Consider the following 55,820-nt stretch of genomic DNA (forward strand, 5'->3'; position numbering starts at 1 on the left):
AACGGCGCGAGCCGTTGCTGCCATGCGTCGAGCAGGCGTTGCAGGGCGGCGTCGCGCGTCACGTCGGTCTCGAACGCCGCGCGCTCGCTCGCATCCAGCACGCCGAGTGCGTACTCGGCGCAGCGCAGGTCGTCGTCGTCGCGAAGGGGCGTGTTCATTGTTCGAGACAGGTCTTGAGCTGCATCAGGCTGCGGCGGATCCAGCTTTTCATCGTGCCGAGCGGCACGGCGAGACGCTGCGCGAGTTCGCTATACGTGGCGCCTGTGAAGAACGCTTCACGGATCGCGCTCTTCTGTTGCGCTTCCAGTCGGTCCATGCACAGTTCGAGGCGGCGCCGCTCTTCATTCCATTCCGCGGCGGCGGCGGGCGTGGGGGCTTCGTCGGCGAGCTCCGGGGTTTCATCGTCGCCGAGCAGTTCTTCACGATGCTGACGCAAGCGGTCGATCGTGCGGTTGCGTCCGAGCGTGATGAGCCATGTGATGGCGCTGCCGCGCGCGGGATCGAACGTATCCGCGCGGCGCCACGCGCTGGCGTAGACGTCCTGCAGGATGTCTTCGGCTTCGGCGCGATCATGCACCATGCGCACGATGACGCCGAACACACGCGCCGACGTCTCCCGATACAGCGCGGCAAACGCCTGCTCGTCGCCGCTCGCGACGCTCACGAGCAACTGGTTCGTACGTTCGCGGCGCTGACGGTCGGCGTCGGCGGAAGGGTCGGTGCTGCCTGAGAAGGGGTCCGTCATGGGCAGAAAGGGCCGCACTGCGCTCCATGCTGAGTATGTCGCGCAATATAGCATTGCCGCCCGCCGTTCAGTCCCTGTCACCATGTCGATTGCGCTCCGCCGCTTGCCTTCACTCCATACGGATGACGCGGCAAGCAGGATGCGCGGGACGTTTCGCCAACGGCCGTCGGCTAGCGTGAACGCGACAGCATCGTGCCGCGGCAAGCGCTCGCGAGACAGCGGCACGCATAGAGTTGCTTGAGGGCCGCGGTGCGCCGGCCTTCCACCGTCAGACGATAGTCGATGAACAATTCCTGACCGGATTCGATCGGCGCGATGGCGCGGATGAACACGCGTTCGCCGTCCTGCTCTGCCTCGCAGTTCGGCGCGCAACTGTGATTGAGCCAGCGCGCCGAGTTGCCGCCGCGCGCGCCGTCGATCACGCGGCCGTCGTCGAGGCCGAACAGGAACGTGTGGCCGTCCTCGGGACTCGAGCGGGCATGCAGTCGCTGCGCTTCCTTCCATGAAACGCGCAGGCCTTTGTATTCGAGCAGCAGGGTGCCTGGCGATAGATCGGCGAGGGCGAAGACGCCCCGGCCATGAACGGGCGAAGTCCGGACAGTGATTCGGCGCATGGTGTGGCGGGTCGCGTTGGGGACGATGAATAATTGAGGGATGACGTTCGCGTCGTTATGATGTGGCCGTCATAAATCGCTGTCATCTGCCATGCCCGCAGTTTCCCTCCGCAAGAGCACAAAGCGCAAGCCGTCACGCGGCATGCTTGCGCGTTATCGAAACAGGATTGTCGAAGTGCTTGGGGAGGCGCGCGGCCAGCGCGTGATGATACGGTCGATTCATGACGACGGCGTGGAGCGGCGCACGGCTGTGAAGTGGATCAACCTGATGCCGCTGGAAATGGAGCTCTTCTGAAGCGTTCACCGCTAGCCGCGCAACAGGCCTCGCGCCTGTTCGAGCAGCGCCGCCGCCGCGAGAAACTCCTTGCGGCCCGCCAACGTGAGTGCGGCGGTTGCGGTGTCCTTGAAGAGTTCATCGTCGGACACGGCGGGGGTGTTCGTTTCATTCACGCGTGCTTTCAGCAAGCGAAAGTACGCGAGCGTTTCGAAGGCTTCTGCGCGCTGCTCGGCGGGCGCGTCTGCCGCGATCAATTCCGCCGCGCCGGTCAATTGCGCGATGGCCTGTGCGTAGTCCGGGCGTTCCATCTGCTTCTCCTTTTCTCATGGTAAATCGTGCGCTAGCCGTGTGCATGCCGGTGATGAACGTCCGGAAAATGCGCGTGCGTATGCGTGATCGGAAGATGCACGTGCGGATGCGTATGCGGCTCGTCACCGTGATACGCGAAGTCGTGCTCGTGCTGATGATGCGCGTCGTGCGAGTGACGATGCGTGTGCTCCAGCCGCTCGTGCGTGTGTTCGTGCTCATGACGTTCGCGCACGTGCAGCCAGACGCCGAAGGCCATCAGCGTGGCGGCGATCCAGAACAGCGCGCCTGGCGCATGCGGCCAGAGGGCCAGTGAAATCGCGACGCCGAAAACCGGCGCGACCGAGAAGTACGCGCCCGTGCGCGCCGTCCCCAGGTGACGCAGCGCGATCACGAACATCACGAGGCTCACGCCATAGCCGGCGAAACCGGTCGCCATTGCGGCGAGCAGCGTTGTCGGCGCGGGCAGACGCGCGCCCAGCGCGAGCGCGATGCAAAGATTCGTCATGCCCGCGACGAGCCCTTTCGCGCACGCGATGACCGTGGCGTCCGCGGCCGAGATCTTGCGCGTCAGATTGTTGTCGATGGCCCAGCACGCGCACGCCAGCACGATCATCAACGCACCGCTCGGCAGGCCGCTGCCTGTTGCGCCATCGGGTTGCCAGGCGAGCACCACGCCGCCCGCGACAATCGCCGCCATGCCGAGAAACACTTGCCGGTCCACGTTCTCGCGAAACACGAGCCACGCGATGGCCGCCGTCAGCACGCCTTCGAGATTGAGCAACAGCGCGCTGGTCGAGGCGGGCGTGCTGGTGAGCCCGAGCATCAGCAGCGCGGGACCCGCGACGCCGCCCGCGACGATCGCGCCCGCAAGCCACGGAAGCTCGCGCGCACGCAATCCGTTCGACGCGTGGCGCTTCGGTCGCAGCAGGATGACGCCGCCCAGGCCGATGCCGCTGCCCAGATAGAACAATCCCGCGACCATGAACGGCGGCACGCCGCCGAGCAGGACCTTGGCGACGGGCGTGGCGGCGCCGAACAGCGCGGCGGCGCCGAGGGCGATCAGGATGGCGGTGAAGCGGCTGGACATGGCGAGGACGTTCAGGAATCGGCGAGGGTTCAGTGTAGAACGCATCGTCACGAACGTGCCCCGCCGGACGCGCTCATTTTTCTCTCATTCTCGCGGTGCAGACTCCTTCCATCGACAAACAAGCGGGCAATGAGGAGAGGACACCATGAAAACGATCGGCGCACAAAAAATGAAAATGCTCAAGAAACTCATCCTGGCGGCCAAGCTGACCTTTGGCATCGCGACGGTGGCCTACGCGCATCCGTTCATCGGCGTGGGCATTCTCGGCGGACCGGTGTTCCCGGTCGCGTCCAGCGCCCAGAGCGCGCCGCCGCTGCCCGTCTATCCCCGCGCGACGGATTCCGGCCCCGCGCCGCTGCCGCTCGATGCGCCGCAGGTCACGTATGCATCGCCGGTCATCGGCAATCTCGCGGCCATCATGGGCCATGCGAACAATGCAAATGTTCAGGGCAGTATCTGAAACCGGCATGCGTGAATGAAGCTCACATACGCGTCAGAAACATTCGTTTGTGCCGCGTTGCGTGCGGCGTTAGGCTGAAGCGTTCCACTTCATCGCTTGCGTCTGCACATGCCCGATTCCATCGACTACGCCGCCCTCGCCGATGCCGCCCGCAACGGCTACCTGAACCGCGTGATCGCGAGCGTCAACGATCACGCCGTCCACCTGAGCGTGATGGACGCGCCTTACCGCTGGCATCTCCATCCGGACTCGGACGAGACGTTCATCGGCGTGGAGGGCACGCTGGTCATCGAGTTCGAGGAAGGCGCGGTCGAGTTGCACGCCGGCGAACTGCTCACGGTGCCGGCCGGCAAGCGCCACTGCACGCGTCCGGGCGGCGCGCGCTCCGTCAATCTCACGATCGAAAAGCAAGACGCCGAAACCGTCTTCTGCGAAGCGCCTGGCTAGCGCCGCGCCCGCGTTTCCAGATGTTCGACGAGACGTTGCGCCGCAGGCTGCAACGCATCGAAGTCCCTGAAGCAGATCACGAAGCGTCGCGCGGCGAAGTCATCAGACAGCGGAACCGCCGCGATGCCGAGCGCCTGCCGGTAGGTGCCTGCTACTTCCATCGGCACGACGCTGATGCCCAGCCCGGCCGCGACGACGCGAAACGCCGCGTCGAAGCTCGACACGATCACGCGATACGACATCGACTTGCCCGCTTGCGCCGCCGCGCGCTGGAGCATCGTGTGAACGGCGGTGGCGGGCGGCAGGCCGACATGCTCGAACGCGAGCGATTCCTCGAAGCTCACCGAACGCCGCTTTGCCAGCGGATGATCCGGCGGCACCGCGAGCGCCAGCTGGTCGCGGCGGTAGGTGCGTTGTTGCAGGCCGCGCAGATCGACGCTGTCCCAGCACACGCCCACCGACGCCACGCCTTCGCGCAACTGCCGCACGAGTTCGTGCGACAGCCGCTCTTCCACGTCCACCTTGATGTTCTGGTTGGCCGGCTCGCGCATGAACGAGGCGATATCGTCGAGCAGCGCCTCCGCAATCGCCGACGCCGACGCGCAAATGCTCACGCGTCCTACCAGGCCGCCGCCGAACGCGGCGACGTCGTTGGCGATGCGCTCCAGGGTGAACAGCACGCTGCGCGCGTGTTCCAGCAGCGCGCCGCCTGCCGGCGTGGGCTCGACGCCGCGTCGCGAGCGCGTCAGGAGCGGCACGCCGAGCGCCGTCTCCAGTTGCGCAATGCGCTTGCTGATGGCCGACGGCTCGATATGCGCCTCCTGCGCCGCCCGCGCGATGTTCTGGTGTTCGCAGACCGTCACGAACAGGCGCAGCGTTTTCAGATCGATGTCGCGCATGGCGGGCCGGTGCTCCGTTGATGGTCGGGATCTTCCGGAGACATTCCGAACCGGAAGCATGAAGCTTCCAAATTACCGCTTTCTGCGCATTTGCGGAATGTCTAGAGTGGAGAACATTCAAAGAAAACACGGAGACGAAACCTCATGTCCGCGTTCCCCACCCGCGCTGTGATCCGCGAAGTCGGATTGCGCGACGGTCTGCAAAGCATCCAGACCCTCATGCCGACAGCGCGCAAGCTCGAATGGATCGCGTCCGCCCACGCGGCGGGCCAGCGCGAGATCGAAGTCGGCTCGTTCGTGCCGGCGCGCCTCCTGCCGCAACTGGCCGATACGGCCGAGCTCGTCGCCTTCGCGAAGCGCCTGCCCGGTTTGTTCGTGTCCGTGCTGGTGCCCAATCTCAAAGGCGCGGAACGCGCACTCGACGCGCAAGCCGATCTCATGCTCGTGCCGCTCTCGGCGAGCCACGCGCACAGTGTCGCGAACCTGCGCAAGACGCCGCAGGAAGTGATCGACGAAGTGGCGCGGATGCGTGCTGCGCGCGATGCGTCGGGGGCGAAGACGCTGATCGAGGGCGGCATCGGCACGGCGTTCGGCTGCACGATCCAGGGCCGCGTCGATCCCGCCGAAGTGCTGCGCCTGATGCAGGCGCTGCTCGATGCGGGCGCGGACCGCGTGAGCATCGCCGATACCGTGGGTTACGCGGGCCCTTCCGCCGTGCGCCGGCTGTTCGAACAGGCGCGGCGCATCGCGGGCGAGCGCTTCTGGTGCGGCCATTTCCACGACACGCGCGGCCTCGCGCTCGCCAACGTCCATGCCGCGCTTGAAACCGGCGTCGCGCGATTTGATGCGACGCTCGCCGGCATCGGCGGCTGTCCGCATGCGCCGGGCGCGAGCGGCAACGCGGCGAGCGAGGATCTTGCCTTCATGCTCGCCGAGATGGGCATTGAGACCGGCATCGATCTTCCTGCCTTGCTATCGCTGCGCGCGCAACTCGCACACTGGCTCGAAGGCGAAACGCTGCATGGCGCGCTCGCACTCGCGGGCCTGCCGCTGACCTTCACGCAACCCTGCGCAATCGAAGCCTGAGGACCCTATGACTCATTCAGCCCTGCCGCTCGACGGCATTCGCGTGATCGAGTTCACGCACATGGTGATGGGACCGACCTGCGGCATGATCCTCGCGGATCTCGGCGCCGAGGTCATCAAGATCGAACCGCCCGGCGGCGACAAGACGCGCAATCTGCCCGGCCTGGGCGTGGGCTTCTTCCGCTCGTTCAATCGCAACAAGAAGAGCGTCGTCCTCGACCTGCACACGGACGAGGGACGCGAAGCCGCGCTGGAACTGATCGGCGGCTGTGACGTGCTGCTCGAAAACTTCCGTCCCGGCCTGATGACGAAACTCGGGCTCGACTACGACACGCTGTCGAAGTCGTATCCGAAGCTGATCTACGTATCGCACAAGGGCTTTCTTCCCGGCCCGTACGAGAAGCGTCTCGCGCTCGACGAAGTCGTCCAGATGATGGGCGGCCTCGCCTTCATGACCGGTCCGGCAGGGCGGCCGTTGCGTGCGGGAACGTCGGTGAACGACATCATGGGCGGCATGTTCGGCGCCATCGGCGTACTGGCCGCGTTGCGCGAACGCGAGCGCGACGGCCACGGCCAGGAAGTGCAGAGCGCGCTGTTCGAGAACTGCGTGTTTCTTTCGGCGCAACACATGCAGCAATACGCGATGACCGGCGAAGCGCCGCCGCCGATGCCCTCGCGCGTGTCGGCCTGGAGTGTTTATGACGTGTTTACGCTCGCCGACAACGAGCAGTTGTTCATCGGCGCGGTGAGCGACAAGCAGTTCGTCACGCTGTGCGACGTGCTCGAACGTCCCGACCTCGCACGCGAGCCGGCGTTCGGCACCAATGCCATGCGCGTCGCGGTGCGCCCGGCTTTGCTCGCGCGGCTCGGGGAGATCCTCGCGTTGCATCGCGCGGACGAACTGGCGCCGAAACTCGAAGCGGCCGGCATTCCGTATGCGCCCATCGTGCGTCCCGAGCAACTGCTCGACGATCCGCATCTGAAAGCAAGCGGCGGCCTCGTGCCGATGCAGACCGACGACGGCGGCTCGACCGATGTGGTGCTGCTGCCGCTCACACTGGGCGGACGCCGGCCCGGCGTGCGGCAACCGCTTGCGGCGGTGGGCGAGCATACCAGGGAGGTGCTGGGACGGCTGACAAAACACGTCACGGCATGATGCTTCGCGACAGGCGCATATAACAATCCGCGCCGTCGCCTACAGAGTGGCATGGGTCCGTTGTCAGCCGAATCAAACGGCAGTCACGGACGCATCAAGGAGACACAGACAATGCAGCCTACCTTCAGCGCGGTCGCAGAGCCGCTCGCTTCGCCCGACATCCGCGTCGACATGACGCCCGGCGCGCAGATCTCCGCTCGCATGGACCGCCTGCCGATCACCCGGCATCTATGGATGCTCGTGTTCCTCATCTCGCTCGGCGGCTTCTTCGAAATCTACGATCTCATCTTCACCGGCTATATCGCGCCGGGCATGGCGCGCAGCGGTCTGTTGCAGACCACCACGCATGCGTTCTTCGGCTTCACCGGCATCGCCGGATTCATCGCGGCGACCTTTGCCGGACTGTTCATCGGCACGTTCTGCTTCGGCTGGCTGCCGGATCGCTATGGACGCCGCAGCGTGTTCACGGTCTCGCTGCTGTGGTACTCGATCGGCTCGGCCATCATGGCGTTCCAGACCACGCCCGAAGGCGTGATCTTCTGGCGCTTCGTAACGGGCATCGGCGTGGGCGTCGAGATCATCACCATCGACAGTTATGTCACCGAACTCGTGCCGCAATACATGCGCGGCCGCGCGATGGCGTTCAACCAGACCGTGATGTTCGCCGCTGCGCCCGTCGCCGCGCTGCTCTCGTACTGGCTCGTGCCGGAGACGGTATTCGGCCTCGACGGCTGGCGCATCGTGGTGCTGGCGGGATCGGTGGGCGCGGTCATCGTCTGGTTCATCCGGCGCGCGGTGCCGGAAAGCCCGCGCTGGCTGGCGATGCATGGACGTACGGAAGAATGCGAACGCGTGGTCGGCAAGATCGAGCGCGTCGTGGCGCGCGAATCAGGCCAGCCGCTGCCGCCGCCCGCGGCTTTCGTCGAGCAGCCGTCGCACCGGCGTGCAGCGCTCGGCGAGCTGTTCAAGGCGCCGTATCGCGCGCGCCTCATCATGCTCATTGCCTTCAACTTCTGCCAGGCGATCGGCTATTACGGTTTCGCCAACTGGGTGCCGACGTTGCTCATCGGACAGGGTGTGAACGTCACGAAGAGCTTGCTGTATTCGTTCGTCATCGCCTTCGCGCTGCCGCTCGGCCCGCTGCTCGCGATGTTCTATGCCGACCGTATCCAGCGCAAATGGCTGATTGTCGGCGGGGCGCTCGTCGTGATCGCGAGCGGCCTCGCGTTCGGGCAGATGAAGTCGCCGGTTGCGCTGATCGCGCTCGGCGTGCTGATCTCGCTTGCGGGCCAGACCATCTCGGTGTGCTATCACGCGTATCAGACCGAACTTTTTCCCACCGCCGTGCGTTGCCGCGCAAGCGGCATCGTGTATTCGGCGAGCCGCGCCGGCGCGATGATGTCGGGCTTCATCATCGCGTTCCTGTTGAAAGAGTCCGGCGTGCCGGGCGTGTTCGCCGGCATCACGGTGTGCATGCTGCTGGTTGCGCTCGCGATCGGCGTGTTTGGTCCGCGAACCAACGGCTTGCGGCTCGAGGAACTCAACCACTGACACCACGTTGACACGAAGACGACTTGTTCGCCAAGAGTCGTCTTCAATGCACTTTCAGTTGCATGTCGATGCGCACAGCCTTGAAAAACTTTCCGCAACCCTGCGCAAGGTTTCCTTCGAACGCCGATCTAATCGCCTTGAACTTCACGGCCCACATTGACTCGCGGAAGCGGGAACAACTCCTGCATCGTGTGCTCTAAACGATGCGACGCGAATAACCGACGCTCGCGCACTTCCTTCTTCTTCGCTTTCACGGCAAGGCCCATGCTGGTGCATCGATGTCTGAGGCTGGCCCTGTGGAGCATGCAAGTTCGAGCGCCATGAATACGCAACTCAGTGAGCAATGCAAGTCCCGCCTGTTCCGCATGAAGTTCGAACGTCCGGTCAAAAGCGTTGCGTTTGTCCTCGCGGACAGCCGCGAAGCGGCGTGGCGTATCGGCAAGACGGTGATGGCAGTGGTGCATGGCGTCGGCATCCAAAATGTCGAGCTGCACGGTATCCAGTCTTTCAGGGAACTGGTGCGCACCGGCGTCAGCGAGGACCAGGATCTTCGCATCTTTGAACTCGTCACTGCCGGCGATCAGGTTGAAGAGTGGTCGCACGCGCCCTACTTCTTTACCGACGATCCCTCGCTGCTCGGTAAATGGGCGGAACTGCGCGCCGACCTTGCGTCGGAGGTTGCGCACATGGCGCTTCGTCGCGCGCGCTGAGCGCTACAGGCACACACGATGCTTGCTGCAAGGGCAGGCGTCATGCACAGCGCGGTCCGCTGCCGATCACGACGCTTCCTTGGGCGTGGTCCATCAGCGGCGGGGTGCTGCAATGATACGGTCGTACAACCATAAAGGCTTCGTGCTCGAAGTCGCGGTGCAGGCGAACGGCCGGCTCGTACCGGCTCCCGTGACCGCACATTACCTTGCCATCGTGACCATCAGCCGCTCCGGACGACCCGTCACGGCGTTCTCGCCATTGTGCGTGGAGAACGCGACCTTCCAGACCTTTGCTTCCGCCGAAGACGCGCTGATGAGCGGGCACACCGCGGCGCGCGCCATGGTCGACGAGTGGACTGAACCTGCGGACTGAGCGGTTCGAGCATGACGGCGGCGCATATCGGCCGTCATGTAAGGCGATCTGAAGTCAGGCGGCCACGCGCCGGTTGTGCTGACCTTCCTGGACGTCCGCTGCGGACGAGGCAGAGTCGAGCGCCGAATCGAGCAGCGCCAGCTTGCGTTGCAGCGAGGCTACCCGCTGACTCTGGGACGGAACGAGGTCGTACTCGGAATCGAGTTGTGCGACGCGCATGTCCCAGTAGCGGGTGGGAAGCCGGTCAGTCGAGGTATTGCGTTCGACGAAGTTCGCCAGGACCATCTCGAGATGCTGAAGTTCGCGCTCGGCGAACTGAGCCGGTCGACGCTGTCGAAATGCGGGGACGGAAACTGCGTTAATGCCACTTTTCATGTTGGGGTTCCAGCCTGGTGCTCAGAAGCAAGTACTTCAGCAAGGGATGTACCCCATTGACGTTTTGCCCGGCTTCAACATGTATCCAAATGAAAACGGCGTGGTGGTCATCGCGGGCTTGCCGCCGTGCCTAGGGCCTGCCCGCCCGTTACAATTTGTCCGAGCAAAGGCTCTAATCCGGGCCTGTTGCCCACAGGCGGCGCTTGCACTTCGCGATACGACACCGCGCCATGCGGAAATTCTTCAAACCAGACGGGCAATTTTGAAATGACTACCCTGACCGCGGCTTTCGATCTGGAAGCGTCCGGGCTCGGCAATCATGCCTGATGCGCGCGCATGAGGCGGATTCTCGCTATTGCGTTTAATTTTATAATGCGCAAGGATTATTTCTGAATTCGGAATGCATCGTGCATTCTAAAAAGAAGACAGCGGGATTCGCATGAATCCAATTTGGAAGATTACTGAAATTAAAAAAGGAGCGGCTCCCTCTCGCGGAGCCGCTCCATGCCTCAATAATGACTTCTCGGAGTTCTGCAGGCACGCATAAGCTTAGCAACGCTCGCCCGCAATTCATACTTCGTCGGCCGCAATTAACTTATCCCGACTACGCAGGAATGGTGTCGCCCATGCGCAACAAGGGCCGGCGGTCAATTCAAGTTTTGAAACCAGGGAACGCTTTTCTTAAAGAGAACTGAAACCGTTCGACTGTCCATTCGCAGAATCAACAAAATATTATTGCGTCCACAGGCCCGACACATTTCGGCAACCGTCGAATAAAGTGACACCCAGTTTCACAAGGGCAAGCGGCCGGTAAATCAACCAGCCGGCCCCGGGAAGCTTTCGCTTTAAAAGGACTTCGGACCATCATGAAAAGAACTCTCATCATCGCGGGTGTGCTGGGCGCTTTTGCAGCGTCGGCCCAGGCGCAAAGCAGTGTCACCCTCTACGGCACGCTGGACGCAGGCCTCGTCTACACGAACAACTCCGGCGGACACAACAACTGGCAGGAAGGCAGCGGCTCGCTTTCGGACACTTATTTCGGCCTGAAGGGCGTCGAGGATCTCGGCGGCGGCCTGCATGCGCTGTTCAAGTTGGAGAGCGGCTTCAACATCAACAACGGCCGCTACACCGAAAGCAACACGATGTTCAACCGTCAGGCCTATGTCGGCCTGCAACACGACCAGTACGGCACGTTGACGCTGGGTCGCCAGTACGATTCAGTGGTCGATTACCTCGGGCCGTTCTCGGAAGCCGGCGCCGGCTTCGGCAACAACCTGAGCGCCCATCCGTTCGACAACGACAATCTCGACCATTCGTTCTCGATCAAGAACTCGGTGAAGTATCAGAGCGTCAACTACGCGGGCTTCAAGTTCGGCGGTCTGTACGGCTTCTCGAATGACGCGGGCCAGTTCTCGAACAACCGCGCGTGGAGTGCGGGCGCGTCGTACAGCAACGGTCCGCTGAACGCCGCCGCCGCGTACCTGCAACTGAACAACTCGCGCAACAATCTGAACGCCGCCGGCGCGGTGTCGGCAGGCCAGGGCAACAACACCAATCTGACGGCGGAACTGCAGCGCACCTTCGGCGCCGCGGTGAACTACACGTACGGCCCGGCCACCGTCGGCTTCGTGTGGACCAACACGCACTTCGACAACCTGATCGCCGGGGCGCAAGGCGGCACGTCGTTCGCGCTGCCGGACGATGCGAACCTGCACCTGAACAACTTCGAGCTGAACGGCCGCTACATGCTGTCGCCGGCGCTGAGCCTCGACGCCGCCTACACCTACACGGACGGCAAGGTGTCGGGTGCGAACGGCTCGGGTGATCCGAAGTGGCACACCGTCTCGCTGCAAGCCGACTACATGCTGTCCAAGCGTACCGATGTGTATGTCGAAGGCGTGTACCAGCATGCTTCGGGTCAGCTCGGCGATGCCGGCGCGAACGTCGCGATGATCAACACCCTGTCGCCGTCGTCCACGGGCAACCAGGTTGCAGCAACGGTGGGCCTGCGTCACCGCTTCTAAGCGAAACCTGGCACCATCAGGCAAAAGCGGCCGCGATCGAAAGATCGCGGCCGCTTTGTCTCGTGTGCTCGAAGGACGCTATTCCTTCTCGCGCTCCGAGTCCCCGATGATCTGGCCGACGTCATACGCCGTGCCGCCCGTGCCCGCCACGAGCCGCGCGAGCGCCGTGGCGGCCGTGTCGCGCCGCACGCCGCTTTCCGGTCGATACTGCTTTGGCAGCGCCAGATAGAAGGTGGCGCCGGCGTCGGGCGTGCCTTCCGCCCAAACCTTGCCGCCGTGCCGCTCGATGATGCGCCGGACATTCGCGAGTCCGATGCCGGTGCCGTCGAAGGCATCGTTGACGTGCAGCCGCTGGAACACGCCGAACAGCTTGTCCACATAGCGCATGTCGAAGCCGATACCGTTGTCGCGCACGACATACACGACATGCCCCGACAACTCCCCGCTGCCTTCCTGCGCGCCGATATGAATCTCCGGCTGCGGACGCTGCGCGCTGAACTTCACCGCGTTGGACAACACGTTCGTCAATGCCACATGCAGGAAGACATGGTCCGCTTCGATGGTCGGCAGCGCATCCACGGTCCAGTGCACGCGCGCGGAGGATGGTTCGTCGATGTCGTTCTGGATCACGGTGTGGACGAGCGCGCGCACGTCCACCTGATGCGGCCGCAACGCCGCCCGGCCCAGTTGCGCGAACGAGAGCAGGTCGTCGACCAGACGGCCGCCGAAACGCGCCGACGTCACCACGCGCTCCAGATAGCCGCGTCCGCGCTCGGAGAGCTTGTCGCCGTCGATCTGCGCGAGCAGGTCTGCAAAGCTCACGATATGCCGCAGCGGCGCGCGCAGATCGTGGGAGACCGTGTAGGAAAAACCTTCCAGCTCGTGATTGGCGCGGCCGAGTTCAGTGGCGAGCTGAGCGATTTCCTCCGCGCGCCGCAGCACGATGCCGAGCACCGCCGCACGAAATTCGAGCGCGATTTCCCGTTCAGCGGGCCGCCATGGCAGCGAGCGGTCGCGCACCACGTCGGTCCAGGTTTCGAAGCTCAGGCGCGGCGAGAGCGACTCGGCCAGTCCGGTGAGCTTGGCGCGCGGATCGCCGGCCCATTCGATCGTCTGCACGACCTCCTGCCGGAACCAGACGACGTAATTGCGATAGATCTTCGAGATCGACACCGCCAGGAAACCCGCGACGTCCGGCGAGCCGGCCAGCGCCGGACAATCCTGCGACGCATGGTCCGACAACACCACGTCCTCGCTCTGGTCATCGAGCCAGTCGACCAGCGCGGTCACGGCCTGCTCGCCGGGCGTCACGCCGACCAGCGACGTGCGTCCTTCGAAGATCACCGCCGCGCCCGACGAGCGCGTGAAGCCGAGCAGGTCCGAAGGGTCGTTGACGAGCGCGTCGACGAAGCTGTCGGTATTCGCCATCGACGAAAGCAGCTTGGACAACATGCGCCGCAGTTCGAGCCGGTAGTGCGCCTCGTCCTGCGTCTCGCGCGCCTCGATCTGCAGCGACACGATCTGCGCGACGTGCTCGCACGCGGTGCGCACTTCGAAGGGCGGCAGACGCGGTGTCGCGTGGTGGCAGGAAATCAGGCCCCAGAGCGTGTCGTTGACGAGGATCGACATCGACATCGACGCGAGCGTGCCCATGTTGCGCATGTACTGCAGGTGAACCGGCGACACGCTGCGCAGCGACGCATACGTGAGATCGGTCGGCCGATGCGTCTGCGGATGCAGCATGGGAACGAGCGGCGCGGCCTCGTAGTTGGCGTTGGAGATCAGGCGGATACGGTTCCTGCGATACAGCTCCCGCGCCTGCGCCGGAATGTCGGAGGCCGGGAAATGCTGGCGCAGATAGGACGGATAGCCGGGATCGACGGCTTCGGCCAGCACGTTGCCATGGCCTTCATCGTCGAACTTGTAGACCAGCGTGCGGCCGAAACCGGTGATGCGCGCGATTTCCGTCGCGGCGAACTGGCACAGTTGCTCGACCGTGCGCATTGTCTGCACTTCGGTGACGAACGAGCGCACCAGCGGATAGATGGTCGAGAACACATCGGCGGTGTCCTGCGCCGGCTCGACTTCGACGAACAGCAGCCCGTCATGCCGGTGCACGATGATCGCCATCGGCCCATGCGAGGTCCAGCCATCGATCATCACGTTGCCCACGTGCAGCGCCATGCCGTCGCGCGACAGGTGTTTCAGACTCGCGACCGCGCGCTCGCTGGCGGCCGGGCCGAGCACGTCGGACAGCGCGCGTCCCAGGCACGCGTCGGGCGCGAGGTGTGCGAACTGCGCGACGTTGCCGCTCACCTGGAGGATGTGGCCGTGCGCGTCCACACTGAAGAACACGCCATGAGGCTGGATTCCACCAGGAATGTGGATCGGCTCGCGTGCGCAGTCGTCAAGGGCGAGTGCATCACGCGAGTCGGGGCGGGCGGTGCCGGCGGTGGAGGTTTTGTCCATCATCGTCCTGAATGCGGTCCGGCTTGTTTATCGCGCCGGTTGCGAAAAGCGGGATACGGTGGGTCGGGCGGCATGCCGCGCACGGCATACCGGTGATTTGTACAGGTCACGCGCCACGTTGCGCGTCATTTCTACGCGACGGGCAACGAACCGGTGAGCTGTGAACGCGGCGAACGCAGGAACCGTTCCGTGAAGGGTGCGTAATGGCCGCATCATCGTACGATCGGGCACACCCGCGGCACAAACGCGGCTGATACCATGCGAAGCCCAATGACGATCGCCGAGCAGCGGCGCTGCACGCATGGCTCAGCTTGCCGGAAACCGCATCATACGGGGTTCGCGCCTTCTTGCCGCGGCGCTGTCTACGACATTACTGTGCGGCGCGCCGATTCGCGAGGCCTGCGCGCAGTCCTGGCGCGATGTCGCGCCGCTTGCGCCGCCGTCGTCCGGGCGTCCGCGCGAGGCGCCTCAACCGCCTCAGCCCGGTGACGATTCGCAGCGCGTCGCCATACAGGATCTGCACGGCCTGGCGTTCACGAGCGCGGAACCCGCTGTGGCGTCCGCCACGCAGACGAGCGCCGGCGGCGCGGTAACGGCAGCGAATCTGCCGCTGCTGACACCCGATTTTCTCGACCGCTTTTCAGACGACCTGCACCAGCCGCTCACCTTCGCGCGCCTCGCCGAGATTCGCCGCGCGGTGGTGGCGCGTTATCGCGAGGCGGGGCAGCCGCTTGTCGATGTGTATGTGCCCGAACAGGACGTGAGCGGCGGGGTCGTGAACATTGTGGTGGCCGAATACCGGACCGGCCGCGTCGTGCCGAAGGGCAACCGCTGGTTTTCCGACGCGCTGCTTGAACGCGAGATGCCTCTGACGAGCGGCGCGCCGATTCGCGAAGCGGATGTCGCGTCCGGTCTGGCGTTGCTCAATGCGAATCCATACCGCCGTGTCGAGGTGGTCTACGCGCCGGGCACGGCGCTCAACACCACCGACGTCATCCTGCAAACCGAAGACCGCTTCCCGTTCCGGGTCTACGGCGGCTACAACAACGACGGCGTCCGCGCACTGGGGCGCGACCGGCTTCTTGCGGGCTTCGACTACGGCAATCTGTTCGGCATCGATGCGCGCTTCAGCTATCAGATGACCGCGAGCAACGACCTCGTGAGCGGCAATCCCGATATCGAAGGGCGGCCGGACCGTGCGCGCTTCATTGCGCATGCGTTCAACTTCGTCACGCCGCTGCGTTGGGGCGACCGCATCGAAATGTTCGGGGTGTTTGCACAGAGTACGCCGCGCCTGCCGGACAGCTACGGACAAACCGGCCTCAGCGCCCAGCTCAGCCTGCGCTACGACTGGCGTTTGCCGCCGCTCGATCATGCGGGCGCCTGGCAACAGCAGGTGCAGATCGGCTATGACTTCAAGCGCTCGAACAACGACCTTGAATTCGGCGGCTTCCAGGTGTTCAACGCCAACACGCACATTCACCAGTTCGTGCTGGCCTACGATCTTTCGAACAGCGACGCAAGCGGCGAGTCCCATCTGAACGCCGCGCTGTACGCCAGCCCCGGTTACTTCGACGGCAGCAGCAACGACGTGGCCTACGACACCGCACGCCTTGGCGCGAAGCCGCGTTATCAGTATGTGCAGTTGTCGGCATCGCGGGATCTGGCTATTGCGAGCACGGGCTTCTCGGTATCGGCGCGCGGACTGGCGCAGTGGACCGGCAGCACGCTGTTGCCGAGCGAGGAACTCGGCCTGGGCGGCGATGCCAGCGTGCGCGGCTATGAACCCTATGCGGCGCAGGGCGACCGCGGCTGGAACGTGCAGACGGAAGTGCGCGCGCCGGCGCTCACGGCCGGCATCGCGGCCGTGCAGCCCTTCGTGTTCTTCGATGCCGGGCATGTCTGGAACCGCATCCCGGAGTTCGGCGAGGTCAACAATGCGTCGCTGGCGAGCGTCGGCGCCGGCATTCGCGTGCAGATGGGACGCTTCGTCAGCGTGCGCGGCACCTATGGCTTTCCGCTGCGGGCCGTGGTGCCCAATGGATCGAAGGCGCCCCTGGGCGAGATCTTCCTCGTCATCGGCAGCTAGGGGCGCCTTCGTTCAACTTCTCAATGCGCCTGCTGCCACTGGAGCACCGGATGCGTGGCGCCGGCAGGCATCGCCCACACGCCGCCTGCGGGAATGTTCCAGTCCAGATAGTTCGACGCGTTGCTCATCTGCGCGGTGCTGAGCCCGTTGGCGTCGGGCGGCGTGGTGCCCGAGTTGGACGCGGCGGCGGTGGTGCGGATGGTGGTGTCGCGATTCCAGTAGACGTTGTTGTGGATGGCGCCTGTGTTATAGGCCGCGATGCCGCCTTCCGGATCGCCCGGAGGCCCGCCGCCGCCCACTTGCCCGGTGGCGAAGGATTCGTTGATGACGCCGGTCGTGCCGTTGCTGTACACGAGTCCGCCGCCGCCGAAGCCGCCGACGCCGCCCGTCGCGTATGACTGCGTGATGAGCCCCGAGTTGAACGCGACGAGTCCGCCGGTGTTGCCGTGCGTGCCGCCGCGCGTGAAGCCGGTTGCGTACGACTGCGCGATGGTGCCGTTGTTCACCCCGACGAGCCCGCCCGCCGCCGTCTGGTAGCCGACGTCCGCCGTGCTCGATGAACGCGCGATGGTGCCGTTGTTGACGCCCGCGACGCCGCCCGCGCCAAAGCCGCCGAAGCCGTTCTGCGAGACGCTGCCGGTGGTGTTGACATAGGCGACAGTGCCGTTGTTCTGCCCGACGAGCAGGCCCAGCCCGCCTGACGTATTGCCGCCCGTGTTGCCGTTCGTCAGGTTCAGGTCGCGCACGACGCCTTTCGTGCCGATGACGCCGAACATGCCGAAGTAGTCGTTGTCGAGATCGGCGGTGGTGGCGAGCTGGTCGATCGTGTGGCCGAAGCCGTCGAACTGGCCGGTGAACGGCGCGGCGGTGGTCTGGCCGATCGGCGTGAAATAGTTGGGATAGGCGGTGGCGCTCGCGTCGATGTCCTTGCCCAGCGCGTAGTTGCCCGCGAGGTTTTGCGAGACGTTCTTCAGGTCCGCCAGCGTGTTGACGAGCTTGTAGCCGGTCGCCTGCGTGACGAGGCCGCTGTATTGCGCCGCCGTCCAGCCGCTGTTCGTGAGCACGGTGCCCGGCGCGTAGCTGCCGTTCATGTCGTACAGCGCGCTGACGATGCCGCCGCTCTTCGACCAGTCGATGGTGCCGCCGTTCGTCACGCTGCCGCCGTTGTCGGCGCCGGCTGCATCGGCGCGCAGGGTGAGATTGCCGTTGCCGCTGTTGGCCAGCGTCGAACCGGCGCCGATCGACACGCTGTGCGCCGCGTTCAGCGTCAGCGAGCCATTGCCGGTCCATTGCACCGAGCCGTTCACCGCGAGGTCGCCGCCGCTGCTCTGGGCCACGACCGAAGTGCCGTTGGCGAGACTGCGCGCGAGCGCGGTGCCGGTCGGCTGATCGACGGTCAGCGCCGGCGCGCCGAGCGTCCAGTTGCCCGCATGCACGTCCGCGCCCGCGACATCGAGCGCATTGGCGTGCGTCTCCACCGCGCCGCCGCTGCCGTCCGCATTGGCTGACGCGATCGTGCCGTTGGCGTGTACCGCACCCTGGTCGGCGACGAGCCAGACATGGCCGTCGCGCGTCGCGGTGCCGGTCGCGCGGATCGCCGCGCTGTTGCCGGCTAGCGCGTAGACATTGCCGTCGGCGGCTTGCAGGCTGGCTTGCGCCGCCTGGATCGCGCCGGCGTTCATCACGGAGCCGCCGCTTCCGGCCTGCACGAAGACCTGCTGGCCGCCCGACGCATCCTGCAGCAGCACCTGGCTGCCGCTCGCGAGTTCGGCGGTGCCCTGCGGCGCGCTGATGGTGCCGGCGTTGATGACGGCCGTGCGCGACACGAGGAACACGTCGCCGCCGCTCGAACCGATCTTGCCCAAGTTGATGACCATGCCGTTGCCGCCGCCCGCGAGCGTCAGCGGGCCGCCCTGCATGAAGGCGGCGTCGCCGACATCCAGTGCGGAGGCGACGAAGCGCCCGCCCGTCGCGACCACGCCGCCGGGTCCGACAAGCACGCCTTGTGGATTGACGAGATAGACGCTGCCGCTCGCGCTCAGTTGGCCGAGCAGTACGGACGCGTCGCCGCCGGTCACGCGATTGAGCGTCGCGCCGCTGCCGTTGTTGAACGTGACCTGTCTGCCGCTGCCAATCGAAAAGCTGTTCCAGTCGATCACGCCGCGCGACGTCGTCTGATTGATGGTGAGCGACTGACCGCCGCCGCCGATCGAACCGCTGCCCGCGACGAACTGGCCGCCGCTTGGAAGGGGTGGCGCGGCGTGGGCGACGGCGGCGTATGAGAGGCCTGCAATCAAAGGCACGAGGGCCGCGAGCGGTCGCAGGCGTGTCGAGGATTGAGAAGCAGGCGAGTGAATGCAGCGGGGCATGGCGACCTCCGTTCAGTGTCCATTTGTTTTCGGTTGTTTTCGATCGGGTGGCCGCTGACGGTGGTGCCGAATCGCTTCGGGATCAAGGAGGATCGCGAGGCGCGAACATCGACGTGCGAGCAGGCGCGCCGATGGTAGCAACGCGCTGCATGCCGTCAATGTGGGGTTCCGCACATTCTTCAGAGCGAAAAAAAAGTCGCTTCCGCAACCTCCGGCGCATCAAGCCGCGCGCCCGACGCGGCATGAAATTTGATCGCTGCGCATGCTCGCAAACGATTCAATGGAGCGGTTTGCCCTTGTTGGCGAGCGTGGCCCGGCACTCGTGATAGATGCGCTGAACCAGCGCGTTCTCGTAGTCGAGCTCTTCGCTGTCGAGAATGCGTTCGACGTCGTCGCGTGCGGTGTCGTTGTCCAGCAAGTTCGACAGACGGGAAGCGAGCGCCTGAGCCGTGACCGAGAGCCGCGCGGTTTCGATCCAGTCGGCTGCGCGATGATGCCGATCGAGCCAGCGATGCGCCGCGCGCACCTGGAAGGAGGGATCGGGCCAGTCGCCGTCGAGATAGAACGCGCCGAGGAATCCGCACGTGAGCCAGCACAGCAGATGCACCCGGTCATCGGGTCCGAGAGGATAGCGGACGTGGCTCATGAGGGCTTCGCGCGGCAGGCGATACATGACGCAATGACGATAGCACGCGGGCCGTGTGTCGGGCGGGCCATCGCGCGCGTGAGTGGGCGGCTGCGCGGTGCGTTACTCGCAGTCGAGCTTCGTCAGGCCGCCGCTGTCGGTCTGATAGCGGCACACGTCGACGCGCCCGGGAATGGCGATGTCGCGCCTGGCCTGATTGGCGTAGACGCATTGCAGGGTGAGCGAGCGGCCCTGGTCGTACACGTAACCAACTTTCCAGATGCCGCGACGCGCGTCCCCGTGGTCTGCGATGAGGGAAACGTGCTCGCCCGGCGCGCCGTCGAACAACTGGATGTAGCGTTCCTGGGTGTCGGGCAGCACGGGACAACTCAGCTGCGCCGCGCTGACCGGACTCGCGGCGGCGGTGCAAGCACACCACGCCCAAAGCGCAGCCTTACTCGACGACATGAAACTTGTCCCCGTTGTTCACGTCCGATGCATGGCCCCAACGCAGTACCCTCGGTCCGACTGGCTTGCGTGGATGAGCGTACTGGTCGTACACGGTGACGCCCGCCGGCCCTTGACTCACATAGATGGCTGCATGCCCGTGGAAGTGACCGTAACGGTCGAAGGTGGCGATGACCGTTCCTTCGACGATATGCCCGTTCCCCTTCACCGACGCTCCCTTTCGCCAGACGGACGTCTCCTGCAACGAAGGGCACACTTGCTTGACGTACGACACACATCCGCCGCAGTAATGTGGTGCGCCCTCGAGTGCGGCGGGAAACGGATCCGGATAAGGGCCGTTCGTGGAACCGGGGGCGCATACCCACATGCCTGACGGCGCATGGGCGGCGTTCTTGTAGTTTCGGCTGACGTAGCTCATGGGTCTGGCGAGGATAGCGAAGGTTGAGCAAGCCATGCTTGCTGGGCAGTCAGGCAAGACGGCAGCGGCAAGGGACTGCTGTCTCGATCCAAGGCTATCAACATCGCTCGCTTTCCAGAACGCGATTTGTCCGATTTAGTTACTCGAACTTCGAAGCCGATGTAGCGTCGGCTACCATGATCTCCACGCAGGCAACCTTCATCGTGCAAGGAACCCACACCCCCATGGATTACACGGCGCTCGCCCAACGCCATGCCCTGACGATCATCGTGGTGCTGCTGCTCGTCGTGCCAACCGCGGCCTGGTTCGCGTGGACGCATGCCGCGCGCCGGCCGCGCATGTCCGCGCCGGGCGTCGCGATCGCCACGTTCTTGCCGGCGGCCATCGGCGCGGCCGTCTTCATTGCCATCGCGACGCGTATCGCGCACGGCAGCGCGTTTGCATCGGCGGATCAAATAATGCTCGATGCCGTACGGAACGGCGTGCCAGTCGCCGCCGCGCGCTGGTTCGGGCGCGCCACGCATCTCGGTGATCCCTGGTTTCTCACGCTGGTGTGCGCGCTCGCCGGTGTCGTGCTTCTGTTCGCGCGCCGCGCCGGGCTCGCGGTGTATCTCGCGGCCGTCACCGGCGTGGGCGCGCTGCTCAATCACGCGCTCAAGTCGCTCATGGGCCGCGCCCGCCCGTCCGGCGCGCTCGTGCCGCTGCCCGAGAGCTTCGCGTTCCCGAGCGGGCATACCTTCGGTTCCATCGTCTGTTACGGGATGTGCGCGTACGTGCTGATGCGCATCGCGCCGACCCGCCGGGACCCGCTCATCGTCGCCCTGGCCTGTCTGTTGGTGCTGACCATCGGCGCGAGCCGCATCGTGATCGGCGTGCATTTTCCCGGCGATGTGATCGGCGGCTTCGCAGCAGGCGGCGCGTGGCTGGCGCTGTGCATCGGCGTCGCGGAACTGGCGCGGCGGCGCATGCCGATACCGTGATTCAGACGCGCAACGGGTGACGCAACGCGACATCCAGATTCATGCGCGCCTGTCCGAGGACCCGCGCCAATCCGGACCAGTAGTCCTCGATGAAGTGTCGCAGGAACGGGCTGGCGCTCGTCGCCGGCAGATCGAAGCGCGTGCCGACGTCCTGCGGAAGATTGGCGTGCTTGTTCTGTATGTTGATCAGCGCGTCGCCGTCGACGCGGTACGAGTAGATTTGTCTCGGCTGGGGCGTTCCGCCGTAGCGCGTCACCGTGGCCGGATGAAGGCCTGCGGCGCCGAACGTGAAAGCGGTTGCGCCGCTGGCCGTGGCCGCCGCCGCCGCGAGACCGCCGCCCAGCGAGTGGCCGGCCAGATAGAGATCGCCGGCCGCGCCGTGCTGGCGGATCTGGTTGCCGATCTGCACTGCCCGCTCGTATTGGGGCGCGCTTGCCGGCAGGTTGAAGGCCTGCGCAACGTTGCTGCTCCAGTCCTTGAGGCCGGGAATGTCGGTTCGTTCGAAAGCCAGCGTGGGCTTCAGGTCGTGACCGAAGATCGCCGCGTCGGGTTCGAACAGGCGCGCGCCGAGTCCCGAGCTAGGCAGCTTGAGATCGGCCGGCGTCAGGCCGAAACGCTCGAGCTTCGTGGCATCGTCGGAAATGTCCTGCCAGCCGATCGGCAGCGTCAGACGGCGCCCATGGTCATGCACCGCCTCGACCAGAAACGCGTGCTGCTGGGCAACCGCGTCGCGCGCGAGATCGGCGGCGGCGCGGCGGATTTCCGGTCTTCCGTCGGCCTCACCGCGATGAACGAGGTCCATCGTAGTGCTCCACTGCCGCGCGGCTTCCTGAGTCTGAGGTCCGGTCCATCTCGGGATCAGCGCGCCTCCGCGCGGGAGCGTATCTGAAGTCGCCGACGACGCGCCCGTCCACGGATCGCCGGATGGCGGCGTCGAATAGTCGGTGAAGCTGGTCTGATCGAGATAGCCGCTGTATTCCCGGACCATGTCCCCATCGACAGTCGAAGGAAGCGCGGCGAGCGTTTCGTTGGAGGGCGACGTGTCCGATGAATCCGCCGCCGCTGACGGCGGGCGGGATGAGGGCGTGATCTGCATGGCGACTCCTTGTAGGCGCACGTAGACACTCTACGAAGCATCAGAGCGTGTCATGCGGTAATCCCGCATTCGCCCTTGAGTTCTCATTTTGGATCCAAAATCCTTGATTCAGGAAACAGATCGGCGCACAATCGCCCGGAACCGAATCGCCTGTCCAGATACCGCATCCCCTCCGGAGCTGTCATGACCGATCGAGCCCAAGCCGTTGCAAGCCCTTACACCGCAAGCGAAAGTCCACGCATGTCCACGCAGACCAGCCGTGCAGTGACGGCGGCGGTGGTCGGCAATATCCTCGAATGGTTCGACTTCGGAACCTACGCGTTTCTCGCGACCGTGATCGCGAAAGTGATGTTTCCCACCGGCGACGACTTCGCCGCCATGCTCGGCACCTTCGGCGCGTTCGGCCTGGGCTTTGCCGCGCGGCCGCTCGGCGCGATCATCTTCGGCTGGCTCGGAGACAAGAAAGGCCGCAAGTGGACGCTGACCTTCGTCATGCCGCTGATGGCCGCCGCCACGCTGTTCATGGCCTTGTTGCCCACGTATGCGTCCATCGGCATCATGGCGCCGGTCCTGCTCGTGGCGGCGCGCATGCTGCAGGGCATTTCGGTCGGCGGCGAACTGGGCAACGCGGTGGCGTTCCTGGTGGAGTGGGCGCCGCCGAAGAAGCGCGGCCTCTACGGCAGCTTCCAGCAATGCAGCACGCTCGGCGGCATGCTGCTCGGCTCCGGCGCGGCCGCGTTGATGACCACGCTGCTCTCGCCGCAAGCGATGCTCGACTGGGGCTGGCGCGTGCCGTTCATCATCGGGGCCATCGTGATCGGGCCGATTGGCTGGATCATCCGCAAGCGCAGCGAAGAGACGCCCGTTTATCAGAGCGCCAGCGACGACGCGCCCAAGGCTCCGGCCCGCGCCCCCGTGCTGCTTGGCTTGCAGGCGTGCGGCCTCGTGATCGTCTGGACGGTTTCGCTGTACGTGCTGCTCAACTATCTGCCTTCGTTCACGACGAAGTACGTCGGCATGAGTTCTTCCACGGCGCTCTGGCTCAACACGGCGGGCCTGATCGTCATGACGGCGTCGATACCGTTCTGGGGCGCAGCGTCCGACCGCTTCGGACGCAAGCCCATCTACGCAATCGGCTGCGTGGCGTTCCTCGTGCTGCCCTATCCGATCTTCCATCTGATGCTTGCCTACAAGTCGGCGGCTGTCGTCGGCGCGGTGCAGGTGGTGGGCGGCGTGATCATCGGCATCTTTTCGGGTGTCGGGCCGGCTGTGCTCTCCGAATTGTTCCCGACGAAGATCCGCACGACCTGGATGTCGATCGGCTACGGCATCGCCAACGCGGTATTTGGCGGCTTTGCCCCGATGATCTCGATCGCGCTCATCAAGGCCACCGGCTCGCCGCTGTCGCCGGCGTTTTTCGTGATGCTGGCCGCGCTCCTTTCCACGCTCACCGTCATGACCATCCGCGAAACGGCGCACGATCCCTTGCAATGAACGAAGAAACACATGATGTCGTGGTAGTCGGTGCGGGCGTGATTGGGCTTGCGTGCGCGTGGGCGGCCCTGCGTGACGGCGCGCGCGTAACGCTTGTGGAGCGCGATTTCGAAGGCGATCGCGCGTCGCACGGCAACGCGGGCGGCATTGCGGTGAGCGAAAGCACGCCGATCGCCGTGCATGGCATGGTCTCGAAGGCGCTGAAGTGGCTGATGGACCCGCTCGGGCCGCTGGCCGTGGACTGGAAGCATCTGCCGAAGGCGCTGCCGTGGTTCATGGCGTTTCGGCGCGCTGCCGAGCCGGAGCGGTATCAGGCGGTGTCGCATGCGCTCGCGTTGCTGAACAACCGCGTCTACGACGACCTCCTGCCGATGTTCGACGACATCGGCGCCACCTCGATGCACTATCGCCGTGGCGCGCTGACCGTCTACGAAACCGATGAAGCCTTTGCCGCCGATCAGGACGAATGGGCCTTCAAACGTGAACTCGGCGTGCGCTGGCACGCGCTGAACGCGCAGCAGGTTCGCGAATGCGAGCCCGCGCTCGCGCCGGTTTTCAGACACGGCGTGTTTCTCGATGACTGGTCGCACATCGGCGACCCGCGCCGCATCGTCACGCTGCTGCGCGAACGCGTGCGGGCGCTCGGCGCGCGTTTCGTGACGGGCGTGGCGCGCGCCATCGAGGCGCCCGGCAGCGTCGCGCTCGCTGACGGCACCCGCGTGAGCGGACGCCGTATCGTCGTGGCGGCGGGCGCGTGGTCGGAGGCGCTGGCGCGCTCCATCGGCGACCGGGTGCTGCTGGAAAGCGAGCGTGGCTACAACGCTACGTTGCCGCGCCACGGCATCGCACTGAATCGCGAGGTGATCTTCGCGGAACGCAAGTTCGTCGCGACGCCGCTCGACGTGGGCATGCGCATCGGCGGCGCGGCCGAGTTCGCGGGCCTCGACGCGCCGCCGAACTACCAGCGCAGCGACGCGCTGCTCACGCTCGGCAAGCGTTTCCTGCCGGGCATCGACGACACCGGCGCGGCGCGATGGATGGGTCATCGTCCCGCGACGCCCGATTCGCTGCCGGTGATTGGCGCGTCGCCGCGCGTTCCCTCGGTGGTCTACGCATTTGGCCACGGCCATCTCGGGCTGACGCAGTCGGCGACCACCGCCGCGCTCGTCGCCGACGTACTGGCGGGCCGCACGCCGCGCGTGCCGCTCGCGCCGTATTCGATTGCACGCTTCTGAGCATTCCCATCCACTGAAGGAGAGAACATGCAAGTGAACTGGAAAGGTGTCTTCCCCGCTGTCACGACCAAGCTGAAGCAGGACGGCTCGCTGGATCAGGAGGCCATTGTCAGCGGGCTGAACCGGCTGATCGAGAGCGGCGTCGGCGGGGTCGTGATGATGGGCATGGTCGGCGAGAACGCCCAGCTCACACCGGACGAAAAGCGCACGGTGCTGAAGATCGCGGTCGAAACGGTGAAGGGGCGCGTGCCGGTCATCTCGGGCCTGGCGGAACTCAACACGGCAAACGCGATGCAGTTCGCGAAGGATGCGGAAGCGATCGGCGTGCAGGGTCTGATGGTGTTTCCGGGCCTGACGTACCGCTCGGACGATCGCGAGACGGTGGAGTATTACCGCTCGATCGCGCGTTCGACCCGCCTCGGCCTGATGATCTACAACAATCCGCGCGGCTATGGCGTCGACATGCGTCCGGACCTGCTCGCCCAGCTCGCCGACGAAGCGAACGTCGTCGCGATCAAGGAAGAGACCTACGACACGACCCGCGTAACGGATCTCTACGCGCGCTTCGGTGATCGCTTCGTCGTGCTCTGCGGCGTGGATGACCTGATCGTGGAATCGGTTGCGCTGGGCGTTACCGGCTGGGTGTCCGGCATGGCGAACGCGCTGCCGAAGGAATCCGTCGCGCTGCTGAATCATGCGGTCAACGGCGAGTACGACAAGGCGCGCGCACTGTACCGCGCGCTGATCGACCTGTTCCATCTCGATACGCACGTCAAGCTCGTGCAGTACATCAAGCTCGCGGAGAACATCACGGCCGGCTATCCGGAATACGTGAAGGCGCCGCGCCTGATGCTGGAAGGCGAGGAACGGCAGCGGACCATCGAGATCGTGGAGAAGACGATCGCCAGCGTGCGGGCGCTCGAACAATGAAGTCCACGTTCTTCTGCATCGACGGACACACGTGCGGCAATCCGGTGCGCGTGGTTGCGGGCGGCGCACCGCCGCTCGAAGGCGCGAGCATGATCGAACGGCGCGCGCATTTTCTGCGCGAGTTCGACTGGATCCGCACCGCGCTGATGTTCGAACCGCGCGGTCATGAGGTGATGTCCGGCAGCATTCTCTATCCGCCGACACGCCCCGATTGCGATCTCGCGATTCTCTTCATCGAGGTGAGCGGCTGTTTGCCGATGTGCGGACACGGCACCATCGGCACGGTCACGACGGCGATCGAAAACGGACTCGTGCGGCCACGCGAACCGGGCGTGCTGCGGCTCGACACGCCCGCGGGCGTGGTCGTCGCGCGTTACCGGATGAACGGCGAGCATGTGGACTCGGTGCAGCTCGTCAATGTGCCGTCCTTCCTGCATTCGCGAGATCTCTCCGTGGAAGTGGACGGGCTCGGCGAGATTCGCTTCGACGTGGCTTACGGCGGCAACTTTTATGCGATCGTCGAACCGCAGCAACACTATGAAGGCTTGCACACGCTGAAGCCTTCGGACATTCAACGTCTGAGCCCGGTGCTGCGTCAACGCGCCAACGAGAAATACAGTTTCGTGCATCCCGAGAACGAAGCAATCAACGGTCTCAGTCACGTGATGTGGACCGGCGAACCCACCGTGACCGGCGCCAGCGCGCGCAACGCGGTGTTTTACGGCGACAAGGCCATCGACCGTTCGCCGTGCGGCACCGGCACGTCGGCGCGCATGGCGCAGCGGGTCGCGAAGGGCCAGTTGCAGATCGGCGAGCGCTTCGTGCACGAGAGCATCATCGGCACGCTGTTCGAAGGTGTGCCGATGGACACCGCGCGCGTCGGCGAATACGACGCCATCGTGCCGACCATCGAAGGCTGGGCGCGCGCGACGGGCCACAACACGATTTTCGTCGATGACCGCGATCCGCTCGCGCACGGCTTCCTGCTCAAGTAACCGGAGAGACTCTTTCATGCTGATCCTGAAGAATGTCCGCGTGCTCGACGCCGATCACGAACGCGACGACGGCCGTTACTCCATCGTCATCGAAGGCGGCACGATTCGCGAAGTTACGCGCGAGCCGGTCGATGCGGGCGGCGCGGAGGTGATCGATGTCGGCGGCAAGACGGTGATGCCAGGCATGATCGATTGCCATGTGCATGTGATCGCGTCCGTCGCGCATCTCGGCAATAACAGCCGTCTGCCGAACACCTTCGCCGTGCTGCGCGCGGTGCCGATTCTCGCGGGCATGCTGAACCGCGGCTTCACCACCGTGCGCGATGCGGGCGGCGCGGACTATGCGTTGTCGCGTGCCGTGGAGGAAGGCGTGATCGCGGGGCCGCGCCTGTTCGTCGCGGGCAAGGCGCTCTCGCAGACCGGCGGGCACGGCGACTTCCGCGAACGCTTCGACAACTCGGACCCCGATCCGTGCGGCTGCAATCGCAACATGGGGGCGATCGGACGCGTGGTGGACGGCGTCGATGAAATGCGCAAGGCCGTGCGCGAGGAAATGCGCGCGGGGGCGAATCACATCAAGATCATGGCGTCGGGCGGCGTCGCGTCGCCCACCGATCCGATCGGCAACCTGCAATTCTCCGTCGATGAAGTGAAGGCCGCCGTCGAGGAAGCGGAGTCGCACCAGACCTATGTGATGGCGCATGCCTATACGCCGAAGGCAATTGCGCGGGTCGTGCGGCTCGGCGTGCGGACCATCGAGCACGGCAATCTGATCGACGAGGAAGCCGCCGACGCGATGCTCGAACACGGCGCCTATGCGGTGCCCACGCTCGTCACGTATGACGCGATGGCCCGCGTCGGCGCGCAAATGGGTCTCGGTGAGGATACGCTCGCGAAGAACGAGTCGGTGCGCAAACGCGGTCTCGAAGCCGTCGCGATGCTGCACAAGCGCGGCGTGAAGATGGGCCTCGGCTCGGATCTGCTCGGCGACATGCATCAGTTCCAGAGCGATGAACTGTCGATTCGCGCGGAGATCGTCGGCGCGTTCGAGGCGATTCGCCAGGCGACGGCCATCGGCGCGGAGATCGTCAACATGAAGGGCAAGCTGGGCGTCGTGGCGGCGGGCGCGTTTGCCGATCTGCTGGTCGTGGATGGCGATCCGTTGAAGGACATTCGCGTGCTGACGGGGCAGGGCGAGCGCATCGCGGGCGTGATGAAGCAGGGCGCATGGGTGCGGGAGACCTTGCGCTGAGGCCGCGTGCCAAAATGCCACCTTTAATCGACATCGCATAGCGGAAACACATGTCTTCAGCCGTGACTCCACTCCGCCGCCGCGCCGAAGCGCCCGATTCCGCCGACACCACGCGCAGGATCGTGCGCACGACGACGGTCGAACTCGTCACCACGGCGCTGCGGCAGCGCATCCTGTCCGGCGATCTCGCGCCCGGCGAAGTGCTGCGTCAGGAAGCGCTCGCCGACGAACTCGGCGTGAGCCGCGTGCCGGTGCGCGAGGCCATCACGCGGCTGGTCGGCGAAGGCCTGCTGACCAAAGTCCCGCACAAGGGCGCGTATGTGGCGGATTTGTCGATCGGCGAAGTGCAGGAGACGTTCGAGATCCGGTTGAGGCTGGAGCCGTGGCTGTTTTCCCAGGCCATTCCGCACATCAGCGACGCCGATATCGCGCGCGCCGAGCAGCTTGTCAACGAGATGGATCAGGCCGAATCGGGCATGTGGGGCCAGCTGAACTGGCGTCTGCACGAGACGCTGTATCTGCCCGCCGGGCGCGACATCACGTTGCAAATGCTGCGTGGACTGCACGACCGCAGCGACCGCTATTTCCGCTTTCAGGTCGTGCAGGTGCCGATCCGCGAGCAGTCGCACGACGAACACATGAGTCTCGTCGAGGCTTGCCGGAAGCGCGACGCGAAGCTCGGTGCGAAGCTGCTCGAACAACACGTGAAGACGGCCGCGCAGCAGATCATCGCGGTCGTCGAGACCATCATGGCGCGATGAGCCGGACGCGTGCGGGCAGCGCCGGGTCGCGCGCGTCGATGTCGATTTGCATGTGGTCAGGCGCGGCCGCGATCTGTGCGAACGCGGCTTCATCGACCATCACGACGGGCACGTGCTTCGCGTAGAGTTCGTTCGCGACGATGGCGCCGATCGACAGGATCAAATCGCGTTCGGTCAGCACGATCCCGACCGGCCCGGTGCCGTTGCGCACGGCTTCCGCGAGCACGCTGCTGCTCGAACTCGATCCGCGCGCACGCGGCATCACGAGGACGCGCGCCGCGAGACTCGTGCCGTGGCCCGCGTGCGTGGCATCGACGATCACGCCGCGCGCCGCGTCATAACCGCCCCAGAAACTCAGCGGCTGCAACGCGATGCCCGCCGCGCGCGCATGGCCCGGAACCAGGGCGACCGCTTCAAATGCTTTCATCGAACCACACCTGTCCTTCGAAGGCCGAACGCACGCATTCGCTCATGCTGCCGAACGCCACCGTCACGCCGATGTTCGCGGGCGCGTAGTGCGCCCATTTGCCGGAATTGGTCATCACGAGCCCCGTCACCTGTTTCATCACGGGCGTGATGTACGTGCAGGTATCCACGACGATCTGCACGCCGCGCTCGCCGAGCGTCTGCGCGATGCCTTCCTGTTCGAGTTGCCACAGCACGAAGCGGCTCGTGTTGACATAGAAATCGCTGCGCGGCCTGCCTTCGTGACGCGCGAACAATGCGGCGAGCGTACGGAATTCATCGACGGAAAAGTGCGGCGTGCCGAGACTCACGGCAGCCAGCGCATCGCCAGGTTGTGCGCGGCTCCAGCGTGCGCGCACCGCCGCGAGATCTGCCGGGCTCAGGCGCAGCGTGCGTTCGGGCGCGCGGCCTTGCAATGCGGCGTCGAGTGTTGCGGCCTCCGGCGTGATGCCGACCGCATGAAACAGCGCCACCGAACCGCTCGATGCCGCCGCCGCGCCGAGCGCCTTCAGTTCGTCCTCGGTGGTGTCGAAGGGAAGGCCGGTGATCGCGGCGACCGTCGCGCCCACCTCGCCGCCGAGCACGAAACCGAGCGCGGCGAAATGCGCGTCGCGATGCGGCGATGCGCTCACGTCCGGCGCCTCGATCACGACACGCGCGGCGCGATTCTCCGTCACATGCAGTCCGGCATGCGGCACGCGGCCGGTGATAGCGGCGGCGAGATCGAGAAAGTCGCCATAGCGGCTCGTGCGCGCGCCGAGCACGGAATTGGCAAACACGATGGCATTGGATTCGGCCCAGGCAATCTGATCGCCTTGTTTCGGACGATGCCGCAGTTGATACGGCGCGCACGTGAAGCTCGCCTCGCAGCCGAGTTCGACATGCGCCTGCATCAGCCGCGTGCCCGCGCGTGCGAGATCGGCTTCGCCATGAAACAGTTCGGGATGGATGAGATCGAGCGAGCCGACATTGAGCGTGGTCGGCACGGACACTTTTGCGCCGCTCGCGACGAAACGTTCCACGAAGTCGAGACTGGCCGCGCCGTGATAGAGACAGCCGTCGATGTGCGCCGACGTGATGTCGATCAACGCGCGCGCGTCCATCACGCGAGCCGTCGCGACGACGATGCGCATCGCCAGCGCGACGCCTGCGCCGAGATCGCCGTTGAGCATCGCGCGGTCGCGCGGACTGAGAGTGAGCATCGAGCGGAGTAAGGTGAAAAGGGTCCGCGTCAGGATAGCGGATTTGCGCTGGTGGCTCAAAGACTCTCAGCGCTTATTACTCCCGATATGCCGCGAACTTCGACGTCTTGCCAATGCCCGGATTCAGGCAGTTGCACGGATCGAGCGTCCGGTAAAACCCGGCGAGCTGCGGCTTCGCTTCGTACAGATGCCCGACATTGTGTTCGGCCGGATATTCGGCGCCGCGATCATCGAGCAGCGTGAGCATCTCGTGTTCGAGCGCCATGCAGTCGTGGCCCTTCGCGACGATATAGTCCTGATGGAACACGTGACACAGGAAGTGCCCGTAATACAGCTTCAGCAGGATCGGGTGCTCGATCTGCGGCGGCAATTGCTCGAACCATTCGCGATCGTTGCGGCGCAGGGCGATGTCCAGCGCAACGATATCCTCCACGTCGCGATGATGCACCGCGCGATAGCGCACGGCCGCACTCGCCGCCGCGAAGCGATGCAGAAAAGCTCTGCGGCCTTCGTCATCGGTACATTCGAAGCAGGCGCCGGCTTGCTCTCCGGCGGCGAAGTGCTGCTCCAGAAACGCACGCGCTTCCGCGACGCCGGCGGCCGGAACCTTCAGCATCAGGTGATGTGCATAGCGCTCGCGAAACTCCAGCAGACGCGCGGGAAGATGTTCCGGCAGACGCTCGCTGAACCATTGGAGCAGACGGTCCGTCAGGTGCTTCGGCATGAAGCCGAAGCGCTCGAACCAGGCATCCGCGCGCGTCTTGAGATTGAAGAACAGCGGCAGACGGCGCGTGCCGAACCGGTCGATGATGACGAACAGGTCCTTGCCATAGCGGCGCGCGACGTCGAAGGCATCGCGGTGCAGATATTCGCCCGCCACCGGCAGATGCGCGAAGTTCGCCAGCACGTGGCGTCGCAGACGGGTCAGCACGGCTGTATCGTTGGTGCCGATGTAGAAAACCTGCGCGCCGCGTTCGGCCGCGAAGGTGTCGAGCCGCACCGCGAAGGTCATCACCTTGCCCGCCGAGCCCGACGCTTCGAACAGCCGTCGCGGGTCGGCGTTGAAACGCGCGGGCGTGGGGGCATCGACGTCGCGAACGTGCGTCGCGTAGTCATGATCCGAGGCGGCAGCGCCTGCATTGACATCGGCGTCGCTGAACGCACCGTTTTCGATGCGCGCCAGAATCTCCTCCGGCGCGCCGCCGAGTTCGATGCCGAGGTGGTTCACGAGGCGCGGCGTGCCCGAAGCATCGACGACGGCGAACAGCGCCATTTCCGTGTAGGCCGGTCCGCGATGCACGAGCGAGCCGCCCGAGTTATTGCTGATGCCGCCCAGCACCGACGCCCCGATGCACGACGAGCCGATCACCGAATGCGGTTCACGTCCGAGCGGCTTGAGCGCGGTTTCGAGTTGATCGAGCGTCGTGCCGCCGATGCAGACCACCTGGCTGCCGCCCTTGAGCAGATGCACGCGCCGGATGCGCGTCGTGCTGACGATGACGACGTCGCGGTCATAGCCGTCGCCGTCGGGTGTCGAGCCGCCGGTCAGCCCGGTATTCGACGCCTGCGTGATGACGATGGCGCGCGCCGCGCAGCATGCGGCGAGCGTGCGCCATTGTTCCAGCAGCGTGCCGGGGCGCACCACGGCCAGCACGCGGCCGCTGCCGAAGCGATAGCCGATGCGATAGCGGCGGGTTTCCGCGTCGCCGGTGAGCACGTTGCGCACGCCGACGATCTCGCCGAGCGAAGCCAGCAGGCTCTTGCCGGCGTTCGCGAACGGGACGGAGGTCTGGGCTGTATCGGACATGGCGGTCTCAAGCCTGTCTCGGGCCTGAGGCGGCGGGCGCTGCGACTGTCGCGCGTTGCGTGAGGGTCAGCAGCGCGCCCAGCAACAGCGCCGCAGCAACCACGGCAAGTCCCGCATTCGTGCTGTGCGTGACGTCCTTCATCCAGCCGATAATCGACGGGCTGACGAAACCGGCCAGATTGCCGATGGAATTGATCATCGCGATACCGGCTGCGGCTGCGGTGCCGGTCAGCACGCTGCTCGGATAGGTCCAGAAGACCGGCATCATCGAGAGCACGCCGGCCGTGCCGAGCGAGAGCGTGAGCATCGCGAGCATCAGGTTGCCGCTGTGCAGCGTGCTCAGGTAGAAGCCCACGGCGGCCGCCAGAGCCGCGACGGCAAGATGCCGGCGCCGTTCGTTACGGCGATCCGAACTGCGGGCCACCAGTGTCATCGCGACGATCGCGACCGCGTAGGGAATGGCCGTGAGCAGGCCGACGTCGAAGGCATCCTTGACGCCCGCCGCCTTGATGAGCGTCGGCAGGTAGAAGCTCACGCCGTACAGGCCCATCATGCAGCAGAAGTAGATCGCCGCCAGGTGCCACACGCGGCCGTTCGTCAGCACGCTTTTGAGCGAGTGATCGGCGCTTTCGGGGGTGTCGCGCGAGATGTTGTCCTCCAGAAGCTGCTTCTGACGCTCGTCCAGCCACGAGGCCGCGCGTATGCCGTTGGGCAGCATGAACAGGGTCAGCACACCGAGCAGCAGCGAGGGAATGGCTTCGAGGAGGAAGAGCCATTGCCAGTTGGCGAGTCCGTGAACGCCGTTGAACGCCGCCATGATCCAGCCGGACAACGGGCCGCCGAGCACGCCGGCGACCGGAATGCCCATCATGAAAAGCGCGTTCATGCGGCCGCGTCGCGTGGAGGGATACCAGTACGTCAGGTACAGCACGATGCCGGGAAAGAAGCCGGCCTCGGCGACGCCCAGCAGGAAGCGCAGCGTGTAGAACGTGGCCGGTGTCTTGACGAACAGCGAGGCCGCCGACACCAGCGCCCACGTGATCATGATGCGGCTGATCCACACGCGCGCGCCGACGCGATGCAGAAGCACATTGCTCGGCACCTCGAACACGAAATAGCCGATGAAGAAAATGCCCGCGCCGAGTCCGTAGACGGATTCGCTGAACTTCAGGTCGTTGAGCATCTGCAACTTCGCGAAGCCGACATTGACGCGATCCAGGTAGGCCGCGACATAGCAGATGAAGAGAAAGGGCAGCAGGCGCCAGGTGACTCGGGCGTAAGTGGCGTTCTCGAAGGCGGGGGTGGAATGCGGGGTCATCGCGTGTCTCCTGGTGCGTGTGCGACGTGTGCGGACTTGCGCCGCAACTGAGTGGCTGACGCGCATTGTTCCGCGACCGCGCAAGGCTGTCGAGACGCTGGACCAGTGGTCCGACCAGTTATTGTTGGCGTGCCAGTAGGGTTCGACCGCCGTAGTCAATGGCGGCGCGGCAGGGGGGATTTCCGCACGGCAGTGCTGCGTGTAGGGCGCGTGTGCGGCGTGTGCTGCGTGTGCCGCGCGCGCAGCACGCGCTGTCGAGTTACTGCCAGCCCTTCAGCCGCAGCGTCGCCCGCACGAGCCGCTGTTCCTCGGCCTCGATCTCACGCAGGCATGCCGTGGTGGTGTCGATATGCGTGCTCGCCGCCTTGCGCGCGAGTTCAGGCTGCTTGCCGAGCACGGTCTTGTAGAGGCGGGCGTGCTGTTTGTCGATGACACGCTTCTCGGCCGCACGGTGATAAAGGTTGTTGACGGAGGCGAAGACCGAGCTCAACAGAAGGTCGGTCAGCGAACTGAGCGTGTGAACCAGCACGGGATTGTGCGATGCCTCGCAAATGGCGAGGTGGAAGTTGTAGTCGAGCTGGGCGCGCTTCGACTCGCCCATTTCGCTCTCGCTGGCGGCCAGCATCTCTTCGTAGCGGCGCGTGATGAGCGCGAAATCCGCCTGCGTGCCGCGCAATGCGGCGAGGCGGGCCGATTCGGCTTCGAGCATCGCGCGCACTTCGAAGATGTCGTAGAGCGTGCGGGGCTGCGAGCCGAGCAGATGCATCATCGGCGTGAGCGCGGGCTGCGACGTGAGCGAGGCGACAAACGAACCGCGTCCGTGCGAGGTCTTGATGATCCCCCGCGTGCGCAGCACCTTCAAGCCTTCACGCACCGCCGAGCGCGACGCGCCGAGCTTCACCGTCAGCCGCCGTTCGGACGGCAGCGCCTGACCGGGCTTCAGGACACCATCGACGATCAGGCTTTCGATACGGTGCGCGACGACGTCCGCGATCTGCGACGCGTCTTCCGGATGGGATGAATGCATGGCACGCCTCACTGGTCCGACCACTTCGAGCACTCTAGCATGGCCGATATGGCGCGAGCACCGTTCAGCGCGCTCAGCCAATCTGTCACGCCGTGCGGACAGTGTGTCCCTGCGGCTCGACAGCACACCACGCCCGCGCCTGCTGCGGGCGCAATGGCACCGTACTTGCATGAGGGTGGCCCCTTGATCGATCGAATCTTTAACTCATCCTGAAAGGAGAAGTCTTCATGAATCCGGATCTGACCTTCCGCGCCGGCGAGGCCACGGTGTTTGCCGCTCCCGGACAAGCCACCGATGCGATGCCGGAGATATTGATTGGCCGGGTAGACGGTCCCGTGGGTCACGCTTTCGCGAACATGATGGCGCAGTCGAAGGGGCACACGGCCATGTTCGCCATTCGCGCGTGCAACCAGCTGGTCCGCCCCGCGACCATGATCGTGCCGAAAGTGACGCTGAAGGACATGGCGAACATCGACCTGTTCGGCGGCGTGGTGCAGTCCGCGACAGCGGATGCCGTGGTCGATTGCCTGATCGAAGGCATCTTGCCCAAGGACCAGGCCAACGAGTTGTGCATCATCAGCCTGGTGTGGATCGACCCGCGTTGCGCAACCGACGCGAATTTCGACAAGAAGGACATGTATCGCACGAACTACGAAGCCACCAAACTGGCTATCCGGCGCGCGATGAACAACGAACCGAGCGTCGACGAACTCATTGCGAACCGCCACAGCATCAAGCACGACATGGACGACTGGAGTTAGTCCGAAGCCGTAACGCGACATGCTCCTCACAGCGCGCCACGCCCTTGCGGAACGAGCGCGGTGGCATCGACAGCCGCCGCCACACGTCGCGCAGCGGTTCAGCGGCTTCCTGCCGCGCGTGCTTCCCGCTTGCGTGGAGCAGCTTCCTTGCGCGGCGCGGGCGACGCGTTCACGGCAGTCGCCGGCAGTGCCGCGGCGAGTGCCTGCGTCCCGGAAGCGACGGGCTGGGCGAGATCCGCTGTCTTCAAGGTGAAATTGACGTGCACGGTGTCATAGGGAAACACGATGCCGCCGCGCTCGTCATGTTCCAGCAAACCCGTTTCGAGCAGCGCCTTGACGTCGCCATGAACGCCTTTCACGTCGCGCTCGAGACGCCGCGACAACTCGCGGATGGACATGGCGCCGGCGCCGGTCATGGCGCGGATGATCTGCCAGCGCGACGTCGTGAACGTGCGAAACAGCAGTTCGGGAGTGGCATAGGAAAAGTGCGCGCCTTGAGCCTTGCCGGCGGCTGCGGCCTGTGCGCGTTTCATGACGTCGTCGAGGGACGACACGCTGATCGTAACGGTCTTCATGGTCTTGACCTCCATCTCTGCAAGATTTCCATATCCATCCTGAAATCGGCCAGCAGCCGATTCAGTGACAAAAATTCATAGGGTGACTCAGTATTCGTGAAGTGACGGTGGTCGCCCTTGCGACGCTCGTTGTCGTAGCGCAGCACGCACACGTGCCGCGCGACGAACGCGAGCCTGTACTTCCAGGAATGGGAGCATCCCGGAACCGGCACAGGGACTTGCCAGATCTTCATTTCAACCAGCGAGTCTGGCGAGAGCTCATGGCGCTCGCCAAGGATCAGAATTGCTTTGCCTTTGCTGTTGGACATTTTGACAACACCTCGTTGTGTTGTCAAATCTTCCAACGTTCTTCAGCCGCACACCATTTGCCGGACGGTGGACTTGACGAAGCATGCGACATGCGGCAAGAAGCGCGCACTCACCGCGAGTGAAGCGCGAGGCTCGCACAGTCGTCATACCGGGGCCGTCATACGCTGCTAGACTGAAAAGCCCGTTGCGTGACGTCAGGCGGACGATGCGGAAGCCTTCCGGCATCCCGCAGCGCAACAACGGCACACAGTGTGCGGAATGGCAGCTTATAGCCGGCCCCTATCGGCCGCATTGCAAAAATCGCATTCTATTGAGGGTGGCTGTCACGTATTTTCTGAAATACGGCAGGGCTGGCAAGCCCGCGATTTACGCGCCACAAAAAAGCAGCGACTTCACTCAAGGGTTCGGGGCATGTTCACCGAATCCGATCAAGGCAGGAGCACAGCAGAACAATAGTGGGACCGTCCTCGCAAGGAGATAGCGCATGTCAAACGAATCGAAGTGTCCGTTCACTCATGCCGCCGGTACCGGCACGACGAACCGTGACTGGTGGCCCAGGCAGCTACGCGTAGATCTGTTGAATCAGCACTCCGGCAAGTCCAATCCACTCGATCCCGGCTTCAACTATGCCGAAGCCTTCAAGAGTCTCGATCTCGCCGCGGTCAAGAAAGACCTCGCGGCGTTGATGACCGACTCGCAGGAATGGTGGCCCGCCGACTTCGGTCATTACGGTCCGCTCTTCATTCGCATGGCGTGGCATAGCGCGGGCACCTACCGCATCGGCGATGGCCGGGGAGGCGGTGGCCGCGGCCAGCAACGCTTCGCGCCGCTCAACAGCTGGCCGGACAACGTCAGTCTCGACAAGGCGCGTCGCCTGCTCTGGCCGATCAAGCAGAAATACGGCCAGAAGCTTTCCTGGGCCGACCTCATCATCCTGACCGGCAATGTCGCGCTGGAAACCATGGGCTTCAAGACCTTCGGCTTCGCCGGCGGTCGCGAGGACACGTGGGAGCCGGACCAGGACGTCTACTGGGGCAATGAAAAGACCTGGCTCGGCGGCGATGTCCGCTACGGCAAGGGCGCCGCCGGCAATGACGACGACCAGGGCGTCATCACCGCCGACGTACAGAAGCACGGCGAGGAAGCGAGCCGGACCGACGGCGGCCGCAATCTCGAGAATCCGCTCGGCGCGGTGCAGATGGGCCTGATCTACGTCAATCCGGAAGGCCCGGACGGCAATCCGGATCCGCTCGCCGCCGCGCACGACATCCGCGAGACTTTCGCGCGCATGGCGATGAACGACGAGGAAACCGTCGCGCTGATCGCAGGCGGACACACCTTCGGCAAGACGCACGGTGCGGGTCCGGCCGACAACGTCGGCCCCGAGCCGGAGTCCGCCGATCTCGAGAACATGGGCCTTGGCTGGAAGAACAGCTTCGGCAGCGGCAAGGGCGCGGACACCATCACCAGCGGTCTCGAAGTGACCTGGACCACGACGCCGACGAAGTGGGGCAGCGGTTTCTGGGAAAACCTGTTCGGCTACGAATGGGAACTGACCAAGAGCCCGGCGGGCGCGAATCAATGGGTGGCGAAGGATTCGGGCGAAACCGTGCCGCACGCGTTCGATGCATCGAAGAAGCTGAAGCCGACGATGCTGACCACCGACCTGTCACTGCGCTTCGATCCGGAATACGCGAAGATTTCAAAGCGTTTCTGGGAGAACCCCGACCAGTTCGCCGATGCCTTCGCGCGCGCATGGTTCAAGCTCACGCACCGCGACATGGGACCGAAGGCACGCTATCTCGGTCCGGAAGTGCCGCAGGAAGAACTGGTGTGGCAAGACCCGATTCCGGCTGTCGATCATCCGCTCGTGACCGATCAGGAAGTCGCCGCGCTGAAGCAGAAGGTGCTGGCGTCGGGACTGTCGGTGGCGGAACTGGTGTCGACGGCATGGGCGTCGGCGTCCACGTTCCGGGGCTCGGACAAGCGCGGCGGCGCGAACGGCGCGCGCATCCGGCTCGCGCCGCAGAAGGATTGGCAGGTCAACGAGCCTGAACAGCTCGCGAAGGTGTTGAAGGCGCTCGAAGGCATTCAGGGCGAATTCAACGGCGCGCAATCCGGCGGCAAGCGCATTTCGTTGGCCGATCTGATCGTGCTGGCGGGCGGCGCGGCCATCGAGAAAGCGGCGGAGAAGGCGGGTCACAAGGTGACGGTGCCGTTCACGCCGGGCCGCATGGATGCGTCGCAGGAGCAGACCGATGTCCTCTCGATGTCCGCCATGGAACCGGCCGCCGACGGCTTCCGCAACTACATCAGGGACGGCATTCGCGTACCGGTCGAGGCGCTGTTGATCGACAAGGCGCAACTGTTGACGCTGAGCGCGCCGGAAATGACGGCGCTCGTCGGCGGACTGCGGGCGCTGAAGGTGTCGTCGGGGAATGGCGCGCACGGCGTCTTCACCGACAAGCCCGAAGCGCTGACCAACGACTTCTTCGTGAACCTGCTCGACATGAACACGGAGTGGCAACAGCTGTCGTCGCGCCGCGATGTGTTCGAAGGCCGCGATCGCAAGTCGGGGCAGCGCAAGTGGACCGGCAGCCGCGTCGACCTGATCTTCGGCGCGCATTCGGTGCTGCGGGCGTTGTCCGAGGTGTATGCCAGCGCGGATGGCCAGGCGAAGCTGGTCAATGACTTCGTCGCCGCATGGAGCAAGGTGATGGATCTCGACCGCTATGAGCTGAAGAAGTAAGCGCCAGGCACGCATCCGGCGTGACGAACGGCGACCTTCCCGGGTCGCCGTTTTTCATGGCGGGCGCGTTCGTGCGGGAGAGGGTATCGTCTACGCTCACGCTCGACCACTCACAGGAGACACGTCATGCCCCGCACCATCGCCGAGAAGCGCGCGGCCTTTCGCGCGCTGCACGAATCGGGCTGCTTCATGCTGCCCAATCCCTGGGATACGGGTTCCGCGCGTTATCTCGAATCGCTCGGTTTCAAGGCGCTCGCGACGACGAGTTCCGGTTTCGCCTGGTCACGCGGGCACGCGGACAATCACGTCGCGCGCGATGACGTGCTGGCGCACCTGCGCGAGATCGTCGCCGCGACGGACCTGCCCGTGAACGCCGACTTCGAAAGCGGTTTCGGCGCGACGCCCGCCGAGGTCGCCGAAAGCGTCAGGCTGGCGGTGGCGACGGGCGTCGCGGGCTTGTCGATCGAAGATTCGACCGGAGATGAAGCGGCGCCGCTGTTTTCGATCGACGTGGCAGTGCAACGCATGCAGGCGGCGCGGCGCGCGATCGATGAATCCGGCGGCGATACGCTGCTCGTCGGGCGTGCGGAGAATTTCTTCGCCGGCAAGCCCGATCTCGACGACGCCATCGCGCGCCTCAAGGCTTATGCCGAAGCCGGCGCCGATTGTCTCTATGCGCCCGGCATCAAGACGCGCGAACAGATCGAGGCCGTGGTCCGGGCCGTTGCGCCGAAGCCGGTGAATCTGCTGATCGGCGGCGTGTCCGACTTCACGCTGGATCAGGTCGCCGCGCTCGGCGTGCGGCGCGTCAGTGTGGGCGGCGGACTGGCGCGCGCAGCGTGGGGCGGCTTCATGCGCGCGGCGCAAGGTCTCGTCGATGGCCGTTTCGACGGATTCAAGGACGCCGCAGCGGGCAACGATCTCAACGGCATCTTCCGCTGAACGGCGGCAACATGCGCTGCTCGGGCAAAGGCTGCGCCGCTTCGACGATCTCGAGCGGCGCATCGAAGCGAAGCCCGGGTTCCAGCGCGAGCGGGACCAGCCAGCGCAGGTTGGGGATCACGTTGTCCGGCAGCGCGTCGACCGGAAAGATGCCGATCTCCTCGGCGTCGCCGCGCCGTGCGGAAAACGCCTCGGCGCTGCTCATGAAGAAGAAGTCGATCTTATATGAACCGGGCCTGACAAGCCGGACGTAGTGGATCCACTCGTCAGGCGTCGAGGCGACCATCGCTTCTTCCATGAATTCGCGCGCCATGGCGTCGGCGGCGGTTTCGCCCGCCTCGACCTTTCCGCCCACGCCATTCACCTTGCCGTGCTGCCATTCGGGCTTCAGCTTGGACACGAGCACCACATGCCGCCTGCACTCGGAAAACATGAAACCGGTGACGTACTCGATCATGCGCTCAGCTCGGCAATCGCAGCCGGATGATGGCTGCCGATCCTGATCGTTTCGCTGCGGTCGGGGCCGTAGGAAACGAAGCGAATCTTTGCGGACAGGTGCGACTGGATGAAGCCGAGGTAGTGCCTGAGTTCGGCGGGAAATTCATCGACGGAATCATATCGGCCGGTCAATTGCGGCCAGCCGGGCAAGCGCTCATAGACCGGTTCGACGTCCGCGAACTGCATCAACGCCTCATTGGCCGACACCGCGCGTCCATTCAGACGATAGCCCGTGCAGACCGTGATCTCATTCATGCCGCCCAGCACGTCCACATTGGTGATGGCAATTTCCGTCACGCCGGCCAGTCTGACCGCATGATCGACCAGCGGCAGATCCAGCCAGCCGCATCGTCTGGGCCGCTTCGACACCGTGCCGTACTCGTGGCCTCGTTCGCGAATGTACTCGGCGCGCTCATCGTCGAGTTCGGTGGGAAACGGCCCGTTGCCGACCCGGATCATATAAGCCTTCATGACGCCGAGCACATGCATCTTGTGTGCAGGTATGCCTATCATCCCGAAGCAGTTCTGCGGCAAGGTCTGATAGGCCACCGTATAGGGATAGGTGCCGAATGCGCAGTCGAGAAAGGCCGCTTGCGATGTTTCAAGCAACACACCTTCGTTCGCCGCAAGCGCTGCGCTGATTTTCTCGTCGGTGAAACACTCGTAGTGTCTGACGGTCTTGCCCAGTTCGAGAAGCTTTTCGAATTCGCAATCGAATTCGAGGTCCAGCGTGCCCTCGAAGACTTTTTCGATCTGTTTCTTCCGGATGTCCCACAGCAATGAAAGTCTCTGCCGCAACGTGTCGGGATGCTGCGTGTCGATCAGCCGGATGCCGTGCCGGTTCGATTTGTCCTCGAAACACGCGCCCACGCCGACACCAACCGAACCGATCTTCTTCTCGCCTTTGAAGTTTTCAGACGCCCGGTTCAGCCGGGCGTGAATCGGCAACACGATATGACAGCGGGGGTCGATATAAATCTTGTTGTCGGGGTGGACGGACTGGACATAGGCGATTTCGCGTTCCAGGGTTTCGAGACTGAGCAGCGAACCCTGGCATACATAGAGTTCTTTCGCGCCTTCGAGCGTGGCGGGAATTTGCGAGAACGCGGCCTTGGTTTCACCGACGTTCACCGTGTGTCCGGCATTCGCGCCGCCGTTGAACCGGGCGATATGCCGGTAGCGCCGCGACAGATAATCGACGAACTTGCCTTTGCCTTCATCCCCGAATTGCAGACCCATTACAGCGTGAAACATGAATGACTTCCTAAAATGATTGATTCAGCGCGATCGCGTCGGCGAACGTCGCGGCTTGCATCAGGGAATGAGCGACAGGCACGCCGACTTGCGCCAGGCGTTCATGGCTATGGGTCCCCGATGAATACAGAACAGCGTGAATGCCGGCTGCGCGTGCGGCCAGTGCGTCATCGATCGAGTCGCCGATCACGACAATCGCATTGGCCTCGACGGCATGCGTTCGTTTCAGCAGATCGACATGCGCGGCCAGGTGATCGAGCTTGCCATTGCGCGTGAGCGGAAAATTGCGCCCGTGAACGCAGCAAAAGTACGCATCGATCTCGAAGCGTCGGATCATGCCGGTGAGGATCGGCTGCTTTAAAAGCGAGCAGACGGATTGACTCGTCCGGCTCGCGATAACCTCGCGTGCATCGTGAGCCAGCGGTGCAAGATGAATCGCGTCGCGATAGTAGTCGTTGAAGATCACGCCGATTGCATCGAGCTCGGCGTCCAGGATCTCTCTTCCGAGAATGCTGCTGTAGAAGTCGTGTACCGGAACGCAGTAAAGCGCGCGATAGTCTTCGAGCGATAACTCGCTGAGCTTGAAGTGGCGCAGCGCGCGATTGGTCGCCTCCAGCGCAATGCTGACGTCGTTCAATAACGTGCCGTTCCAGTCCCAGACAATATGTGCTTGAGGTTTCATTGCAGGGTGCCATGTGTGCAGGAACACGACTGGGCGAGCGCGAAGAGTCCGGCCGGCGCCCGCGGGCGGTTTTTCAATATCGCCATATCGTGTCTCGCCCTTTGAATGGAGACCGGCATGGCACCGATATCGTCGACGAGCGACAACAGTGATGTCGAGAAATCGGCCCATTGGTCAAGCGTCGTGTGATAGAGATTCGAATCTTCAGCGACAGGAAATTTCCTGAGCAAGCGGTGATGTCTGAAATTCCAGGGCGAGAGCGTATCGAGCCGCTGCGCATCGAAAATGGCTTCGTCATGCTGATATCCCGTAACGCGAAGCATCTTTTCCCAGTGCAGTTCCGCAGCCCAGGGCCCGACGATCGCGTCAGGCGCTGCATTCAGGATCTGTTCGGCCCGGTTCAAGGTATTCCCCGTGCCGCAGTTATCGTCGACGAGTCGAATTCTTTTGCAAGCGGCAATACTGTTTCCCCAGATCATGTCCGAATTGTTCGCGGCGTCATCGTAGGCAGACAGCTTCAGGAAATTCAGTTGAGCGTCATGAATGGCCGATAGCAACGCGGCCGGCGCACCGCCGCCAAGCAGAATGCCGATGCAGCAATCCCATTCCGCTTCCAATGAAAACATGCCGGCGGAAATCGACAGCGCGTGATTGTCGCCTTCGAGAAACACACGAGGCACGGAATCCAGTACTTCACGCGGCATGGCGTCCCTGGAAAAGCGCGCGGCGGCCGGCACGTGGCGCGAGCCGAGAAGCAGCGCCACGAGTTGCCCGGCATGGTCCCTGACAGCATCGATGAGCGGAATGACCGCGTCATTGCTGATCTGCTTTGCCAGACACGCGTCGAGCATTCTCAGCAGCTTGTTCAGAAGGTGATCGGCGAGAATGTAGCGGGCAGGCCGGGAGCACAGGCTGCCATTGCATTCGAGGTTCTCGTTGATTGCCGAAAGAACGAGGATTTCTTCGAGCAGGTCGCGGCCGCTCGCCGTTCGATAATAATTTTTCGAGCGCGATGCAATGCCGCTTTCATGCGTGCCGATCAGCGCTGGAAAATCTCGCACATCGCGGTGAATCAGATCGAGCTCGTGCAAGCCTCCTCTCATGTCACCGAGGAGGCCGAACGTGGACAGGCTCGGGAAGCGGCTCAACCATGAATGGGTCATACGGTTGCGGTCTGCCTGAGCTGTGCTTCAATCTCGCCGTACGACAGGCTGCCGCAATGCAGCGCCTGCCCCAGCACCGTTCCTTCCACTTCGATAGCCTTCAAAGCAAAGATATCGTCGATGCTCGACACGCCTCCGCCGGAAACGATGGGTCTGCTGGTCCTTTTCGTCATGGCTTCGAGCAAGCGAAGATTGGGATGATTCATGTTTCCGCCGCGGTTCACGTCGGTGACCACATAGCGCGGGCATCCGAGTTGGTCCAGTAAGGCCAGTTTCGGCCAAACGTCTCCCGACTCGTCATTCCATCCACGGCTGGTCAGCCTATAACCGGAATCCGATTCGCGGACGTCCAGAGCAATGGCAATCTTTTCGCCATATCGCTTGAAAAGACTTTCGCACCAATGCGGATTCTCGAGTGCCGCCGTACCGATATTGATCCGGCCGCATCCTGCATCGATTAATTGGGCGACGTCGTTTTCGGTCCTGATTCCGCCGCAGACCTGCACGTTGGCTCTAACCTGCTTCAATAACTCGAAGACCAGATGGCGGTTGCTTCCTTTGCCCGCGGCAGCATCCAGATCGACCACGTGAATCCAGCGTGCGCCCGCATCCTGAAAGGCGAGCGCCAGGTCGATGGGACTTCCCAGCCGCTCCGCTTTCATGTCATGACCGAGCGTGGCGGCAATTGCGGTTCTGGAAGTCAGTGCATGTGCATTAACGATATCGACCGATGGATATAAGGTGAATCTCACACTCCTCCTTGATTTTGGTTGTTCAAAACAAGCGCTTTGAAACGAATGTTTTGAGTAGGGGTAAATGAGGATTGAAAATATAGTCCTGATACTTTTTTGAGAGTGAGGCCGAGATATCTGCCTTTAGACAACTATCAAGAAATCGCTGGCTTCGGCGTAACGCCCGGCGGTGCGGGCGCGATCGGCGCAAGCAAGCGACAATGAAGTTCTTCTCGACATTGCCAGGACCCGCATGGACGAACTCACGCTGCTTGCGGACGCCAACGACCGCGCCCGCCGCTATCTCGAATCCGCCGCCACGCGTCGCGTGTTTCCTGATGCCGCCGCGCTCGCCGGCCTCGACGCCTTCGACGAGCCCTTGCCCGACCACGGCCACCCGCCGTCCGAGGGCCTTCGGTTGCTGGACGAAAAAGGCTCGCCCGCCACGGCGGCATCCAACGGCCCGCGTTACTTCGGCTTTGTCGTCGGCGCCACGCTGCCTGCCGCTGCGGCAGCCGAACGGATGATGCTGGCGTGGGATCAATGCGCGTCGTCGTTCGACAACTCACCGGTGTCGGCGACCATCGAACGCATTGCCGCGCGCTGGGTCGTCGATGTGCTCAAGCTGCCGGAGGGCAGCGCGGTCGGCTTTGGCACCAGTGCGACCGCCTGCACGATGGCGGCCATCGCGGCGGCGCGCCGGGCGTTGCTGGCGCGCCGAGGCTGGGACTTCGACGCGGACGGCTTGATCGGCGCGCCCGAAGTGAAGGTCGTGATCTCGGAGATGGCGCACATCACCGTCAGGAAGGCGCTGCGCATCCTGGGCTTCGGCATGAAGCGCGTGATCGTCGCGCCGGCCGATGAACACGGCCGCATCGATCCCGAACGCGTGCCGCCGCTGGACGACATGACCATCTTCTGCATGCAGGCCGGCGAAGTGAATACCGGCGAGTTCGATCCGTTCGCCGTGCTCGTGCCGCACGCGAAAGCGGCCGGTGCGTGGGTTCACGTGGATGGCGCTTTCGGCCTGTGGGCGCGGGCGTCGTCGAAGGCGTTTCTCACGGATGGCATCGACGGCGCGGACAGCTGGACCACGGACGGCCACAAGTGGCTCAACACGCCTTATGACGGCGCCATGGTGATCTGCCGCGATGCCGCCGCGTTGGCCTCCGCGATGAACAGCGATGCCGTCTACCTGACGGGCGCACCGGATGCGCAGAAGAACCTGACGCTGGAGTTCTCGCGCAGGCCGCGCGGCATTCCGGTCTGGGCGGCGTTGCGCTCGCTCGGGCGCGCGGGTGTCGCGACGATGATCGAGCGGCATTGCGCCCAAGCTTCACGAATCGCTGAAGGCTTGCGCGAGGCGGGCTACGAAGTGCTCAATCGCGTGGTGATCAATCAGGTGCTGGCGCGCGGGTCCACTGACGAGCAGACCGTCGTGATCCGTCAGGCAGCGCAGGCGTCGGGCGACACGTGGTTCGGCGCGACCGTCTGGCAGGGGCGGCCAGCGTTCCGGATCAGCGTGTCGTCGTGGCGTACGACCGACGAACACGCGGACCAACTGGTCGCGCTGCTCGTCGATCTGAAACGGCGCGTCTGAACCTCAATCCGCGTGTGCGCGGTCGAAGGCCCAGACGTCCGGGAAGCCCATCAGCTCGCACATCGCGGAGAACGGATACATCGCGTCAGATGCGCTCTCCGTGTTCTTGCGCGCGAGGATCTGCCCGTACGCGTCCTTGAGCGCCTTCGCGGCCGTTAGGAAGCCCGTCGCCGGATAGATCGCCAGCGTGAAGCCGAGCTTCTGGAACTCGTCGGGCGCAAGCTGCGGCGTGCGTCCGCCTTCCACCACGTTCACCAGTAGCGGCTGATCGAAGCTGCGGCCAATCTTCTCCAATTCCTCGACACTCTCCGGCGATTCGATGAACAGCACGTCCGCGCCCGCCTTCGCGAACGCTTCGGCGCGGCGCAACGCTTCGTCGAGACCGAGCGAGGTGCGTGCATCGGTACGCGCGATGATCTGGAAGTTGCTGTCGCTGCGGCTTTCCGCGGCGACCTTGATCTTGCGCACCATGTCGTCGAGCGGGATCACGCGACGGCCCGGCGTGTGGCCGCACTTCTTCGGAAACTCCTGGTCTTCGAGCTGAATGCCCGCCGCGCCCGCCTGTTCATAACCGCGCACCGTATGCGCGACGTTGAGCAGGCCGCCGTAGCCGGTGTCGCCGTCGCAGATCATCGGGGTATTCGTGCCGGCGCAGAAGGCCGCGACGCGGTTGACCATGTCGGTGTAGGTGGCGAGGCCCGCGTCCGGCAGGCCGAGGTACGACGCCACCGTGCCGAAGCCGGTCATGTACAGGCATTCGAAGCCCATGGAATCGGCCATCTTTGCGGAGATCATGTCGAAGACGCCCGGCGCGGTGACCAGGTCCTTGCGCGCGAACCGCGCTTTCAACGCCTGGCGCTTGCTTTCGTGTGTGACGCTCATGAGGTTTTCCTTTCGTGACGATGTGAAGTAAGGATCAACGCTGCGATTCGTGCGAGAGCGGCGAACGGGCAAGCGCGTCGCCGGGTTCGAGCGACGGCGCGATGTCTTCCAGCGACCGCCGGTTCGTCTCGATGCCGAACACCGCCAGCACGACGGTCATGACGATCAGCGTGCCGATGATCATCGACAGCACGTCCTTGACGCCGCCCGCCGTGTACATCACGACGACGAGCTGCGGCGCGAAGATGCCCGTGATGCGACCCGCGCAGCCCGCGATGCCATTGGCGCGCATGCGGTTCTCGGTCGCGAACAGTTCGGGAATGTAGGTGGCGATGCCGAGCGCGACGAGCAGATAGGTGAGCGTGAACAGCAGGAAGCCGAGCAGCGTCGCCATTTCGACGCCGGTCGAGTGCCCGTACAGCCAGCCGACCACCGCCGCCATCGCCGAGACCACGATGAGCCCGTTCCTGCGGCCGATGCGGTCGGCGAGAAACACGCCGAGCAGCGCGCCCGCCGGCCCGCCGAGCGACATCAGCGACGAATAACCGAGCGACGACGCCATGCCGATGCCCTGTTTCATCAGGAAGGTCGGCACCCAGACGATGAAGCCGTAGATGACCATGTTGACCGCCACCTGCACGACGATGGACACGAACGTGCGGCGGATCTGCGCCGGCCCGAAGAGTTCGAGCAGCGTGGTCTTGCGCGTGACGGTGCGGGGCACGTCGGCGATGGGCGGCAGCGGCGCGGTGCGCGACGATTCTTCCTCGGCGGCGCGCAGGATCGCTTCGGCTTCCTCATAGCGGCCTTTCGATTCGAGCCAGCGCGGCGATTCCGGCATCTTCTTGCGGATCACCCACACGATCATTGCGCCCACGCCGACGATGGCGAACATGGCGCGCCAGCCGATCGACGGAATGATCAGATAGCCGAGGAAGGTCGAGAAGAACAGCGCGGAGTTCGTCATCAGCGACAACATCGCCGACCACTTGCCGCGCACGGCGGGCGGCATGAATTCGCCGATCGAGCCGTAGCCGACCACGATCTCCGCGCCCAGTCCGAGCCCCATGAAGAAGCGGCACACGATGAGCCACGTCATGTTCGGCGCGAAGGCGCCCGCGATCGACGCCAGTCCGAAGACCGCGAGATTGAACTGATACGTGAACTTGCGGCCCTTCGCGTCGCCGAGCACGCCGGCCGCGAAGGCGCCGATCAGCATGCCGATGAAGGTCGACGAGAGAAACGCGGCGTTCAGTTGCAGGTTCGACCAGCCCATCTTGGTGAGCGCGCCGAGCACGCCGCCGGCCAGATAGACATCGAACGAATCGAGAAACATGCCCGCGCCGATCAGCCATAGCACGCGCTTGTGAAAGCCGGAAATCGGCAGCCGGTCCAGACGCGGACCGGCGTTGACGGTGCTGACGGTGGTGTCAGCGGTGGTGGTGCCTTCGTTGCCCAGCATGTCGTGTCTCCTCTGTCGTCCAAGCGACTTTTTCAACGACGGTTCATCAATGCTGTTGCTGCTCGACGGTCATGCGCGACGCGTCATGCGGAGGCCGCATGCTCCCGGTCGTAACGGTCGAGCACCGCCTTTTCGGCGGCGAGAATATGGCAGCGCGTGATGGCTTCCGCCCACGCGACGTTGCGCTGTTCGAGCGCCATGACGATCTCGAAATGCTGGCGCGCGCTGCGTTCACGGTCTGCGTCGCTATAGGTGTCGAAGGTCCACTTGATGAGCGGCGTTTCCTTCATCGACTTGAGCGAGCGGTCGAGCCGCGCATTGTTGGCGGCGGCCGTGATGATGGCGTGGAACTCGCCGTTCGCGGCGAACCAGGCTTCGCAGGACTCGGGCGTGGACGGATGCTGCGTGAGGGCGAACATCGCGTCGGCAAGTGTTTTCAGATGCGCAATGTCCGAAGCGCCAATTCCAAGCGCCGCGCGGCCCGTGAGATACGGCTCCACCAGCAAGCGCGCTTCGAAGATTTCGCGCGCGTCCTGCAGCGTCCACGCCTTGACCCGCACGCCGTAGTTCGGCCGGGTTTCGACCCAGCCTTCGGCATCGAGACGACGCAGCGCCTCGCGCACCGGCGTGCGGCTCACGCCGAGGCTGCGGGCGAGTTGCTCCTCGCGCAGATACTGGCCCGCGCCGTACTGGCCGCCGGCGAGCGCCTCCTTGATCGCAAGGTAGACGTCATCGGCCGAGCGCGCGGGTTCCGGCGAAGTTGTATGCAAAACCTGCTGAGATTCGGCCACCTGACACCCGTTTCACACGTTCGACGGGATCATTGTATGCAAAGTGAGTCCGTCGATCCGTGGGGGATTTCCCGCAGTGCCTGCTTACTTGCGGTGTTTCGCCATGTAGCCGAGATAGGCGATAAGGGCGTCGAGATTGCTGTCGCTGATGGCGTTCTGGTCGAAGGCGGGCATCTTCATGTCCTGCCACGCGCGGATCGACTTCGGATTGCGGATGAACGACTTCAACACCCACGGCTGGAAATATTCAGTGGGGTTGTGCGGGAGATTGAGATCGGGACCCATCGACGCGTCGCCGGCGCCGTTCATCTTGTGGCACACGATGCACTGCGTCGCGAACACGGCCTGGCCACGCCTGATGGGCGAATTCGCGGGCACGCTTCGGTCAACCGCGAGTTGCGGCCAGCGCGCGGCGAGCGTCGGCGCGACGCGGATCGAATCGACCTTGTAGGGCCATTGCTCGCTCGACACGCCCGACAACGCCGGATCCAGCCACACGACGTAGAACGGACCGATGTCGCCGCCGTCGGGCAGGCGCGGCCAGGGCGCATCAGGCGTTTCGACGGCAAGCCACGGTTCCGCGCGCTTGCCGGCATGACCGAACAGCAGTTGCGGCGGAAGATGCGTGACGAAGCCATCGCTCGCGGTGATCTGGAGTTCCTGTTGCGCGGGCAGCGCGGTGACGCCGAGCAGCGCACGCAAGGGCACGGCGCGGTAGGTCATCGTGCGGTGAAAGACGACGTCGTTCGGGACGTGGATGGTGGCGGCGTCGGGACGCGCGAGCAACTGCTCGGTCGTGAGCGAGCGCTCGCCGCCGACGTTGATCGCAAGGCTCGCGGCCCACGATGCAACGCTTAAGCTCATCAGGCTGGTAAGGACAAGGACATGGCGCAGGTTCATCGTATGTCCTTCAGCGCGTATTGCTGAACAGCGGCGAGGCGAGACTGGCCGCCGCCAGTTCGTTCGCCGCGGCGAGCAAGGTGGGGCCGAGCGTGGCCATGCGTTTCTCGGTGAGCCGGATCAGCGGCCCCGCGATGCTGATGACGCCGATCGCCCGATGGCCACGTCGCTGCACCGGCGCGGCCATCGCCGTCATGCCGGGGGCGAAGACCTCGTTGATGGTCGCGTAGCCGCGCGTGCGGGCGGCATGCACGAATTCGAGCAGGCCGGTCACGGTGGTCGGGGCGCGCGGCCCGTATTGCTTCGGCGTGCCGAAGCCCTGGCGCGACACGAGTTCGAGCGCGCGTTCGTCGCTCATCGTCATCATCCAGGCGTGGCCGGTCGCGCTGCACGAGAGGATGGTGTCCATGCCCATGTCCGGGTCGTAGCGCAGGCCCTTGAGCGCGCCTTGCGCCTTCGCGACCCACGTGAGGCGGTCGCCGTCCACGATCGCCAGCCGCACCAGTTCACCCGATTGCTCGGCGAGGCGATCGAGCATGCTCTGCGCGATATCGACGATGCCCGACGTGGCCAGATAGCTCAGCCCGAGACCGACGAGCCGCGTGGTGAGCACATAGTCGCCGTGTTCGCGTAACTGGCGGACATAGCCGCATTGCTTCAGATCCACCAGCAGGCGATGACACGCGCTGCGCGGAATGTCGAGCTGGTCGGAGATCATCGCGAGCGGCGTGCCTTCCATTTGCGTCGCGAGAAATTCGAGGACCGCCATGGTTCTTTCGGTGACGCCGGGCATTGCTTCCTCGTGTTGGGTCGGGCGTTAACGAGCCGCATGATTGCACATGGCGGGATGAAATTCCACCCTGGAACGATGTCCCACCACTGCTGATAATCTGTGCGCCATGCCGGTTCTAACGGCCGATAAATGGAGAGGAGACACACACATATGCAAGCACCAACCCAAGCGCATCAGTCGATGCGTACACGCGCCGTGACGGCCGCTGCGATCGGTACGGCGCTCGAATGGTTCGACTTCACACTGTACGGCGCGCTGGCCGCGACCGTCTTGCCGAAGCTGTTCTTTCCGTCGATGGACGCGACCTCCGCATTGCTCGCCTCGCTCGCGACCTTCGGCGTGGGACTCGCGGCGCGTCCGCTCGGCGCGATCATCTGCGGACACCTCGGCGACAAGCTTGGCCGCCGCAACCTGATGCTCGGCACCGTCACGGTGATGGGCCTCGCGTCGATGCTGATGGGCTTCCTGCCGACCTACGCGAGCATCGGCGTATGGGCGCCGCTGTTGCTGGTGATCCTGCGCATTTTGCAGGGCTTCGCGCTTGGCGGCGAATCGACCGGCGCGCAATTGATGGCGATCGAACACGCGAGTCCGGATGCGCGCGGCAAGTACTCGGGCCTGCTCGGCCTGTGCTCGCCGCTCAGTCAGATCATGGCGAACGGCGTGCTGCTCGGACTCTCGTCGACGATGTCGGCGGAGGCCTTCGACAGCTATGGCTGGCGTATTCCGTTCATCCTGAGCTTCGTGCTGGTGGTCGTCGGCGTGTATATCCGGCTGCGCGTGGCGGAAACGCCTGCGTTCGTGGCGCTCTCGAAAACGGAAGTCGCGGATGTCGGCAGCCCGCTGCGCGATGCGCTGCGCCTGCACTGGCGCACCGTGTTGCGCTGGATGCTGTTCTTTTGCGGACCGGCGGCGATCTTCTATCTGATCGTCGTGTTCTCGCTGAGCTATGTGACGAAGACGCTCGGCGTGCCGAAGCAGACCGGCTTCCTGCTGCTGATGGGCGCGAATGTCTGCGCGATCGTCGGTGCGCTGGCGGGCGGCATGCTGAGCGACCGGATCGGCAGGCGGCGCGCGCTGGCCATCGGCTCGACGGCCACCTTGCTGATGCTGTTCGTGTACTTCCAGATCCTCGACACGAAGAGCTTCATGCCGATGCTGCTCGCGATGGGCTTCTTCCTCGGCTTCACGCAATTCCAGAGCGGTATCCAGCCGGTAGCCTTCGCCGAAGCCTTTCCGACCAACGTGCGTTATTCGGGCTCCGCGCTGGCTTATACGGGCGCGAACCTCGTTGCCGGCGGCCCGATGCCCGTGCTCGCGGTGTGGCTCTTCGCGGTCTGCAACGGCTCGCCCTGGGGCGTGGTGGCGGTGTGCGTCGTGTTCAACCTGATTTCCCTTGCGATGATCCTGACCGCGCCGGAAACGCTGGGCATCGACATGAACCGTACCGATTCCGCGGCGGAAGTCGCGGGCGCGTCCGCGCCTTCTTCCCTGCAATCACACTGAACCGACGAAGCTGATGAATCCCACTGTCTATGTCCTGAACGGCTCCAACCTGAACATGCTCGGCAAGCGCGAGCCGCATCTTTACGGCACCACGACGCTCGCGCAAGTGCAGGCGCGCAGCGAAGCGCTCGCGGGTGAGCTTGGTCTTGCCTGCGATTTTCGCCAGACCAATCACGAAGGCGTGATGGTGGACTGGTTGCAGGAAGCCTTCGAGAAGGAGGCCGCCGTGATCATCAATCCGGCCGGCTTCTCCTTCTCGTCGATTCCCGTGCTCGATGCCATCAAGCTGATCCGCAAGCCAGTGATCGAAGTGCACATCACGAATATCCATCAGCGTGACGAGCAGTATCGGCATTCGCTGGTTTCGCTGGCGGCGCGGGGGGTGATCTGCGGGTTGGGACCGCAGGGGTATTTGCTTGCGTTGAGGGCGGTGGCGGAGATGTTGCGGGAAGCCGCTTAGCCTTCGCCCGCCGTGAACTCCGCCCGCAACGACTTGCGAATGATCTTCCCCGTCGCGGTCATCGGCAGTTCGTTGGCGAAGCGCACTTCACGCGGATATTCATGCGCGGCGAGCCGTGTGCGCACGTGGTCCTGCAATTCGCGCACGAGCGCATCCCCCGGCTCGAAGCCCTCGTTGAGCACGACCACCGCGCAGACGATCTCCGTGCGCCGCGCATCCGGCACGCCGATGACCGCCGCAAAGCGCACCGCTGGATGCCGGATCAGGCAGTCCTCGATCGGCCCCGGCCCGATGCGATAACCCGCGCTCGTGATGACATCGTCGTCGCGGCCGAGGAAGCGGAAGAAGCCGTCTTCGAGCGTGCCGAGATCGCCGGTCAGCAGGAACTCGCCGCGAAACTTCTCCGCGGTCGCGCTTTCGTCGCGCCAGTAGCCGAGGAACATCACCGGGTCCGGCCTCTCGATGGCGATGTGCCCCGGCGTGCCGTCGGGCACCGGCGCGCCGTGATCGTCGACCACGGCCACGCGATGCCCCGGCACCGCCCGGCCAATCGCACCGCTCTGCGGCTCGAACCAGCGCGCGCACGATGACAGCACCATGTTGCATTCGGTCTGTCCATAGAACTCGTTGATGGTGACGCCCAGCATCGCGCGTCCCCACGACAGTAACTCCTCGCCCAGCGATTCCCCGCCGCTCGCCACCGAACGCAGCGCCAGACCGTCAGGCTTGGCGCCAGATGTCGCGCGCATCATTTTCAGCGCGGTCGGCGGCAGAAAGGTATGGCTCACCTGGTGGCGCACGAGCAGGTCATACGCGGCGGCGCCGTCGAACTTGTCGAAACGGCGCGCCAGCACCGGCACGCCGTGATGCCACGACGGCATCAGCACGTCGAACAGACCGCCGATCCACGCCCAGTCGGCGGGCGTCCAGAACAACGTGGCGTCGCGCGGAAAGCATTGCTGCGACATCTCCACGCCCGGCAAATGGCCCAATAAAATGCGCTGCCCGTGCAGCGCGCCCTTCGGCTTGCCCGTCGTGCCGGACGTGTAGATGATGACGGCGGGATCGTCGGCGGCGGTATCGACGAGAGCGGGTTCATCGGATGCGGCTTCGATCGCGGGCCAGAAGTCCGACTCGGCGCAGAACACATGGTGCAGATCGGGCAAGGCGGCGCGGATCTGCGCGATCTTCGCGGCGCCTTCGGCATCGGTGATGACGGCCTTCGCGCCCGAATGCCCGAGACGGAATTCAATGGCGTCCATGCCGAACAGCGCGAACAGCGGCACGGCGATGCAGCCCATCCGGTACGCCGCGAGATGCGCGATGGCCGCTTCCACGGACTGCCGCACGAAGATGGCAACGCGGTCGCCGCGTTCGACGCCCCGCGCCCTCATCGCGTTGGCGAAGCGGTTGGAGAGACGCTTGAGGTCATCGAAGCTATAGCGCTGCTGGGAGAGATCGGCGGCTTCGACGATCAGCGCCAGGCGGCCCGAGCCGTCCGCCCATTTGTCGCACACATCCTGCGCGATGTTGTAGCGCGCGGGAATGGGCCATTCGAACTGCGCTGCGACGGCTTCGTACGAGTCACCAGACGGGAGCATGGGCGAGGGCGGGATGGTTGTTCGTGCGGACATCATACTTCGGCTCCGTGCCCGGCAACGTGTTCAGTCGATGCGCTTCTGCCATGCCGCCACCGCCCCGGCGACGAGCGCGACACCAATCAAATAATAGAAGCCATCGAGCGAACTCAGGAAGTTGGCTTGCTGCGCGACGAGGCGGCCGATCTCGCCCATCGCAAGACTGCTGGCCTCCGACGCGCTGTGCCCGCTGTTCAGAAAGCCGCCGAGCAGGCTTCGATACGCATTCTCGAAGACCGGGTTGTACGGGTTGATCGTTTCGACGAGCCGCGTCTGATGCAACGCCACGCGATGCTGTTCGAGAATGATGATGGTCGCCGTGGAGAACGAGTAGGTCAGCTGCTTGACGATGTTCTTGAAGCGATAGCTGTGGCTGTATTCGTCGATTGCGAAGACGCGGAAGGTGAGATTCGCCACCGGCAGCGCGATGAAGAGCAGCAGCATGCCGCGCAGGATCATCGGGGTGATGAGCCAGCCCATGCTGACATCGGGCGGCAGGTTGATCATCCACGCGCCGATGAACGCGGCCATCAGGAAGCCGCTCATGATGAGCCACTTCTTGTGCTTGATGCGCGCGGAATAGCGGAAATAGATCACGGCCATGCCGAGCGACACGATCGAGGTCAGTCCGACGAGCCGTCCCGCGTTCTCCACCGGATAACGCAAGCCGCCTTCGAGCAGGCGCGAGACGAGGAAGCTCATCGCGTTGTTGATGTAATAGAACCCGATGTACAGCACGATGCCCACTTGAAACGTCTTCTCGCGCAGTGCCTGAAGCCGCAGCAGCGGACGCGGATGATGCCACTGATGCCAGACGAACCAGCCGAGCGCGAGCACGCCGGTGGCCGTCAGCACGATGAGTTCCGGCGAGCCGCTGAACAACTCGAAGCGCACTTGCTGCATGACGATCTGCAATGCGCCCTGTGCAAACGCGAAGATGACATAGGGCCAGAAATGCGTGTCGCCGCGGTCTTCGGGTTGTACGCGTCCGGTCGAGGGCACGGCAAGGAAC

Annotated in this window: 55 protein-coding genes (2 of these 55 running past the window's edge); 23 read left to right on the forward strand and 32 right to left on the reverse strand. The window is 64.4% G+C overall.

From position 1 onward, the window contains the following. The 3 genes from QCE88_RS23275 to QCE88_RS23285 form a co-directional block, all read right to left on the reverse strand. Positions 1–158 carry the beginning of an anti-sigma factor domain-containing protein gene (locus tag QCE88_RS23275; protein WP_309906696.1) on the reverse strand. 583 nt of this gene lie to the left of the window's left edge, so only the first 158 of its 741 coding nucleotides appear in the window; the start codon lies at positions 156–158; the stop codon falls past the left edge of the window. Next, positions 155–745, reverse strand: a complete 591-nt coding sequence (locus QCE88_RS23280) for a sigma-70 family RNA polymerase sigma factor (RefSeq protein ID WP_309906698.1) — start codon at positions 743–745, stop codon at positions 155–157. The genes QCE88_RS23275 and QCE88_RS23280 overlap by 4 nt, the downstream gene beginning before the upstream one ends. Positions 746–915: 170 nt before the next feature. Next, a complete protein-coding gene (locus tag QCE88_RS23285; RefSeq protein WP_309906700.1) occupies positions 916–1,359 on the reverse strand; it encodes an SET domain-containing protein in 444 nt (147 codons plus the stop codon). 142 nt (positions 1,360–1,501) lie between these two features. Between QCE88_RS23285 and QCE88_RS23290 the strand changes: the two genes are divergently transcribed. Then, the gene (locus tag QCE88_RS23290) at positions 1,502–1,654 is read left to right on the forward strand and encodes a hypothetical protein (protein WP_309906703.1); all 153 of its coding nucleotides are present in this window, start codon (positions 1,502–1,504) and stop codon (positions 1,652–1,654) included. Positions 1,655–1,665: 11 nt separating this feature from the next. On the opposite strand, the gene QCE88_RS23295 is transcribed toward QCE88_RS23290, so the two are convergent. Both QCE88_RS23295 and QCE88_RS23300 read right to left on the reverse strand, forming a co-directional pair. Continuing rightward, the gene (locus QCE88_RS23295) at positions 1,666–1,944 is read right to left on the reverse strand and encodes a hypothetical protein (protein WP_309906705.1); all 279 of its coding nucleotides are present in this window, start codon (positions 1,942–1,944) and stop codon (positions 1,666–1,668) included. 32 nt (positions 1,945–1,976) lie between these two features. Further along, positions 1,977–3,032 carry an EamA family transporter gene (locus QCE88_RS23300; protein ID WP_309906707.1) on the reverse strand — a complete coding sequence of 352 codons (1,056 nt, stop codon included), beginning with the start codon at positions 3,030–3,032 and terminating at the stop codon, positions 1,977–1,979. Between the two features lie 145 nt (positions 3,033–3,177). Here QCE88_RS23300 and QCE88_RS23305 point away from each other — a divergent pair, with 145 nt between their 5' ends. Further along, positions 3,178–3,492: a hypothetical protein gene (locus QCE88_RS23305; protein ID WP_309906709.1), complete on the forward strand. Its 315-nt coding sequence runs from the start codon at positions 3,178–3,180 to the stop codon at positions 3,490–3,492. A 108-nt stretch (positions 3,493–3,600) separates the two neighbouring features. Then, the gene (locus QCE88_RS23310; protein ID WP_309906710.1) at positions 3,601–3,939 is read left to right on the forward strand and encodes a cupin domain-containing protein; all 339 of its coding nucleotides are present in this window, start codon (positions 3,601–3,603) and stop codon (positions 3,937–3,939) included. Here QCE88_RS23310 and QCE88_RS23315 read toward each other — a convergent pair. After that, complete coding sequence (locus QCE88_RS23315; RefSeq protein ID WP_309906712.1) at positions 3,936–4,838, reverse strand: LysR family transcriptional regulator; 903 nt, start codon at positions 4,836–4,838, stop codon at positions 3,936–3,938. The two genes, QCE88_RS23310 and QCE88_RS23315, sit on opposite strands and share 4 nt — an antisense overlap. 144 nt (positions 4,839–4,982) lie before the next feature. On the opposite strand from QCE88_RS23315, the gene QCE88_RS23320 reads away from it, so the two are divergent. From QCE88_RS23320 to QCE88_RS23340, 5 genes are all read left to right on the forward strand, one after another. Then, on the forward strand, positions 4,983–5,924 hold the full coding sequence (locus QCE88_RS23320; RefSeq protein WP_309906714.1) for a hydroxymethylglutaryl-CoA lyase: 942 nt from the start codon (positions 4,983–4,985) through the stop codon (positions 5,922–5,924). A 7-nt stretch (positions 5,925–5,931) separates the two neighbouring features. Further along, a complete protein-coding gene (locus QCE88_RS23325; RefSeq protein ID WP_309906716.1) occupies positions 5,932–7,080 on the forward strand; it encodes a CaiB/BaiF CoA-transferase family protein in 1,149 nt (382 codons plus the stop codon). 111 nt (positions 7,081–7,191) lie between these two features. Continuing rightward, positions 7,192–8,631, forward strand: coding sequence for an MFS transporter (locus QCE88_RS23330; protein WP_309906718.1), 1,440 nt, complete (start codon positions 7,192–7,194; stop codon positions 8,629–8,631). 320 nt (positions 8,632–8,951) lie between these two features. Then, the gene (locus QCE88_RS23335) at positions 8,952–9,341 is read left to right on the forward strand and encodes a hypothetical protein (protein ID WP_309906720.1); all 390 of its coding nucleotides are present in this window, start codon (positions 8,952–8,954) and stop codon (positions 9,339–9,341) included. 112 nt (positions 9,342–9,453) lie between these two features. Then, the gene (locus QCE88_RS23340) at positions 9,454–9,714 is read left to right on the forward strand and encodes a hypothetical protein (RefSeq protein ID WP_309906721.1); all 261 of its coding nucleotides are present in this window, start codon (positions 9,454–9,456) and stop codon (positions 9,712–9,714) included. 54 nt (positions 9,715–9,768) lie between these two features. Here the strand turns inward: QCE88_RS23340 and QCE88_RS23345 are convergent, their stop codons facing one another. Beyond that, positions 9,769–10,089 (reverse strand): hypothetical protein, encoded by a 321-nt coding sequence (locus tag QCE88_RS23345; RefSeq protein ID WP_309906723.1) that lies wholly within the window; start codon positions 10,087–10,089, stop codon positions 9,769–9,771. An 866-nt stretch (positions 10,090–10,955) separates the two neighbouring features. On the opposite strand from QCE88_RS23345, the gene QCE88_RS23350 reads away from it, so the two are divergent. Further along, the gene (locus tag QCE88_RS23350; protein ID WP_309906725.1) at positions 10,956–12,113 is read left to right on the forward strand and encodes a porin; all 1,158 of its coding nucleotides are present in this window, start codon (positions 10,956–10,958) and stop codon (positions 12,111–12,113) included. A gap of 78 nt (positions 12,114–12,191) precedes the next feature. Here QCE88_RS23350 and QCE88_RS23355 read toward each other — a convergent pair whose 3' ends face one another. Beyond that, positions 12,192–14,585: an ATP-binding protein gene (locus QCE88_RS23355; RefSeq protein WP_309906727.1), complete on the reverse strand. Its 2,394-nt coding sequence runs from the start codon at positions 14,583–14,585 to the stop codon at positions 12,192–12,194. A gap of 298 nt (positions 14,586–14,883) precedes the next feature. Here QCE88_RS23355 and QCE88_RS23360 point away from each other — a divergent pair, with 298 nt between their 5' ends. Further along, positions 14,884–16,671 (forward strand): ShlB/FhaC/HecB family hemolysin secretion/activation protein, encoded by a 1,788-nt coding sequence (locus QCE88_RS23360; RefSeq protein ID WP_309906729.1) that lies wholly within the window; start codon positions 14,884–14,886, stop codon positions 16,669–16,671. Positions 16,672–16,691: 20 nt separating this feature from the next. Here the strand turns inward: QCE88_RS23360 and QCE88_RS23365 are convergent, their stop codons facing one another. The 4 genes from QCE88_RS23365 to QCE88_RS23380 form a co-directional block, all read right to left on the reverse strand. Beyond that, the gene (locus QCE88_RS23365) at positions 16,692–19,040 is read right to left on the reverse strand and encodes a beta strand repeat-containing protein (protein ID WP_409018205.1); all 2,349 of its coding nucleotides are present in this window, start codon (positions 19,038–19,040) and stop codon (positions 16,692–16,694) included. Positions 19,041–19,317: 277 nt separating this feature from the next. After that, entirely contained in the window at positions 19,318–19,686 is a 369-nt protein-coding gene (locus tag QCE88_RS23370; protein WP_309906733.1) for a hypothetical protein, read from the reverse strand. A gap of 102 nt (positions 19,687–19,788) precedes the next feature. After that, a complete protein-coding gene (locus tag QCE88_RS23375; protein ID WP_309906735.1) occupies positions 19,789–20,133 on the reverse strand; it encodes an STY0301 family protein in 345 nt (114 codons plus the stop codon). After that, a complete protein-coding gene (locus QCE88_RS23380) occupies positions 20,120–20,551 on the reverse strand; it encodes a BPSL0067 family protein (RefSeq protein ID WP_309906738.1) in 432 nt (143 codons plus the stop codon). The genes QCE88_RS23375 and QCE88_RS23380 overlap by 14 nt, the downstream gene beginning before the upstream one ends. Positions 20,552–20,775: 224 nt before the next feature. Here QCE88_RS23380 and QCE88_RS23385 point away from each other — a divergent pair, with 224 nt between their 5' ends. Then, on the forward strand, positions 20,776–21,531 hold the full coding sequence (locus QCE88_RS23385) for a phosphatase PAP2 family protein (RefSeq protein WP_309906741.1): 756 nt from the start codon (positions 20,776–20,778) through the stop codon (positions 21,529–21,531). Between the two features lies 1 nt (position 21,532). On the opposite strand, the gene QCE88_RS23390 is transcribed toward QCE88_RS23385, so the two are convergent. Then, positions 21,533–22,627: a hypothetical protein gene (locus tag QCE88_RS23390; protein WP_309906743.1), complete on the reverse strand. Its 1,095-nt coding sequence runs from the start codon at positions 22,625–22,627 to the stop codon at positions 21,533–21,535. Positions 22,628–22,810: 183 nt separating this feature from the next. On the opposite strand from QCE88_RS23390, the gene QCE88_RS23395 reads away from it, so the two are divergent. From QCE88_RS23395 to QCE88_RS23420, 6 genes are read left to right on the forward strand one after another with little or no spacing between them, the layout of a single operon-like run. Next, positions 22,811–24,121 carry an MFS transporter gene (locus tag QCE88_RS23395; protein WP_309906745.1) on the forward strand — a complete coding sequence of 437 codons (1,311 nt, stop codon included), beginning with the start codon at positions 22,811–22,813 and terminating at the stop codon, positions 24,119–24,121. Further along, positions 24,118–25,356, forward strand: a complete 1,239-nt coding sequence (locus tag QCE88_RS23400; RefSeq protein ID WP_309906746.1) for an FAD-dependent oxidoreductase — start codon at positions 24,118–24,120, stop codon at positions 25,354–25,356. The genes QCE88_RS23395 and QCE88_RS23400 overlap by 4 nt, the downstream gene beginning before the upstream one ends. 27 nt (positions 25,357–25,383) lie before the next feature. Then, on the forward strand, positions 25,384–26,286 hold the full coding sequence (locus QCE88_RS23405) for a dihydrodipicolinate synthase family protein (RefSeq protein ID WP_309906749.1): 903 nt from the start codon (positions 25,384–25,386) through the stop codon (positions 26,284–26,286). Beyond that, positions 26,283–27,281 (forward strand): 4-hydroxyproline epimerase, encoded by a 999-nt coding sequence (locus QCE88_RS23410; protein ID WP_309906751.1) that lies wholly within the window; start codon positions 26,283–26,285, stop codon positions 27,279–27,281. Before QCE88_RS23405 ends, QCE88_RS23410 begins: the two co-directional genes overlap by 4 nt. 16 nt (positions 27,282–27,297) lie before the next feature. Continuing rightward, the gene (locus QCE88_RS23415; protein WP_309906753.1) at positions 27,298–28,533 is read left to right on the forward strand and encodes an amidohydrolase family protein; all 1,236 of its coding nucleotides are present in this window, start codon (positions 27,298–27,300) and stop codon (positions 28,531–28,533) included. 50 nt (positions 28,534–28,583) lie between these two features. Beyond that, positions 28,584–29,294: a GntR family transcriptional regulator gene (locus tag QCE88_RS23420; protein WP_309906755.1), complete on the forward strand. Its 711-nt coding sequence runs from the start codon at positions 28,584–28,586 to the stop codon at positions 29,292–29,294. Here QCE88_RS23420 and QCE88_RS23425 read toward each other — a convergent pair. The 5 genes from QCE88_RS23425 to glcC form a co-directional block, all read right to left on the reverse strand. After that, positions 29,281–29,721, reverse strand: coding sequence for an aconitase X swivel domain-containing protein (locus QCE88_RS23425; RefSeq protein WP_309906758.1), 441 nt, complete (start codon positions 29,719–29,721; stop codon positions 29,281–29,283). The genes QCE88_RS23420 and QCE88_RS23425 overlap by 14 nt on opposite strands. Beyond that, positions 29,708–30,961 carry an aconitase X catalytic domain-containing protein gene (locus QCE88_RS23430; protein ID WP_309906760.1) on the reverse strand — a complete coding sequence of 418 codons (1,254 nt, stop codon included), beginning with the start codon at positions 30,959–30,961 and terminating at the stop codon, positions 29,708–29,710. Before QCE88_RS23430 ends, QCE88_RS23425 begins: the two co-directional genes overlap by 14 nt. Positions 30,962–31,037: 76 nt before the next feature. Continuing rightward, entirely contained in the window at positions 31,038–32,768 is a 1,731-nt protein-coding gene (dld, locus tag QCE88_RS23435) for a D-lactate dehydrogenase (RefSeq protein WP_309906762.1), read from the reverse strand. Positions 32,769–32,775: 7 nt separating this feature from the next. Continuing rightward, complete coding sequence (locus QCE88_RS23440; RefSeq protein WP_309906764.1) at positions 32,776–34,086, reverse strand: MFS transporter; 1,311 nt, start codon at positions 34,084–34,086, stop codon at positions 32,776–32,778. A gap of 259 nt (positions 34,087–34,345) precedes the next feature. After that, complete coding sequence (gene glcC / locus QCE88_RS23445; RefSeq protein WP_309906766.1) at positions 34,346–35,113, reverse strand: transcriptional regulator GlcC; 768 nt, start codon at positions 35,111–35,113, stop codon at positions 34,346–34,348. A 227-nt stretch (positions 35,114–35,340) separates the two neighbouring features. Between glcC and fae the strand changes: the two genes are divergently transcribed. Continuing rightward, positions 35,341–35,874: a formaldehyde-activating enzyme gene (gene fae / locus QCE88_RS23450; RefSeq protein WP_309906767.1), complete on the forward strand. Its 534-nt coding sequence runs from the start codon at positions 35,341–35,343 to the stop codon at positions 35,872–35,874. A 98-nt stretch (positions 35,875–35,972) separates the two neighbouring features. Here fae and QCE88_RS23455 read toward each other — a convergent pair whose 3' ends face one another. Then, a complete protein-coding gene (locus tag QCE88_RS23455) occupies positions 35,973–36,449 on the reverse strand; it encodes a transcriptional regulator (RefSeq protein ID WP_309906769.1) in 477 nt (158 codons plus the stop codon). Beyond that, entirely contained in the window at positions 36,446–36,757 is a 312-nt protein-coding gene (locus QCE88_RS23460; protein WP_309906770.1) for a DUF6516 family protein, read from the reverse strand. Before QCE88_RS23460 ends, QCE88_RS23455 begins: the two co-directional genes overlap by 4 nt. 485 nt (positions 36,758–37,242) lie before the next feature. On the opposite strand from QCE88_RS23460, the gene katG reads away from it, so the two are divergent. Both katG and QCE88_RS23470 read left to right on the forward strand, forming a co-directional pair. Next, positions 37,243–39,507 (forward strand): catalase/peroxidase HPI, encoded by a 2,265-nt coding sequence (gene katG, locus QCE88_RS23465; protein WP_309906772.1) that lies wholly within the window; start codon positions 37,243–37,245, stop codon positions 39,505–39,507. A 126-nt stretch (positions 39,508–39,633) separates the two neighbouring features. Next, positions 39,634–40,449, forward strand: a complete 816-nt coding sequence (locus tag QCE88_RS23470; protein ID WP_309906774.1) for an isocitrate lyase/phosphoenolpyruvate mutase family protein — start codon at positions 39,634–39,636, stop codon at positions 40,447–40,449. On the opposite strand, the gene QCE88_RS23475 is transcribed toward QCE88_RS23470, so the two are convergent. Genes QCE88_RS23475 through QCE88_RS23495 form a run of 5 tightly spaced genes read right to left on the reverse strand, consistent with a single transcriptional unit; the run spans position 40,430 to position 44,798 of the window. Next, positions 40,430–40,906 (reverse strand): NUDIX domain-containing protein, encoded by a 477-nt coding sequence (locus tag QCE88_RS23475; RefSeq protein ID WP_309906776.1) that lies wholly within the window; start codon positions 40,904–40,906, stop codon positions 40,430–40,432. The genes QCE88_RS23470 and QCE88_RS23475 overlap by 20 nt on opposite strands. Then, positions 40,903–42,201: an adenylosuccinate synthetase gene (locus QCE88_RS23480; RefSeq protein WP_309906777.1), complete on the reverse strand. Its 1,299-nt coding sequence runs from the start codon at positions 42,199–42,201 to the stop codon at positions 40,903–40,905. The genes QCE88_RS23475 and QCE88_RS23480 overlap by 4 nt, the downstream gene beginning before the upstream one ends. A 10-nt stretch (positions 42,202–42,211) precedes the next feature. Next, positions 42,212–42,883, reverse strand: a complete 672-nt coding sequence (locus QCE88_RS23485; RefSeq protein WP_309906779.1) for an HAD hydrolase-like protein — start codon at positions 42,881–42,883, stop codon at positions 42,212–42,214. Continuing rightward, positions 42,880–44,046, reverse strand: a complete 1,167-nt coding sequence (locus QCE88_RS23490; protein ID WP_309906781.1) for a hypothetical protein — start codon at positions 44,044–44,046, stop codon at positions 42,880–42,882. Before QCE88_RS23490 ends, QCE88_RS23485 begins: the two co-directional genes overlap by 4 nt. After that, on the reverse strand, positions 44,043–44,798 hold the full coding sequence (locus tag QCE88_RS23495) for a HisA/HisF-related TIM barrel protein (protein WP_309906783.1): 756 nt from the start codon (positions 44,796–44,798) through the stop codon (positions 44,043–44,045). The genes QCE88_RS23490 and QCE88_RS23495 overlap by 4 nt, the downstream gene beginning before the upstream one ends. 232 nt (positions 44,799–45,030) lie before the next feature. On the opposite strand from QCE88_RS23495, the gene QCE88_RS23500 reads away from it, so the two are divergent. Then, on the forward strand, positions 45,031–46,377 hold the full coding sequence (locus QCE88_RS23500) for a pyridoxal-dependent decarboxylase (protein ID WP_309906785.1): 1,347 nt from the start codon (positions 45,031–45,033) through the stop codon (positions 46,375–46,377). Positions 46,378–46,380: 3 nt separating this feature from the next. On the opposite strand, the gene QCE88_RS23505 is transcribed toward QCE88_RS23500, so the two are convergent. The 5 genes from QCE88_RS23505 to QCE88_RS23525 all read right to left on the reverse strand — a co-directional run bounded on the left by QCE88_RS23505 (position 46,381) and on the right by QCE88_RS23525 (position 51,205). Continuing rightward, positions 46,381–47,259 carry an isocitrate lyase/PEP mutase family protein gene (locus tag QCE88_RS23505; protein ID WP_309906788.1) on the reverse strand — a complete coding sequence of 293 codons (879 nt, stop codon included), beginning with the start codon at positions 47,257–47,259 and terminating at the stop codon, positions 46,381–46,383. A 34-nt stretch (positions 47,260–47,293) separates the two neighbouring features. After that, positions 47,294–48,721: an MFS transporter gene (locus QCE88_RS23510; RefSeq protein ID WP_309906790.1), complete on the reverse strand. Its 1,428-nt coding sequence runs from the start codon at positions 48,719–48,721 to the stop codon at positions 47,294–47,296. Between the two features lie 83 nt (positions 48,722–48,804). Then, on the reverse strand, positions 48,805–49,491 hold the full coding sequence (locus tag QCE88_RS23515; protein ID WP_309906792.1) for a GntR family transcriptional regulator: 687 nt from the start codon (positions 49,489–49,491) through the stop codon (positions 48,805–48,807). 105 nt (positions 49,492–49,596) lie between these two features. Then, complete coding sequence (locus QCE88_RS23520; protein ID WP_309906794.1) at positions 49,597–50,412, reverse strand: cytochrome c; 816 nt, start codon at positions 50,410–50,412, stop codon at positions 49,597–49,599. Positions 50,413–50,422: 10 nt separating this feature from the next. Further along, entirely contained in the window at positions 50,423–51,205 is a 783-nt protein-coding gene (locus QCE88_RS23525; RefSeq protein ID WP_309906796.1) for an IclR family transcriptional regulator, read from the reverse strand. Positions 51,206–51,355: 150 nt separating this feature from the next. On the opposite strand from QCE88_RS23525, the gene QCE88_RS23530 reads away from it, so the two are divergent. Together QCE88_RS23530 and QCE88_RS23535 are read left to right on the forward strand one after the other, a co-directional pair. Continuing rightward, positions 51,356–52,711, forward strand: coding sequence for an MFS transporter (locus tag QCE88_RS23530; RefSeq protein ID WP_309906798.1), 1,356 nt, complete (start codon positions 51,356–51,358; stop codon positions 52,709–52,711). A 13-nt stretch (positions 52,712–52,724) separates the two neighbouring features. Next, positions 52,725–53,171, forward strand: coding sequence for a type II 3-dehydroquinate dehydratase (locus tag QCE88_RS23535; RefSeq protein WP_309906800.1), 447 nt, complete (start codon positions 52,725–52,727; stop codon positions 53,169–53,171). Here the strand turns inward: QCE88_RS23535 and QCE88_RS23540 are convergent. Then, positions 53,168–54,772 carry an acyl-CoA synthetase gene (locus QCE88_RS23540; protein WP_309906802.1) on the reverse strand — a complete coding sequence of 535 codons (1,605 nt, stop codon included), beginning with the start codon at positions 54,770–54,772 and terminating at the stop codon, positions 53,168–53,170. The two genes, QCE88_RS23535 and QCE88_RS23540, sit on opposite strands and share 4 nt — an antisense overlap. Positions 54,773–54,835: 63 nt before the next feature. After that, positions 54,836–55,820: the 3' portion of an MFS transporter gene (locus tag QCE88_RS23545; protein ID WP_309906804.1), read on the reverse strand. It continues 572 nt past the right edge of the window; 985 of the gene's 1,557 nt are visible here — the last part of the coding sequence; the start codon falls outside the window, past its right edge; its stop codon occupies positions 54,836–54,838.

The organism is Caballeronia sp. LZ035 (assembly GCF_031451175.1).
Lineage (GTDB): Bacteria > Pseudomonadota > Gammaproteobacteria > Burkholderiales > Burkholderiaceae > Caballeronia.

Coding starts and splice junctions, on each gene's coding strand:
- QCE88_RS23280 (WP_309906698.1), bottom strand. CDS start 745: ATGACGGACCCCTTCTCAGGCAGCACCGACCCTTCCGCCGACGCCGAC.
- QCE88_RS23285 (WP_309906700.1), bottom strand. CDS start 1,359: ATGCGCCGAATCACTGTCCGGACTTCGCCCGTTCATGGCCGGGGCGTC.
- QCE88_RS23290 (WP_309906703.1), top strand. CDS start 1,502: ATGCTTGCGCGTTATCGAAACAGGATTGTCGAAGTGCTTGGGGAGGCG.
- QCE88_RS23295 (WP_309906705.1), bottom strand. CDS start 1,944: ATGGAACGCCCGGACTACGCACAGGCCATCGCGCAATTGACCGGCGCG.
- QCE88_RS23300 (WP_309906707.1), bottom strand. CDS start 3,032: ATGTCCAGCCGCTTCACCGCCATCCTGATCGCCCTCGGCGCCGCCGCG.
- QCE88_RS23305 (WP_309906709.1), top strand. CDS start 3,178: ATGAAAACGATCGGCGCACAAAAAATGAAAATGCTCAAGAAACTCATC.
- QCE88_RS23310 (WP_309906710.1), top strand. CDS start 3,601: ATGCCCGATTCCATCGACTACGCCGCCCTCGCCGATGCCGCCCGCAAC.
- QCE88_RS23315 (WP_309906712.1), bottom strand. CDS start 4,838: ATGCGCGACATCGATCTGAAAACGCTGCGCCTGTTCGTGACGGTCTGC.
- QCE88_RS23320 (WP_309906714.1), top strand. CDS start 4,983: ATGTCCGCGTTCCCCACCCGCGCTGTGATCCGCGAAGTCGGATTGCGC.
- QCE88_RS23325 (WP_309906716.1), top strand. CDS start 5,932: ATGACTCATTCAGCCCTGCCGCTCGACGGCATTCGCGTGATCGAGTTC.
- QCE88_RS23330 (WP_309906718.1), top strand. CDS start 7,192: ATGCAGCCTACCTTCAGCGCGGTCGCAGAGCCGCTCGCTTCGCCCGAC.
- QCE88_RS23335 (WP_309906720.1), top strand. CDS start 8,952: ATGAATACGCAACTCAGTGAGCAATGCAAGTCCCGCCTGTTCCGCATG.
- QCE88_RS23340 (WP_309906721.1), top strand. CDS start 9,454: ATGATACGGTCGTACAACCATAAAGGCTTCGTGCTCGAAGTCGCGGTG.
- QCE88_RS23345 (WP_309906723.1), bottom strand. CDS start 10,089: ATGAAAAGTGGCATTAACGCAGTTTCCGTCCCCGCATTTCGACAGCGT.
- QCE88_RS23350 (WP_309906725.1), top strand. CDS start 10,956: ATGAAAAGAACTCTCATCATCGCGGGTGTGCTGGGCGCTTTTGCAGCG.
- QCE88_RS23355 (WP_309906727.1), bottom strand. CDS start 14,585: ATGATGGACAAAACCTCCACCGCCGGCACCGCCCGCCCCGACTCGCGT.
- QCE88_RS23360 (WP_309906729.1), top strand. CDS start 14,884: ATGGCTCAGCTTGCCGGAAACCGCATCATACGGGGTTCGCGCCTTCTT.
- QCE88_RS23365 (WP_409018205.1), bottom strand. CDS start 19,040: ATGCCCCGCTGCATTCACTCGCCTGCTTCTCAATCCTCGACACGCCTG.
- QCE88_RS23370 (WP_309906733.1), bottom strand. CDS start 19,686: ATGAGCCACGTCCGCTATCCTCTCGGACCCGATGACCGGGTGCATCTG.
- QCE88_RS23375 (WP_309906735.1), bottom strand. CDS start 20,133: ATGTCGTCGAGTAAGGCTGCGCTTTGGGCGTGGTGTGCTTGCACCGCC.
- QCE88_RS23380 (WP_309906738.1), bottom strand. CDS start 20,551: ATGAGCTACGTCAGCCGAAACTACAAGAACGCCGCCCATGCGCCGTCA.
- QCE88_RS23385 (WP_309906741.1), top strand. CDS start 20,776: ATGGATTACACGGCGCTCGCCCAACGCCATGCCCTGACGATCATCGTG.
- QCE88_RS23390 (WP_309906743.1), bottom strand. CDS start 22,627: ATGCAGATCACGCCCTCATCCCGCCCGCCGTCAGCGGCGGCGGATTCA.
- QCE88_RS23395 (WP_309906745.1), top strand. CDS start 22,811: ATGACCGATCGAGCCCAAGCCGTTGCAAGCCCTTACACCGCAAGCGAA.
- QCE88_RS23400 (WP_309906746.1), top strand. CDS start 24,118: ATGAACGAAGAAACACATGATGTCGTGGTAGTCGGTGCGGGCGTGATT.
- QCE88_RS23405 (WP_309906749.1), top strand. CDS start 25,384: ATGCAAGTGAACTGGAAAGGTGTCTTCCCCGCTGTCACGACCAAGCTG.
- QCE88_RS23410 (WP_309906751.1), top strand. CDS start 26,283: ATGAAGTCCACGTTCTTCTGCATCGACGGACACACGTGCGGCAATCCG.
- QCE88_RS23415 (WP_309906753.1), top strand. CDS start 27,298: ATGCTGATCCTGAAGAATGTCCGCGTGCTCGACGCCGATCACGAACGC.
- QCE88_RS23420 (WP_309906755.1), top strand. CDS start 28,584: ATGTCTTCAGCCGTGACTCCACTCCGCCGCCGCGCCGAAGCGCCCGAT.
- QCE88_RS23425 (WP_309906758.1), bottom strand. CDS start 29,721: ATGAAAGCATTTGAAGCGGTCGCCCTGGTTCCGGGCCATGCGCGCGCG.
- QCE88_RS23430 (WP_309906760.1), bottom strand. CDS start 30,961: ATGCTCACTCTCAGTCCGCGCGACCGCGCGATGCTCAACGGCGATCTC.
- dld (WP_309906762.1), bottom strand. CDS start 32,768: ATGTCCGATACAGCCCAGACCTCCGTCCCGTTCGCGAACGCCGGCAAG.
- QCE88_RS23440 (WP_309906764.1), bottom strand. CDS start 34,086: ATGACCCCGCATTCCACCCCCGCCTTCGAGAACGCCACTTACGCCCGA.
- glcC (WP_309906766.1), bottom strand. CDS start 35,113: ATGCATTCATCCCATCCGGAAGACGCGTCGCAGATCGCGGACGTCGTC.
- fae (WP_309906767.1), top strand. CDS start 35,341: ATGAATCCGGATCTGACCTTCCGCGCCGGCGAGGCCACGGTGTTTGCC.
- QCE88_RS23455 (WP_309906769.1), bottom strand. CDS start 36,449: ATGAAGACCGTTACGATCAGCGTGTCGTCCCTCGACGACGTCATGAAA.
- QCE88_RS23460 (WP_309906770.1), bottom strand. CDS start 36,757: ATGTCCAACAGCAAAGGCAAAGCAATTCTGATCCTTGGCGAGCGCCAT.
- katG (WP_309906772.1), top strand. CDS start 37,243: ATGTCAAACGAATCGAAGTGTCCGTTCACTCATGCCGCCGGTACCGGC.
- QCE88_RS23470 (WP_309906774.1), top strand. CDS start 39,634: ATGCCCCGCACCATCGCCGAGAAGCGCGCGGCCTTTCGCGCGCTGCAC.
- QCE88_RS23475 (WP_309906776.1), bottom strand. CDS start 40,906: ATGATCGAGTACGTCACCGGTTTCATGTTTTCCGAGTGCAGGCGGCAT.
- QCE88_RS23480 (WP_309906777.1), bottom strand. CDS start 42,201: ATGTTTCACGCTGTAATGGGTCTGCAATTCGGGGATGAAGGCAAAGGC.
- QCE88_RS23485 (WP_309906779.1), bottom strand. CDS start 42,883: ATGAAACCTCAAGCACATATTGTCTGGGACTGGAACGGCACGTTATTG.
- QCE88_RS23490 (WP_309906781.1), bottom strand. CDS start 44,046: ATGACCCATTCATGGTTGAGCCGCTTCCCGAGCCTGTCCACGTTCGGC.
- QCE88_RS23500 (WP_309906785.1), top strand. CDS start 45,031: ATGGACGAACTCACGCTGCTTGCGGACGCCAACGACCGCGCCCGCCGC.
- QCE88_RS23505 (WP_309906788.1), bottom strand. CDS start 47,259: ATGAGCGTCACACACGAAAGCAAGCGCCAGGCGTTGAAAGCGCGGTTC.
- QCE88_RS23510 (WP_309906790.1), bottom strand. CDS start 48,721: ATGCTGGGCAACGAAGGCACCACCACCGCTGACACCACCGTCAGCACC.
- QCE88_RS23520 (WP_309906794.1), bottom strand. CDS start 50,412: ATGAACCTGCGCCATGTCCTTGTCCTTACCAGCCTGATGAGCTTAAGC.
- QCE88_RS23525 (WP_309906796.1), bottom strand. CDS start 51,205: ATGCCCGGCGTCACCGAAAGAACCATGGCGGTCCTCGAATTTCTCGCG.
- QCE88_RS23530 (WP_309906798.1), top strand. CDS start 51,356: ATGCAAGCACCAACCCAAGCGCATCAGTCGATGCGTACACGCGCCGTG.
- QCE88_RS23535 (WP_309906800.1), top strand. CDS start 52,725: ATGAATCCCACTGTCTATGTCCTGAACGGCTCCAACCTGAACATGCTC.
- QCE88_RS23540 (WP_309906802.1), bottom strand. CDS start 54,772: ATGCTCCCGTCTGGTGACTCGTACGAAGCCGTCGCAGCGCAGTTCGAA.